Here is a 54,924-nt window from a genome sequence, read left to right as displayed (position 1 = left end):
AAGGTTTGCTGGTTACGCACGATGGAGCTGATGAACACCGGCGCGTTGACCATGCCACTGAGCTTGGACCTTAACAGTTCTGCCGCATCCGGGTTGGCGAAAGCGCCGACCTGCAGGTATTGCCCGCCAGCCATGGAAGCGCCAGGCGCGGCATGGGGCACGACCACCGTGTCAGGCGCGTGCTGCGCCGGCGGCGGCGTCCACTGCTCGATCTTGCCGGTAGAGGCGGTCACTTGCGGCTGTTGGGTTTGCGGCTCGTTGAGCATCAGCGGTGCCGGTTTGCCACGCTGGGCCCAGTACTGCGCCGGGTCGATACCTTCAACCTTCACACGCGCAGTGCCGGTTTCGGCGTAACCGAGTTTCTTCGCGGCGGCGTAGGACAAGTCGATGATGCGGTCCGAGTAGAACGGGCCACGGTCGTTCACGCGCAGGATCACTGTGCGATTGTTGTCCAGGTTGGTCACGCGCACATAGCTGGGCAGCGGCAAGGTCTTGTGCGCCGCGCTCATGCCGTACAGGTCATACACTTCGCCGTTAGCGGTGTTCTGGCCATGGAACTTGGTGCCGTACCAGGACGCCGTACCCGATTGCACGTAGGTCTTGGACTCCTGCAGCGGGAAGTAGCTTTTGCCCAGCACGGTGTAGGGGTTGGCCTTGTACGGACCGGTGTGCAGGGTCGGCGTGGCATCCGGGATCTTCGACACGTCGACGTCCCACCACGGCGCGCCGTCTTTGTGCGCGCGGTTGATGTCCAGGCCCGGCTGGGAACGGACAACCGCGCCCCCGGACTTCGGCGCCGGGCCACGGCTGGTGGAGCAACTGACGACCAGCAGGGACAACGCGGCGAACGCCACCAGCTTGAGCGGTTGATTGAACGGCGATGCCCGCATTACTTGTTGCCCCGTGCTTGGACCAGCATGTCTGACAGCTGATGCACGGCCATGGCGTACATCACACTGCGGTTATAACGCGTGATTGCGTAGAAATTCTTCAGGCCCATCCAGTATTCCGGGCCGTTTTCGCCTTCAAGGCGGAACGCCGTGACCGGCATATCATCCGGCAGCGCATTCTGACTCGACCAGCCCAGCGCCCGCAACTCCCCGACCGTCTTGGCCGGCTCGATGCCCTGGGTCAGGCCTTCATCAGCGCGGTCACCGGTGACATCGGCGCGGATCACCACCGGCTCGCCGGCCACCCAGCCGTGGCGCTTGAAGTAGCTGGCCACGCTGCCGATGGCATCGTCGGGGTTGCTCCAGATGTTGATATGCCCGTCGCCATCAAAATCCACCGCGTAGGCGCGAAAGCTGCTCGGCATGAACTGCGGCAAACCCATCGCACCGGCATAGGAGCCTTTAAGCGTCAGCGGGTCGACCTGCTCTTCGCGGGCCAGCAGCAGGAATTCGCGCAGTTCCTTGCGGAAGAAGTCAGCGCGCGGCGGGTAATCGAAGCCCAGGGTCGACAAGGCGTCGATCACCCGGTAGCTGCCGGTATTACGCCCGTAGAAGGTTTCGATGCCAATGATCGAGACAATCACCTGGGCCGGTACGCCGTATTCCTGCTCGGCGCGGGCCAGCACCGCTTCGTGCTGGCGCCAGAAGTCCACACCCCGCGCCACGCGGGCGTCGGTGAGGAACATCGGGCGGTATTCCTTCCACTGCTTCACACGTTCGGCAGGGCGGGAGATGGCGTCAAGGATCGCCTGCTTTTTCTGGGCTTCGCGGAACACGCCCATCAGTTGTTCACCGGCGAAACCATAGTCGCGGGTCATTTCACCGACAAACTCGGCGACCTGGGGTGAACCATCGTAGTCACCGGCCTGCGCCTCTTGCGTTGCGCCCAGCAGGCCAATCAGGCCCATCCAGGACGCGTGCCGAGTCACCCAGCCGCGCATTACTTGCATTGACATCTTCACCTTATTCAAACCTGCGCGATCCATTTGCGATGCGTATGAATCGACATCAAAACCCCAAACGCTGACAGCAATGTCACCAGCGAAGTTCCGCCGTAGCTAATGAATGGCAACGGCACCCCAACCACCGGCAACAGGCCACTGACCATACCGATGTTGACGAAAACGTAAACAAAAAAAGTCATGGTCAAGGCACCCGCCAGCAATTTGCCGAACAGTGTCTGCGCCTGGGCGGTGATCACCAGGCCTCGACCAATCAACAGCAAATAGATCAGCAACAGCGCGCAAATGCCCACCAGGCCGAACTCTTCGCCCATCACCGCAATGATGAAGTCGGTATGGCTTTCCGGCAAAAAGTCCAAATGCGACTGAGTGCCCAGTAACCAACCCTTACCAAATACTCCACCAGAACCGATGGCCGCCTTCGACTGGATGATGTTCCAGCCGGTGCCCAGCGGGTCACTTTCCGGGTCAAGGAAGGTGAGGATCCGCTGCTTCTGGTAGTCGTGCATAAAGAAGAACCACATGGCGATGGCCACGGGCACGGCGGCGGCCAGCACGCTGAGGATCCAGCGCCAGCGCAAACCGCCCATGAACAGCACGAACGCACCGCCGGCAAGAATCAGTAGCGACGTGCCAAGGTCAGGCTGGCGCACGATCAGGATGAAGGGTATGCCGATCAGGATCAGGCTGATCCCCACGTGCTTGAGTTGCGGCGGCAAGGTGCGCTTGGACAGGTACCAGGCGATGGTCGCCGGCATCAGGATCTTCATGAATTCCGACGGCTGGAAGCGAATAACCCCCGGAATGTTGATCCAGCGGGTCGCGCCCATGGCGTTGTGGCCCATTACGTCCACTACCACCAGCAGCAACACGCCGGCCACATAGCCTAGCGGCACCCAACGCGCCATGAAGCGCGGCTCAAGCTGAGCGATCACCACCATCGACAACAAGCCCAGGCCGAACGACGAGGCCTGCTTGATCAGCAGGTCCCAGTTCTTGCCGCTGGCGGAATACAGGACGAACAGGCTGCCGGCCGCCAGGGTCAGCAGCAGGATCAGCAACGGGCCATCAATGTGCATGCGTTGCAGCAACGTCGCACGGCGACGCATCACATCTTCGCTGGAGAGGATGCGGTCAAAATTACTCTTCACGGGCCGTAACCTCGGTGCTTGAAGGGGGGCCACCATATTCGGGCTTGAGCCTGCCGTCGTCGGCCAACAGCCAGGCGTCCATCACTTGGCGCACCACAGGCGCCGCGACGCCGGAACCGGACTCGCCGTTCTCGACCATCACCGCCACCACGATTTTCGGGTCGTCCGCCGGCGCAAAGCCGACAAACAAGGCGTGGTCCCGATGACGCTCCTGAACCTTGGTGCGATCGTATTTCTCGCCCTGCTTGATCGCCACGACCTGGGCGGTACCGCTCTTGCCGGCGATGCGGTACTGCGCACCAACGGCTGCCTTGCGCGCGGTGCCACGGGCGCCGTGCATCACTTGCTGCATGCCGTGGTTGACCTTGGTCCAGTCGGACGGGTCGCGCAGCACGATGTCCGGGATCGGGTTTTCGTCCAAAGGCTTCTCGCCCTCGATGGTCTTGGCCAGGTGCGGACGGTTCCAGATGCCTTTGTTGGCGACCAGTGCCGTGGCCTGGGCCAATTGCAGCGGCGTGGCTTGCATATAGCCCTGGCCGATACCAAGAATCAGGGTTTCACCCGGGAACCACGCCTGGCGGCGGGTCGCACGCTTCCATTCGCGCGACGGCATCAGGCCAGGCGACTCTTCGAACATGTCCAGCGAGACTTTCTGACCGAGGCCGAATTTGCCCATGTAGGCAGAGAGGCGGTCGATCCCCAGCTTGTGCGCCAAGTCGTAAAAATAGGTGTCGTTGGAGCGCATGATCGCGGTGTCCAAGTCGACATAGCCATCACCGGTGCGGTTCCAGTTACGGTATTTGTGATCGTAGTTGGGCAGCATGTAGTAGCCGGGGTCATAGACTCGGCTGGAGGCCGTGACCACACCCGCGTCCAACCCCGCAATCGCCACCGCCGGCTTGATCGTCGATCCCGGCGGATACAGGCCGCGCAGCACGCGGTTGAACAGTGGCCGGTCGATGGAATCACGCAATTCGGCGTAGGCCTTGAAGCTGATGCCGGTCACGAACAGGTTGGGGTCAAAGCTCGGCTGACTGACCATCGCCAGCACTTCGCCGGTCTTCGGGTCCAGGGCAACCACCGCGCCACGACGACCGCCCAGGGCCATCTCGGCAGCTTCCTGCAGCTTGATGTCCAGGCTCAGCACGATATCCTTGCCCGGCACCGGGTCGGTACGCTTGAGCACCCGTAGCACGCGGCCACGGGCGTTGGTCTCGACTTCTTCGTAACCGACCTGGCCGTGCAACTCCGGCTCGTAGAAGCGCTCGATGCCGGTCTTGCCGATATGGTGGGTGCCGCTGTAATTGACCGGATCGAGGGTTTTCAGCTCTTTCTCGTTGATCCGCCCCATGTAGCCAACGGAGTGGGCAAAGTGCGGCCCTTGCGGGTAATGCCGCACCAACTGCGCCACCACTTCCACACCCGGCAGACGGAACTGGTTCACCGCGATCCGCGCGATCTGTTCTTCGGTCAGCTCGAACAGGATTGGCACCGGTTCGAACGGCCGGCGCCCCTGCTTCATGCGTTTTTCGAAGATCACCCGGTCTTCCGGCGTCAATTGCAGCACCTCGACGATCACATCGAGGATCTGCTGCCAGTCGCCGGAACGCTCGCGGGTCATGCTCAGGCTGAAACTGGGCCGGTTATCCGCGACCACCACGCCATTACGGTCGAAAATCAGCCCACGGGTTGGCGGAATCGGTTGCACATGCACCCGGTTGTTTTCCGACAGGGTGGAGTGATAGTCGTACTGGATCACCTGCAGGTAATACAAGCGCGCGATCAGTACACCCAACAACACCACCACTGCAATTGCGCCAAACACCACGCGAGCGCGTACGAGACGTGCGTCTTTCTCGTGGTCCTTGATGCGGATCGGTTGGGTCATCGGGAGGGGCGCAGATTATTTGTGGTAAGGGTGCCCGGACAGAACTGTCCAGGCGCGATATAGCTGTTCACCGATCAGAATCCGTACCAACGGGTGCGGCAACGTCAGCGCCGACAACGACCAACGCTGATCCGCCCGCGCACAGACTTCCGGCGCCAGCCCTTCGGGGCCGCCGACCATGAAGTTGACCGTACGCGAATCCAGGCGCCAGCGATCCAGTTCCACCGCCAACTGCTCGGTGCTCCAGGGTTTGCCGTGCACTTCGAGGGTGACGATGCGCTCATTGGGGCCGACCTTGGCCAACATGGCTTCGCCTTCCTGACGGATAAAGCGCGCCACATCGGCATTCTTGCCCCGGGTGTTAAGCGGTATTTCCACCAGTTCAAGCGACAGCTCAGCGGGCAGACGCTTGGCATACTCGTGCCAGCCTTCTTCCACCCACTTGGGCATGCGTGAACCGACAGCGATCAGACGCAGGCGCACAGCCGTTCCTTATTCCTGGTCTTTGTTCAGCTTGTCGAAGTGCGCGTGGCCCACTTCCGGGCTGTGGTGCTTGCCATCGGCGGCACGGCTCTGCTCGGCGCCTTTCCACAGACGCTCCAGGTCGTAGAACTGACGGGCGTTGGAGGTCATCATGTGAACGATCACGTCGTCCATGTCCAGCAGCACCCAGTCGCTGTCGCCCTTGCCTTCTTCACCCAGTGGCTTGACGCCTTGGGCTTTGACGGCTTCACGGACCTTGTCGAGCATCGCGCCGATCTGGCGGTTCGAGGTACCGGTGGCGATGATCATGTAGTCGGTGATGCTCTGCTTGTCGCGCACGTCCAGCACCTGGATGTCCTGGGCTTTAACGTCTTCCAGGGCAGCCACGGCGACTTTTACCAGCTCTTCGCCGGCCAGTTCTGGGCCAACGTGGGCTTCTACCGGCAGCGGGGCGCTTTTGAAGGTGCCTTTGCGCTTAACTTTGCTTACGTCTTTGTTCGTCATATAAAACTCGTTTTGCTCGTATGTTCGGGCGCTCGCTGCACATTGATTCGTGCGTTCAAGCGCGCCTTTTCAGTTCGACGCACGGTAAAGCCCGTGCGCATCGATGTAGGCCAGGACCGCGTCAGGCACCAGGAAACGTACCGACTTACCGCTGGCCAGCAGTTGACGGATCTGGGTGGCGGACACCGCAAGCGGGGTCTGCCAGACGAATGCAATATTCCCGTTCGGCCCGGTCAGGGCCAAGGGGTCACTTACCGACCGCGCGGCCAGCAGGTTGCGCAAGGCATCCGGCGGTTCGCTGTCGGCATCCGGGCGTTGCAAAACCAGGATGTGGCAATGCTGGAGGAGTTCCTCCCAGCGATGCCAAGAGGGCAGGCCGCAAAATGCGTCCCAGCCCAAAAGCAGAAACAACTGGTCATCCACGGCCAACTCGGCGCGTATCAGTTCCAGGGTGTCAACAGTGTAGGACGGTTTATCGCGCTTGAGCTCGCGGTCGTCCACCACCAACGGTGATATGCCTTGCACCGCCAGGCGCACCATTTCCAGGCGCTGCTGCGGCGACACTTGCGGCGTATCGCGATGGGGCGGCCGAGCGTTGGGCATCACACGCAACTCGTCCAGCGCGAGGGCATCCGCGACTTCCAGGGCGCTGCGCAAATGGCCGATGTGCACGGGGTCGAAGGTACCGCCGAGCAGCCCAATGCGTTTACCCATCAAGTGCGCACATGACCATCGCCGAACACCACGTACTTCTCGCTGGTCAGGCCTTCCAGGCCAACCGGGCCACGGGCGTGGAGCTTGTCGGTGGAAATACCGATCTCCGCCCCCAGGCCGTACTCGAAGCCGTCGGCAAACCGCGTCGAGGCGTTGATCATCACCGAAGCGGAATCCACTTCGTTGAGGAAACGCCGGGCATCGCTGAAATGCTCGGAAACAATGGCGTCGGTGTGCTTGGAGCCGTAGGTGTTGATGTGTTCGATGGCTTCGTCCAGGTCGTCGACCAGCTTGATCGACAGGATCGGCGCCGTGTATTCGGTGTACCAGTCCAGTTCCGTCGCTTCGATCACGTCCGCGCCCAGCAGCGCACGGGTACGCTCACAACCGCGCAATTCCACACCTTTGTCGCGGTAGATGGCAGCCAGCGGCGGCAGCACGCGCTCGGCAATGCCGATGTGCACCAGCAGGGTTTCCATGGTGTTGCACGGGGCGTAGCGGTGGGTCTTGGCGTTGTCGGCGATACGGATCGCCTTGTCGATGTCGGCGGCGATGTCGATGTAGACATGGCACACGCCGTCCAGGTGCTTGATGACCGGCACCTTGGCATCGCGGCTGACGCGTTCGATCAGGCTCTTGCCACCGCGCGGCACGATCACGTCGACGAATTCAGGCATGGTAATCAGCGCGCCCACGGCGGCACGGTCGGTGGTTTCCACCACTTGCACCACTTCGGCGGGCAACTCGGCCACGGCCAGGCCCTGCTGGATGCACGCGGCGATAGCGCGGTTGGAATTGATCGCCTCGGAACCGCCACGCAGGATGGTGGCATTGCCGGACTTGAGGCACAGGCTCGCGGCGTCGATGGTCACGTTCGGGCGCGACTCATAAATGATGCCGATCACGCCCAGGGGCACGCGCATCTTGCCGACCTGGATGCCGGACGGCAGGTAACGCATATCGCGGATTTCACCGATGGGGTCAGGCAACTTGGCCACCTGACGCAGGCCTTCGATCATGTCGTCGATACGTGCCGGGGTCAGCGCCAGGCGGTCCAGCAGGGCCGGTTCCAGGCCATTGGCGCGGCCGTTGGCCAGGTCTTGCTCGTTGGCGGCAGTCAGCTCGGAGCGCGAAGCATCCAGAGCGTCGGCGGCGGCCAGCAGGGCGCGGTTCTTCTGCGCGGTGCTCGCACGGGCGATCAACCGCGAGGCCTGACGGGCAGCGCGACCCAGGCGGGTCATGTAGTCAAGAACGGACTCAGTCATGGTCAGGGAGTCTTGGCAGGGAGGAAAGCGGCAGATTATAGCTGTGACGCCGCCCGACTGACAGCGGTGAGGGGCGGATGGTCGAAATGAACTGTAAAAACCTGGGGTTCAGCGGTAATTAAGGTGGGAGTTGTTATGATTCCGTCACATTTAGCCGTATTTACCCCTGACTGCCATGCCCAGCTCATCGCCCCAACTCCCCGCAAGCGCCCTGCCCGATGGCTTTTTCGACCGTGACGCACAAACGCTCGCGCGAGATTTGCTCGGAAAAGTCATACGCCATCGCGTGGGGAAAATCTGGCTTTCGGCGCGAATTATTGAAACCGAAGCCTATTACGTGGCGGAAAAAGGCAGTCACGCCTCGTTGGGTTACACAGAAAAGCGTAAGGCTTTGTTTCTGGATGGTGGCCATATCTACATGTACTACGCCCGTGGCGGCGATTCCCTGAACTTCAGCGCCCATGGACCGGGCAATGCCGTGTTGATCAAATCGGCCTATCCGTGGGTCGATGAATTATCCGGCCCGGCGAGCCTGGCGCAGATGCTGCTGAACAACCCGAACGTAGACGGCAGCCCACGCGCTTCGCAAAAGCTGTGCGCTGGCCAGACCCTATTGTGTAAAGCCTTGGGGCTGAAGGTGCCGATGTGGGACGCCAAGCGCTTCGATCAGGAACGGCTCTACGTTGAGGACGTGGGCCAGACCCCGACCCAGATTATCCAGACCACCCGCCTGGGCATCCCCAGCGGCCGTGATGAACACCTGATGTACCGCTTCGTCGATGCTGGCTATGCGCCTTATTGCACGCGGAACCCGCTGCGCCGCGGCCAGGTCGAAGGCCGAGATTATTTTTTGATTTGAGCATGGAGTGGATTGTATGGGCCAATGGCTCGATAGCATTACCGGCTGGTTGACGCTGAACCCCGAATGGCTGGCGGTCGCGGTGTTTATTGTCGCCTGCGTGGAGTGCCTGGCCATCGCCGGGTTGATCGTGCCGGGCACGGTGTTGTTGTTTGCCATTGCCGCCCTCGCCGGCAGCGGTGCGCTGTCACTCAGCGAAACGTTGTTGCTGGGCTTCCTCGGCGGCTTGCTGGGTGATGCGGTTTCCTACTTCCTGGGCCGACATTTCCACCAGAACATCCGGCGCTTACCCGGCTTGCGCCACCACCCGGAATGGATGAACAGCGCCGAAACCTACTTCCACAAGTACGGCATCGCCAGCCTGCTGGTCGGCCGTTTCATCGGCCCGCTGCGCCCCATGCTGCCGATGGTGGCCGGGATGTGCGACATGCCCTTCCCACGCTTTGCAATTGTCAGCATCGTCGCGGCCGCGGGCTGGTCCGTGGCGTATTTGCTGCCAGGCTGGGCAACCGGCGCCGCTTTCCGCCTGCCATTGCCCGAAGGTTTCTGGCCGGAAGCCGGCATCGTTGCCGCCTGTATCGCGGTGGTGGTGGGCTTAAGCTTGAACAGCAGCCTGCGCGGCCATCGTCGCGCCACCCTGTGGATCGGCTGCGCCAGCCTGACCGTGTTGATCGCCTTGTTTATCGGCTACCCCCACCTCAATGACTTCGACCAGGGCCTGAGCGCCCTGGTGCAGGAACACCGCAGCCCCTGGTTGGATGAGGTGATGGTGCGCATCACCCAACTGGGCGAATTCAAGAAGATGTTCGTCGCCAGCGCCGTATTCACTGGCCTGCTGCTACTGGCGCGGCAATGGCGTCATGCGGTGTTTGTCGGCGCAACGCTGGCCGGGGCTGCGGTGATCAACACCGCAACCAAGCTGTTTTTCGCCCGTGGCCGTCCGGAAATCCTGACAGACCCGCTGACCAGCTTCAGCATGCCCAGCGGCCACGCGTCTGGCGCGTTCGCGTTTTTCCTGGCCCTGGCGATCCTGGCCGGTCGCGGGCAACCCGTGCGGCTGCGCCTGACCTGGATGTTGCTGGGCTGTATTCCTGCCGCCTTCATTGCGCTGTCGCGGGTTTACCTCGGCGCCCACTGGCCCACGGACATCCTGGCCGGCACGTTGCTGGCGATGACGGTGTGTGCGTTCAGCCTGGGCATCACCCAGTATCGAAGCCCGCTGCCGGCCATGTCGCAAAAAACCTGGTGGCTGTTGCTGCCGGCGCTGGTCGCGGTGTTGAGCTTCATCGCGCTTACCGGCACGCCCCACGCGCTGCTGCGGTATGCCTACTGACCCTAGGCCGGGCCGAGCCAATCGATAGGAGCAACGCAGCGCTCACTGCATCGCTCACGCCGCTCCAATAACATTTCATCAGCGATGTCCGCTGCGTGCTCGGCGATGTATTCCGGGCCGCGCTTTGCATCCTGCTGGATCAACTGCCCGGTCACGCTGACAAAAAATGCATCCCAAACCGCTTGTTCCGAGTGCGTTAGCCGAATCATTTTCATCCCCTGATCATGGTTATGTGATCGGAAACTATTTCAGGCAGCGTGCGCGGAACAACGAAGGAATGTCTGACAACAACGCCAGACTTTTCCGAAATCAGGTAAACAGTTCGCCCTGCAACTCATCCAGCAAAATCTGGATCGCATCCAGCCGCTGCTGCGGGTCATCGAGCTGAAGCAGGTCGATCTTGTCAGCCTCGGTGAACGGCAGCAGATAGGCCAACTGATTGCCCAAGGCTTGCTGGCCGTCGGCGTGGGCGTCCATGTCCAGCGACGCCACCATCGGGTGCTCGGCCAACGCCTGGAGCAGCGCCAGCAGGTCGGCGTCTTCCTCTTCCAAGGGCTGGTCCGGCAGCTCTTCGAGCCATTGCACTTCAGCCACCAGCAATTGGTCCTTCTGCACACCGGCATCGCGCACGCGGAACCTGCGGCCGCCTTCGACGCGAATCCCCAGCAGACCGTTGTCCTGCTGTTTGAAGTCGCGGATCAGCGCCTCACAGCCGATCAACGCGTAGCCGTCCGGTGCCGTGCCCACCTCCTGGCCGTCAAGGATGCACACCACGCCGAAGCTTTCGCCCTTTTTCATGCAACGGGCGACCATGTCCAGGTAGCGCGCCTCGAACAGTTGCAAGTCGAGGGTGCAGCCAGGGAACAGCACGGTATTGAGCGGAAACAGCGCCAGACTCATAAAGGTTTCCTTAAACCCGGTTTAAACGATCACCGACACAGCCAGCGGCAGGAATACCGCCGTGGCCACGCCCATCAGACTCATCGCCAGCGCTGCAAAGGCGCCGCATTCTTCGCTTTCCTGCAGGGCCACCGAGGTGCCGACGGCGTGGGCCGTCATGCCCAGCGCCATGCCGCGCGCCTCGGGGCTGTGCACTCCCAGGCGGGACAAATACGCCGGGCCGATCATCGCGCCGATCACCCCGGTGATCAGCACAAACACCGCCGCCAACGCCGCCACGCCACCGATCTGTTCGGCCACCAGCATGGCGATCGGCGAGGTCACCGACTTGGGTGCCATGGTCATCAACATCATGTGTTCGGCACCAAACCACCAGCCCAGCAGCACACACAGGCCGGTGGCGAGCACCCCGCCTATCACCAGCGTAGTAAAAATCGGCCAGAACAATTGGCGAATGCGCCGCAGGTTCAGGTAAAGCGGCACGGCCAGGGCCACCGTCGCCGGGCCGAGCAGGATGCCCATGATCTCGGTGCTCTTGCGGTACTCGCCGTAGCTCAGGCCGCAGGTGATCAGCACGCCGATGACCAGCAGCATGGACACCAGCACCGGCTGAAGGAAGATCCAGCGGGTTTTCTCAAACCCTGCCAATACCAGTTGATAGGCGCCGAGGGTGATACCGATGCCGAATAGCGGGTGATGAATCACCGCCGTCCACGCGCCCTGCCAGTCGAAGATCATTGATCCTTCTCCTTGCGCTTGACCATCTGCTGCATCAGCACACCGACGAAGCCCATGGCAATCACCAGCGACAGCACCAGCGCACCGACAATCGCCCAGAAATCCGCCGCAATGTCCTTGGCATACACCATCACCCCCACCGCTGGAGGCACCAGCAGCAACGGCAAGTAACGCAATAGACTGCTGGCCGCCAGGCTCAAGGGCTCACCGACTTCGCCCTTCCAGATCAGGAAACCCAGCATCAGCAGCAGGCCGATGATCGGCCCCGGCAGCACCGGCAACAGCAAATGATTGATCGCCGTACCGATCAGTTGAAACAGCACCAGCCAGGTCAGGCCACGTAACAGCATCCGTTCTTCCCCCTCAAGACTCGCCCGCATTATAAGCACGCCCGCCCTATGCACCGGCATTCGCCAAAAGCATGGTGGGTTGACCGAGCCGATTGGCCATGATGATCTACATTGGTTCTCTGTAACCCAAAAAAACCAATCACTCCTTCCTTGTAGGAGCGAGCTTGCTCGCGAAGGTCGTTAACGATTACGCGGGATTTCTGGCTTAACGCGGCGCGCTTGAGTTTTTCGCGAGCAAGCTCGCTCCTACAGTGGCTGGAGAACACACCGATGAACCAAGGAGAGACGCAATGCCCTATGTACCCGTAGCGCAGCTCAAAGATTATGTCGGCAAGGAACTGGGACGTTCCGAATGGCTCACCATCGACCAGGCGCGTATCAACCTGTTCGCCGAGGCCACTGGCGATCATCAGTTCATCCACGTCGACCCGGTCAAGGCCGCGCAAACCCCGTTCGGCAGCACCATCGCCCACGGTTTCCTGTCGCTGTCGCTGATGCCCAAGCTGATGGAAGACCTGCTGATCGTGCCCGAAGGCCTGAAGATGGCGGTTAACTATGGCCTGGACAGCGTGCGTTTCATCCAGCCGGTCAAAGTGAATTCCAAGGTGCGCCTGAACGTGACGCTCAATGACGTCACCGAGAAAAAGCCCGGCCAATGGCTGCTCAAGGCCACTGCCACCCTGGAAATCGAAGGCCAGGAAAAACCGGCTTACATTGCCGAGTCGTTGTCACTCTACTTCGTGTAAGCCCGTGCCTGTGGTGGGGATATAAACCTCACCACAGTGTATGTAAATTTATGTATGAAACTCGCAGCTGCGGCATACTCGGCGCTCAATTATCCGGATCCCGCTATGCGCCCACTCGCTCCCCTCGCCCTTGCCCTGTTGCTCACCGCTTGCGGAGACGGCGAATCGCTGTTGCCGCCCGATGCGCGCCTGCCCGACGGCGGCCGTTACCGGGGCGATGTGGTCGATGGCTTGCTGCAAGGCCAGGGCCGCGTGGACTACCCCAACGGCAGTTGGTATGCCGGCCAGTTCGACAAAGGCCAGTGGCACGGCCAGGGCGAATGGCATGGCAGCAATGGCGAAGTCTATAAAGGCCAGTTCCAGCAAGGCCTGTTCGACGGCCAGGGCAGCCTCACCACGGCGGGCAGCCACTATGTCGGCGGTTTCAAGAACGGTCGACGCAACGGTGAAGGCACCCTCAAAGAAGGGCAGATGACCTACCGTGGCGAGTTCAAGGACGACCAGTATTCCGGCCTTGGTCGCCTGGAGCTGGCCGACGGCAGCCAATACCAGGGCCAGTTCGCCCACGGCAAGCCGAATGGCGAAGGCCAGCGCAACGACGACAGTGGCAACCAGTTCAGCGGCCACTTTGTCGATGGCCAGTTGGAAGGCAATGGCACGTTCAACAGCGCCGACGGCGACATCTATGTCGGCCAGTTCAAACAGAACCAACTGAACGGCAAGGGCCGCTATGAGAACGCCGACGGCGACGTGTGGATCGGCCAGTTCAAAGAAGGCGCGCTCAGCGGCAAGGGCGAATTGATCGGCGTCGACGGCAGCCACTATGTCGGCCAGTTCAGCGATTGGCGGTTCACGGGCGAAGGACGCCTGAACCTCACCGACGGCAGCTTCTATATCGGCGGTTTCGACAGCGACAGCTATCAAGGCAAAGGCACCCTGGTGCTCACCGACGGTACCGTGCAGGCCGGCACCTGGGTCAACGGCATGCGCGTGCGGGACGCCGACGGCAAACTGCTGCCCGACCCGCTGGAAATCGGCGTGCTCGCCCAGGGCCGCTTGCTCGACGCCGCCCTCGCCGCCGTGCCCGCCTCCACTCCGGCCGTGGAGCTGTACACCCTGGCCGTCGCCGGCGACGGCAAGCAGAGCGTGTTCCTGCGCGAAGCCGATTACGTCAGCAACATGCTCGCCACCCGCTTTGGCGCACGCGGGCAGATTCGCCTGGTCAACCATCGCGACCACATTGCCGACCGCCCGCTGGCCACTCGCGAAAGCCTGCGCCGCGCCGTGCAGACCCTGGCCGACCGCACCGGCCCGGAAGACCTGGTGTTTATCTACATGACCAGCCACGGCACCCACGAACACGAACTGGTGCTCGACCAACCGCGCATGGAGTTGGCCGACCTGCCCGCCGATGAGCTGGCCGCCGTGCTGGCACCGCTGAAGAACCGCGACAAAATCGTGGTGATCTCGGCCTGCTACTCCGGTGGTTTCATCCCGGCCCTGAAGGACGAGCGCACCCTGATCATGACCGCTTCCCGCGCCGACCGCGTGTCCTTCGGCTGCTCGGAAGAAGCCGACTTCACCTACTTTGGCGACGCCCTCTTCGCCCAAGCCTTCAACCAGACCGACGACTTGCAGCAAGCCTTCAAGCTGGCGCAACTGCATGTGGCCGAACGCGAGCAGGCGGACAACTTCGAAGCCTCCGAACCGCAGATCTGGGCCCCCAAGGGCGTGATCGCCCACTGGCAATTATTACGCAAACAGCAGGCACGAAAGGCGCTCGAAAGCGTCTCAATGAATAGCAAGGAAGCCAAAGGCAACTAAGCTGTAACGTGTAACAAGGGGGAAACACCATGTACCTGACACCGCAGCATATCTTGCTCGCCGGAGCCTCCGGCCTTACCGGCGAACACCTGCTCGATCGCCTGCTCAACGAACCCACCGTGACCCGCGTGCTCGCGCCCAGCCGCAAGCCATTGGCCGAACACCCGCACCTGGAAAACCCGGTGGGCGACCCGGCGGTGTTCCTGCCGCAACTGAGTGGCCAGGTGGACCTGGCCTTCTGCTGCCTGGGCACCACCCTCAAACAAGCGGGCTCCGAAGCGGCGTTTCGCGCCGTCGACCTGGACATGGTCGTGGCCTTCGCCAAACGCGCGCGGGAAATGGGGGCACGTCACCTGATCGTGATCAGCGCGATTGGCGCCGACCCGAAATCCTCGATCTTCTACAACCGCGTCAAAGGGGAAATGGAAGAGGCCTTGAAAGCCCAGGACTGGCCACAACTGACCATCGTGCGACCATCGTTGCTGTTGGGGGAACGACTGGAACCACGTTTGGCCGAACAACTGGCCGGGCCGTTGTCGAAGCTGATTCCCGGCAAATACCGCGGCATCGAAGTGTGCGAACTGGCCCGGGCCATGTGGCGCCTGGCGCTGGAAGAGCAGGATGGGGTGCGGGTGGTGGAGTCGGATGAGTTGCGCAAGCTAGGCAAATAATAGGTTTCAAATACCTGTAGGAGCGAGCTTGCTCGCGAAGAACGCACAGGCGGCGAGTTCTTCCAGGACACCCGCGTTTTCGTTAACGATCTTCGCGAGCAAGCTCGCTCCTACAAGCCGCCTGTAGCGTTGAAGCCAACGCCCAACACCGTCAACACCGACAGCGGCAACAACAAGGTATCAAGCAACGCACTCGCCGGCAGATCCACACCGGGATAAGCCGGCGCCTCGGCACCAAACCGGTCCTTGGCGCAGCAACCGCCATTCATTGCATACAAATCCAACCGCGTACCGGCATACACCACCGGCGCGCCAGGTTGCGCCGCGTCCAACGTGCGCGCCGTGGCGCAGCCCGTCAGTTGCAGCGCCAGCAGGATCAGCAGCGCCTTATTCATCACTACTCAAATGGTGTTCACCCCAACGCGGCAGCATGTCCTGGGGAATGTTCAGCAGATTGAGAATGCGCGCCACCACAAAATCCACCAGGTCATCGATGGTCTGCGGCTGATGATAAAAACCCGGCGAGGCCGGCAGAATCGTCACGCCCATGTTCGACAGCTTGAGCATGTGTTCCAGGTGAATGCTCGAATACGGCGCTTCACGGGGCACCAGGATCAACTGGCGACGCTCCTTCAAGGTCACGTCCGCTGCGCGCTCGATCAGGTTGTTGCAGGCACCCGTGGCAATCGCCGACAACGTCCCAGTGGAACACGGCACCACCACCATCGCTGCCGGCGCACCCGAGCCAGACGCCACGGGCGACATCCAGTCCTCTTTGCCATAGACCTTGATCTGCCCCGCCGCCGCACCGGTGTATTCGGTGAGGAAGGACTGCATCATCTGCACCTTGGGCGGCAGTGCCACGTCGGTCTCGGTTGCCATCACCAGTTGCGCGGCCTTGGAGATCAGGAAGTGCACCTCACGGTCTTCACGCACCAGGCAATCCAGCAGGCGCAAACCATAAGGCGCACCGGAGGCGCCGGTCATCGCCAGGGTGACGCGTTCCGGGCCACTCATTTCAGCGCCTCGGCGAGTTTGCCGTGCAGGCCGCCAAAGCCGCCGTTGCTCATGACCACCACGTGGGTGCCCGGCTTGGCCTGGTGCTTGACGTGTTCAATGATGCCTTCAATGGAGTCGCAGACGATGGACGGCACAGTGCACAGGGCAGCAATCGCCGGCAGGTCCCAGCCGAGGTTGGCCGGCGCGTACCAGACCACTTGGTCGGCATCGTTGACGCTTTCCGGCAGGCCATCGCGGTGGGCACCGAGCTTCATGGAGTTGGAGCGTGGCTCGACAATCGCGATGATCGGCGCATCACCGACACGTTTGCGCAGGCCATCCAACGTAGTCGCAATGGCCGTCGGGTGATGGGCAAAGTCGTCGTAGATAGTAATCCCATTCACGTCAGCGACTTTTTCCATACGGCGCTTCACGCTTTTGAAAGCGCTCAATGCGGCAATGCCCATGGACGGCACCACACCCACATGCCGCGCAGCCGCCAAGGTGACCAAGGCGTTGGCGACGTTGTGCTGGCCGGTCATGTCCCACTCGACGATGCCTTGAGCTTGGCCTTCGAACAGCACTTCAAACTTGGAGCCGTCTTCGCTGAGCAGCTTGACCTGCCACTGCCCACCCACGCCGGTGGTTTGCACCGGGGTCCAGCAGCCCATCTCGATCACACGCTGCAAGGCAGGTTCGGTGGTCGGGTGGATCACCAGGCCTTCACTTGGGATGGTGCGCACCAAGTGGTGGAATTGCCGCTCAATGGCTGGCAAATCGGGGAAAATGTCGGCGTGATCGAACTCCAGGTTGTTCAGGATCGCCGTGCGCGGGCGGTAGTGAACGAACTTGGAGCGCTTGTCGAAGAAGGCGCTGTCGTATTCATCAGCCTCGATCACAAAGAACGGCGTGTCGCCCAGGCGCGCCGACACCGAGAAGTTCTGCGGTACACCGCCGATCAGGAAGCCTGGGCTCATGCCCGCATGTTCCAGCACCCAGGCCAACATGCTGCTGGTGGTGGTCTTGCCGTGAGTGCCAGCGACCGCGAGTACCCAACGGCCTTGCAGTACATGGTCGGCCAGCCACTGCGGGCCGGACACATAAGGCAAACCTTTATTGAGTACGTATTCGACCGCCGGATTGCCGCGCACCATGGCGTTGCCGATCACCACCAGGTCCGGGACCGGGTCGAATTGCGATGGGTCGTAGCCTTGAGTCAGCGCAATGCCTTGGGCCTCGAGTTGCGTGCTCATGGGCGGATAGACGTTGGCGTCGGAGCCCGTAACATGATGGCCCAGCTCTTTAGCCAGAACCGCCATCGAGCCCATGAACGTGCCACAAATACCGAGAATATGAATGTGCATAGTCAACCTCGTAAAACATCGAGGCAGGTTATCGCAGGGAGGGGCAAATCGCACCTTTTATACGGCCAGGGGCCGAACGAAGAGCGCGTGGGCACTTCGCTCGGCCCTGGCGCTTTCAGACGGTGCCGTCAGCTTTATTATTGCCGTCTTTCATCGCAGCGAGAAATCGCAACCTTTCATATGCCTCAGTCATGCGCTCGAGTTTCTTTTCAATCAGATTAAGGCGTCCTTTCGGGTCGGCGGGTATCGGCTCTCCAGGCTTATAAGGTTTGAAAATCAAGCCATTTTGCCGAGTGGCCTTTTTCAGATGTTGCTCTGATAGACCGAGCAACTTTTCGAGGTTATCTAAGCGCCCGGCAGTACCGGTTGGCCAACTATCATTTTTCGTAAATACACTACTGGTATCCCCGAGCGTAAACATCACGGTGGAGGCCATCCCCAGCAACTTCATTTCAACTTCATCCACTTGTGCACTGATCGGATCTGCTGTCGACAGCATAGGCTCGCCCGACGAAGTAGAGGCTGGGGTCTTCGACTGGCTGGTGGCTCCCGGCAAAAAGGGGGGTGGTAACACCCCAGGGGCATAGGTCGCCTTGATCGTCTCCCCCGTAGCGACAGAGCCCGCGTAGGCTGCGACATTGATAGGCGCGCTGACCAGCCCTGTGATACCCGCACTGATAAACGCATCACGGGCGACACGGCTAGCGTTGGGCCCTGTAGCAATCACTCCGGACTTGACCAGGCTTTCAGCGTCGATCAATCGCTTGGTGGCCTCAGCGACGCTGATCGGCGCTTGTTTGCGTAAGCCAGCCATCAACAAATCATCATTGGCTTTGATCTTATTGGCAACGATGACTGTCTGCCCCGCTCCCTTGAACCCGTCCACCGGTGGATGCTGACCGGGCTTCGGAGAAGGACCAGCCTTGGGCAAAGATTTAGGCGGCGGCAGCGCAGGGGGTAGCGGAGGAGGCGACGGGGACCGCCGTCCAAACCTCGGAAAACCTTTCAATGCCCTTTTGGTACGATTCAGAGATCGGTCCGGGGCCTCAGAGTTATGGTCGACAGCCGGAGCTGGGGGCTCCTCTGCCGAAGTGGGCTGTACAGGAATGAAGGGAACGGTTGGTGTTGTAATTATCATCGTATTCACCCAAGTGACTTTTATTATTTGAAACACCGATTGCAGGTGCCTTAACTGAGTGAACAACTTGCGCTGAAACGTTCCTATCAAAACACCCAACACAGCGCGTAGGGCACCTCCAACTTAACAATAAAAGCGTCACATGACTGACTCTCTCAACGCATTAAAACTTACGGCGACGATCGCAGAATACCCTCTCAACTTTCCCCTGCCGCAGCGCGTGTAATCCCATGCTTACGTAACTTGCGATACAAGGTATTGCGGCTGACACCCAAGTGCTCGGCGACTTGCGTCATATGCCAGTGCTGACGTTCCAGCGTCGCCAACAGGGTTTGGCGCTCGGCGTCCTCCAGAGGCGACTTGATGACTGTTTGCACGGATGCCTGACGGAACACCGCCGGCAGATCTGACAGCCCTATCCGCCCGTCATCACATAGCGCCACCACTGTGCGCAATACCGTACGCATCTGGCGGACATTGCCGGGCCAGGCAAACGCCAGCAACGCCTGACGCGCACCGAATTCGAGGCTGACCACTTGCCCGGCGGACTCTTCTGCCAGCAGGAAGTCCAGCAACTGAGGCCTGTCACGGCGTTCGCGCAAAGGCGGCAAGCCGACCTCCAGGCCGTTAAGGCGGTAATACAGATCTTCGCGAAAACTGCCGTTCTGCACACGCTCCAGTAAATTGCGGTGAGTGGCACTGATAACTCTGACGTTGACAGCCTGGGGCTCACCACCGATCGGCACCACCAGCCTATCCTCCAGCACCCTTAAGAGACGGGTTTGCAGCGCCAAGGGCATGTCGCCGATTTCATCAAGGAACAAGGTTCCTCCATCGGCCTGTTGCAACTTGCCTTGCATGCCCTCCTTACGAGCGCCGGTAAAGCTGCCGCCGCGATAGCCAAACAGTTCGCTTTCGATCAGGCTTTCCGGGATGGCGGCGCAGTTGAGTGCGACGAACGCCTTGTCAGCTCGCTGGCTGGCCAGGTGCACCGCCTTGGCGAAGGCCTCTTTGCCGGAACCGGTTTCGCCATTGATCAACAGCGGCACATCACGTTCGAATACCCGAAGTGCCTTGCTAAAATCCTTTTGCAATGCCGGATCGCCCAGGCAGATGCCGCGGTGCGGTTGCTCAACTACAGCAGGTTTGGCAACAGGCGTTGGGACGCTGCGCACCTGGCCCCGTAAAGCCGCAAATAGCTGTCGGCCATCCCGCGTGCGCAACGGCCAACTGGCCGTGGCATTGGCGCTGGCGCGGCCGAGCAATTGATCCAGGGAGCAATCGAAAAATGCCTCTACTGGCTGCCCCTGCAACCCGTCACGCCGTTGCCCCAACAGGTTCAACGCACTCTGGTTGACCGCACAGATGCGCCCTTCTCCATCAAACGCCAGCAACCCTTCGCTGAACAACCCCACTGACTCCGCCTGCAGATGAAAACGCAGCAGCCAATGGTTTTCGAAATGACGCAGGAAGTAACAACTCTCGATCATCTTCGCCGACAGGTTCACCAGCGCCATCGTGTGGAACTGGCTTTGGCGCGACACCGCCTCCCGCGCCGAGGACACATCCAACACCGCCAGCAGATCCCCATGAGGGTCGAACACCGGGCTCGCCGAGCAGGTCAGCCCGGTATGCCGGCCACGGAAGTGTTCGTCACGATGAATGGTCAGGGATTGGCGCTCCACCAGGCAGGTGCCGATGCCATTGGTGCCTTCACAGGCCTCGCTCCAATCTGCGCCCAGCCACAACCCGGCACGCTCGAAGATCTTGCGCTCGGACGGCGCGGTGACACAGTTGAGGATCACCCCGCGCGCATCCGTGAGCAACACAGCATGCCCGGCGCCGGAGAGCTGTTGATGCAGGCTGTTCATCTCACTGCCGGCGATGTGCAGCACTTGTTGCAGGCGCTCGCGGCTTTCCAGCAAGCGACCATGTTCAAGCACCGTGGGTGCAATGGTTTGCGCAGGGTCGAGGTGGTAGTCCTCCAGGCAACGCAGCCAGGAGCGGGCGATGGATGGATCGCTGGACGGGTCGCGGCCATGCGCCACGGTAAGGACTTGCTGGGCATGGCGGCTGAAATGATCGTTGTGCATTTCTTATTATTCTCCCTGCGTGAGAACTGCCAGCATCCCCCAGCCATCCAGGCAATGCAATCCCGGGCAGACCCACCGGTCACAGGCTGTACCGTTTGTGGCACAAACTGTCACATTGCCTGTATCGAGCCTGCCACAGCAACGCCTTGCTACAAAGCCTAACCCCTTGATTTACCTTGCCAGCAAGGCGGTGGCCCAACCTTTGCTCTACGCTTTATCAAGCGCAATTTCGCTGTACTCCAATAAACATAAAAGTCAGGAGATACCCACCATGCGTTACGCACACCCCGGTACTGAAGGCGCCATCGTTTCGTTCAAGGCCAAGTACGGCAACTACATCGGCGGCGAGTTCGTTGCGCCGGTCGATGGCAACTATTTCACCAACACCTCGCCGGTCAACGGCAAGGCCATCGCCGAATTCCCGCGCTCCACGGCCAAAGACATCGACAAGGCCCTGGACGCCGCCCATGCCGCCGCCGACGCCTGGGGCAAGACCTCGGCCCAGGACCGCTCGCTGGTCCTGCTGAAAATCGCCGACCGCATCGAACAGAACCTCGAACTGCTGGCCATCACCGAAACCTGGGACAACGGCAAGGCCGTGCGTGAAACCCTCAACGCCGACATCCCACTGGCCGCCGACCACTTCCGCTACTTCGCCGGCTGCATCCGCGCCCAGGAAGGCACCAGCGCCGAAATCAACGAACACACCGCGTCGTATCACTTCCATGAACCGCTGGGCGTGGTCGGCCAGATCATCCCGTGGAACTTCCCGATCCTGATGGCCGCGTGGAAACTCGCACCGGCCCTGGCCGCCGGTAACTGCGTGGTGCTCAAGCCCGCCGAGCAAACCCCGCTGGGCATCACCGTGCTGCTGGAGGTGATCGGAGACCTGTTGCCACCTGGCGTGTTGAACGTGGTTCAAGGCTTCGGCAAAGAAGCCGGCGAAGCCCTCGCCACCAGCAAGCGCATTGCCAAGATTGCCTTCACCGGCTCGACGCCCGTCGGCTCGCACATCATGCATGCGGCGGCCGAGAACATCATTCCGTCCACCGTGGAACTGGGCGGCAAGTCGCCGAACATCTTCTTCGCCGACATCATGAAAGCCGAGCCGTCCTTTATCGAGAAAGCGGCCGAAGGCCTGGTGCTGGCGTTCTTCAACCAGGGCGAAGTGTGCACCTGCCCTTCCCGTGCGCTGGTAGAAGAGTCGATCTACGACGACTTCATGAAAGTCGTGATGAAGAAAATCGAGTCGATCAAACGCGGCGACCCGCTGGACACCGACACCATGGTCGGCGCCCAGGCGTCCGAGCAGCAGTTCGACAAGATCCTGTCCTACCTGGAAATCGCCAAAGGCGAAGGCGCACAACTGCTGACCGGCGGTAAAGTCGAGAAGCTCACCGGCGACATGGCCGGCGGCTATTACATCCAGCCGACCCTGCTCAAGGGCACCAACGAAATGCGCGTGTTCCAGGAAGAAATCTTCGGCCCGGTGGTGAGCATCACCACCTTCAAGGACGAAGCCGAAGCCCTGGCGATCGCCAACGACACCGAGTTCGGGCTGGGCGCCGGCGTGTGGACCCGCGACATTAACCGCGCCTACCGCATGGGCCGCGCGATCAAGGCGGGCCGCGTGTGGACCAACTGCTATCACCTGTACCCGGCGCATGCCGCGTTTGGTGGTTACAAGAAGTCCGGTGTGGGGCGTGAGACGCACAAGATGATGTTGGATCATTACCAGCAGACCAAGAACTTGCTGGTGAGTTACGACATTAATCCACTCGGGTTCTTCTGACCCTCTCGTGGGCACCGGTCCACCGGTGCCCGCGCCTGTTCGCGCTCAACCAAAACAATAAGAACGGACGGTACTGCTCATGCCTAGCGAACCCACTGGATCCTCCGTCGACTTCGAAAAAGTCGACTCTCAATACTTCCAACAACGCGAACTGAAAAAAGGCGCCGCCGGCTGGGTGTTGCTGGTCGGCCTCGGCGTTGCCTACGTGATCTCCGGCGACTACGCCGGTTGGAACTTCGGCCTGGCCCAGGGTGGCTGGGGCGGGATGTTCCTCGCCACATTGCTGATGGCCACCATGTACCTGTGCATGTGTTTCTCCCTGGCCGAACTGTCTTCCATGATTCCCACCGCTGGCGGCGGCTACGGCTTTGCCCGCAGCGCCTTCGGGCCGTGGGGCGGGTTCCTCACGGGCACCGCGATCCTGATCGAATACGCCATTGCCCCCGCCGCCATCGCGGTGTTTATCGGTGCGTATTGCGAGTCGCTGTTCGGTATCAGCGGCTGGATGATTTACCTGGCGTTCTACATCATCTTTATCGGCATCCACATTTTTGGTGTGGGCGAAGCCCTGAAGTTGATGTTTGTGATCACCGCCGTGGCCGCCATCGCACTGGGTGTGTTTCTGGTCGCGATGGTGCCGCATTTCAATGTCGCCAACCTGCTGGATATCCCGGTGTCCGAGGCTAAGGGAGCCAGCACCTTCTTGCCGTTTGGCTACGTGGGTGTGTGGGCGGCGATTCCCTATGCCATCTGGTTTTTCCTGGCGGTAGAAGGCGTGCCACTGGCCGCCGAAGAAACCAAGAACCCGAAACGCGACCTGCCGCGCGGCTTGATCGGCGCCATTGTGGTGCTGACCAGTTTTGCCCTGCTTATCCTCGTGATTGCACCGGGCGGCGCGGGCACCTACGCGCTGATCAAATCCGGCAACCCGCTGGTTGAAGCACTGGCATTGTCTTACGGCGGTTCCACCTGGATGGGCAGTTTCGTCAACCTGGTCGGCCTGGCGGGCCTGATCGCGAGCTTTTTCTCGATCATCTACGCCTACTCGCGGCAGATCTTCGCACTGTCCCGCGCCGGCTACCTGCCGCGCAAACTGTCCCAGACCAACAAAAGCAAGGCACCAGTACTGGCCTTGGTGATCCCCGGCATCATCGGCTTTGGCTTGTCGCTGACCGGCCAGGGTGACCTGCTGATTCTGGTGGCGGTGTTTGGCGCGACCATTTCCTACGTGCTGATGATGGCCGCGCACATCACCCTGCGCATCCGTCGCCCCAAAATGGACCGCCCGTACCGCACACCGGGCGGCATCTTTACCTCAGGCGTTGCGCTGGTGCTGGCCTGTGTGGCCGTGGTGGCGGGCTTTCTAGTGGATCCACGGGTGGTGATTGGCGCCGCGATCATCTATGGAGTATTAATTGCTTACTTTGCTTTCTACAGCCGGCATCACTTGGTAGCAGGCACGCCCGAAGAGGAATTCGCGGCGATCCAGGCCGCAGAGGCCGCCTTGCACTAACTGCCGTAAACCTCGACGCGGGCAGCCGCCCGCGTCGTCAAGGAGACACTGTATGGCAAGCTTTTCCCACGCGGTGGGTGCACAAACCTACCGCTTCGACAGCCTCAAGGACGTGATGGCCAAGGCCAGCCCCGCACGTTCCGGGGACTTCCTCGCCGGCGTCGCCGCACAGAATGACGGTGAACGGGTGGCGGCGCAGATGGCACTGGCGAATATCCCGTTGAAGCACTTCCTGCAAGAAGTGCTGATCCCCTATGAAAGCGACGAAGTCACCCGCCTGATCATCGACACCCACGACAAACAGGCGTTTGCGCCGATCAGCCACCTGACCGTGGGCGGCCTGCGCGACTGGCTGCTCAGCGATGCGGCCGACGAACATTCCCTACGCGCACTAGCGCCAGGTCTGACGCCAGAGATGGCCGCCGCCGTGTCCAAGATCATGCGCGTACAGGACCTGGTGCTGGTCGCGCAGAAGATCCGCGTGGTCACGCAGTTTCGCGGCACCATGGGCCTTCGCGGGCGCTTATCCACACGCCTACAACCGAACCATCCTACAGACGAACCGGCCGGTATCGCCGCGAGCATTCTGGATGGCCTGTTGTACGGCAATGGCGACGCCATGATCGGCATCAACCCGGCCACCGACAGCATCGCCTCGATCTGCGCCATGCTGGAGATGCTCGACGCGATCATCCAGCGCTATGAGATTCCGACCCAGGCCTGCGTACTGACCCACGTCACCACCTCCATCGAGGCGATCAACCGTGGCGTGCCGCTGGACCTGGTGTTCCAATCTATTGCCGGCACCGAGGCGGCCAACGCCAGTTTCGGCATCAACCTGAGCGTGCTGCAGGAAGGTTACGAAGCAGGGTTGAGCCTCAATCGCGGCACCTTGGGCCAGAACTTGATGTATTTCGAGACCGGCCAGGGCAGCGCCTTGTCGGCCAACGCGCACTTTGGCGTCGACCAGCAAACCTGCGAGACCCGCGCCTACGCGGTAGCCCGACATTTCAAACCGTTTCTGGTGAATACCGTCGTAGGATTTATTGGCCCCGAGTACTTGTACAACGGCAAGCAGATCATCCGCGCCGGCCTCGAAGACCACTTCTGCGGCAAGCTGCTCGGCGTGCCCATGGGTTGTGACATCTGCTACACCAACCACGCAGAAGCCGACCAAGACGACATGGACACCCTGCTGACCCTGCTGGGCGTGGCCGGGATCAACTTCATCATGGGCATCCCCGGCTCCGACGACATCATGCTCAACTACCAGACCACTTCGTTCCACGACGCGCTGTACGCCCGGCAAACATTGGGTTTAAAACCGGCGCCGGAGTTTGAACAGTGGCTGGCAAAAATGGGCATCTTCACGCAAGCCGACGGCAAGGTGCACTTCGGCAACAGCCTGCCACCGGCCTTTCGCCAAGCCTTGGCGCAACTGGGATGAAGGAGCCGCCCGTGCAACTCGACCTGCCTGACAACCCCTGGCTGGAACTGCGCCGCCTGACCCCGGCGCGCATCGCCCTGGGCCGAACCGGCACCAGCATTCCCACCAATGCGCAGCTGGATTTTCAATTTGCCCACGCCCAGGCGCGGGACGCGGTGCATTTACCTTTTGACCATGCGGGCCTCAGCAGCGAGCTGGCCGAGCGCGGGCGTGAAAGTCTGTTGCTGCACAGCGCTGCAACTGACCGTCACATGTACTTGCAACGCCCGGACCTGGGACGGCGCTTGAGCGATGAGTCTGCCCAGTTATTGCGCCATCATGCATCGGCCAACCCCGGCGGCGTGGACCTGGCAATCGTGGTAGCTGATGGTCTGTCGGCACTGGCCGTGCATAAACATACCTTGCCGTTTTTGGCACGCCTGGAAGAACAGAGCCGCGCAGACGGCTGGTCCTTGTCGCCGGTCATCCTGGTGGAACAGGGCCGCGTGGCGGTGGCAGATGAAGTGGGCCAGTTACTCGGCGCCAAGATGACCGTCATTCTGATCGGCGAACGGCCGGGGCTCAGTTCACCGGACAGCCTGGGGCTGTACTTCACCTACAACCCCAAGGTCGGCCTCACCGACGCCTATCGCAATTGCATCTCCAATGTGCGCCTGGAAGGCCTGAGCTATGGCATGGCGGCCCATCGTTTGCTGTACTTGATGCGAGAGGCGTGTCGTCGGCAACTGTCGGGGGTCAATCTCAAGGACGAGGCGCAGGTTCAGACCATCGAATCCGATGATCCGGACCTGATGAAAGGCAATTTCCTGCTCAGCTCACCGGATGACTGATCGCTGCACGATTGCGCTTTTTCGCGCCATTAGGCAGCATCGAGTCACGGCCGCTTGTGTGGTCATACCCCATTTGGAAGTTGAGGCCTGGCATGCGGATTACTCAAGCGACCCTGGAACACCTGGACCTGCTGACCCCGTTGTTCGTCAAATACCGCGAGTTCTACGGGGCCTTGCCCTTCCCGGATTCATCGCGGGACTTCCTGGAAAAGCGCCTGCGCCGCAAGGAATCGGTGATTTACCTGGCTCTGGCGGATGATGACGACAAGAAGTTACTCGGCTTTTGCCAGCTGTACCCGAGCTTTTCGTCGCTGTCGCTTAAACGGGTGTGGATTCTCAATGACATCTATGTGGCCGAAGATGCACGCCGGCAACTAGTCGCGGATAACCTGATGCGCACGGCGAAGAAAATGGCCAAGGAGACCCACGCGGTGAGGTTGCGGGTATCGACCAGCAGCGACAATGAAGTGGCGCAGAAGACCTACGAGTCGATTGGGTTTCGCGAAGATACGGAGTTCAAGAACTACGTATTGCCGATCAGCGAGGACTGACCAAGAGGCGCCTCCCACCTGAGCTGGCTTGTTGTGGCGAGCGGGCTTGCCCCGCGTTGGGCCGCGGAGCGGCCCTAAAGAAGGCGCCGCGGTCTATCAGACAAAACGCATCGCTTGGTTTGGGGCTGCTTCGCAGCCCAACGCGGGGCAAGCCCGCTCGCCACAGAAAGCTCGTTCCCCTATCCTGCTAGCCACGACATCCCCCGCTACAAAACCAACACGCTTTTCACCTCTCAATCCGTATAATGCGGACCTTTCAGGGTTGTAAGAATTGCGGCATACACTTGTAGCCTTATTACCCGAGCTTCCGCACAGGCCTGCTGAGCCGGGCCATTCACACAGGTGCCATCCATGGATTTCAACCCGCTCGACCTTATCCTGCATCTCGACGTCTACCTCGACCTGCTGGTAACCAATTACGGTCCGTGGATCTACGCCATTCTATTTCTGGTCATCTTTTGCGAAACCGGCCTGGTGGTCATGCCGTTCCTGCCGGGTGATTCGTTGCTGTTCATCGCTGGCGCCGTGGCCGCAGGTGGCGGCATGGACCCGGTGCTGCTCGGTGGTCTGTTAATGCTGGCGGCGATCCTGGGCGACAGCACCAACTACGTAATCGGACGAACGGCAGGAGAACGCTTGTTCAGCAACCCGAACTCGAAAATCTTCCGCCGTGACTACCTGCAAAAGACCCACGACTTCTACGACAAGCACGGCGGCAAAACCGTGACCCTGGCGCGCTTCCTGCCGATCCTGCGCACCTTCGCGCCGTTCGTGGCCGGTATCGCCAAGATGCCTTACCCGCGCTTCTTCGGCTTCAGCGTATTCGGCACCATCCTGTGGGTCGGTGGCCTGGTGACCCTGGGTTACTTCTTCGGCAACGTGCCCTTTATCAAGAAAAACCTGTCGCTGCTGGTGGTGTTCATCATCCTGCTGTCACTGGTTCCGATGATCATTGGTGTGTTCCGCAGCCGCTTTGGCCGCACGTCCTCCGAAGCCAAGCCGCAGTAACCTGCTGTGTGGTCCCTCAGCGCCTGGCGTCGCCGGCGCTTGCTGGCCAAGCACCCGATTGCCGATGACACCTGGCAGCGGGTGCGCCACCACCTGACGTTCCTCGACGGCATCAGCGCCGAGCAGGACCAGTGGCTGCGCGAAGCTTGCGTGGTATTCCTTGCCGAAAAGCACCTGACCGCCCTGCCCGGCGTCGAACTGCATCAGGAACAACGCCTGCTGCTCGCCGCCCAGGCGCAATTGCCGCTGATGAACCTCGGCGACCTCGACTGGTATCAGGGCTTCCATGAAATCGTGCTGTACCCCGACGACTTCGTCAGCCCGCAGCGCCATCGCGACAGCAGCGGTATCGAGCACGAATGGGACGGTGAGCACAGCGGTGAAGCCTGGCAACAAGGCCCGGTGATCCTCGCCTGGCCCGGCGTGCTGGCCAGCGGCAACTGGGAAGGCTACAACCTGGTTATCCATGAGTTGGCGCACAAGCTCGACATGCTCAACGGCGACGCCAACGGCCTGCCGCCGCTGCACAACGACATGCGCGTGCAGGAATGGGCCAGCGTGATGCAGAGCGCCTACGACGACCTCAACCGCCAGTTGGACGCCAACCCGGACGCCGAGACTGAGATCGACCCCTACGCCGCCGAAAACCCGGCTGAATTCTTTGCCGTCACCAGCGAATATTTTTTCAGCGCCCCGGATTTGCTGGTCAGCCATTATCCCCAGGTGTACGCGCAACTCAGCCGCTTTTATCGCCAGGATCCGCTGGCCCGCCTCACCCAACTGCAAGCCAGCGACCCGCGCTACCAGCCACAAGGCGAATGACCGTACGACGTCTGGCGCATGGCATCGGCGTCAGAATGTGCCTATAATCGCCGCCACTTTTAGGCCAATCCGGCCATGTTTAATGGCCAATTAACGGGGGCAACGCCCAATGAGCTACAGCAAGATTCCGGCTGGCAAAGACCTGCCGAACGACATCTACGTCGCCATCGAGATTCCGGCCAACCACGCGCCGATCAAATACGAAATCGACAAAGACAGCGACTGCCTGTTCGTTGACCGTTTCATGGCCACCCCGATGTTCTACCCGGCCAACTACGGTTTCATCCCTAACACCCTGGCCGACGACGGTGACCCCCTCGACGTGCTGGTCGTAACCCCTTACCCGGTTACCCCTGGCTCGGTAATCCGCGCACGTCCAGTCGGCATCCTGAACATGACCGACGACGGCGGCGGCGATGCCAAAGTCATCGCAGTGCCACACGACAAGCTGTCCCAGCTGTACGTGGACGTGAAGGAATACACCGACCTGCCGCCGCTGTTGCTGGAGCAGATCAAACACTTCTTCGAGAACTACAAAGACCTCGAAAAAGGCAAATGGGTGAAGATCGACGGTTGGGGCAACGCAGACGCCGCCCGCGCCGAGATCCTGAAGTCGGTCGCTGCCTACAAAGGCTGATACCCGCTCCTCATTGCCTCGGCAATTGAAAAAGCCCCGATCATTCGGGGCTTTTTTTGTGGGAAAAACTAAACGACAAGTTCAATTATTTATAGAAATTGTTTAATTTTAGTTTTAATCCGATGTATCAGGCTACAACTAAGCAAAGACCTACATGACCAACTCAACGCATGGTTTATTTGATCTGTTTTCCCGGTCAGTAAGCTTTGTGTTTATGAATACATCAGGTGATCGTTTAAAAGCGCTACTGCGGGAAGTCCATCTTTCCGCCTCCGACTTCGCCAAGAACCGCGGCGTCACGCCTCAACACGTGAACAACTGGTTCAAGCGCGGTGTACCCATGGGCCGACTCAACGAGATCGCAGAACTGCTGTGCATCTCCAGCCGTTGGCTGCGCACCGGCGAAGGCCCCAAACACCCACCGGCCAACTTCCTGCTGGAAGGCCCGACTACCCGAAAAGGACTGCCCACCACCCGCGAAGGAAGCGGCAAATACCTCACAGGCCCCGCCTGTCATCCAGAAAAAATCGACGTGGAGATCGACCTCCACCCCTCGTTCACCTCCACCGAACGCATCCGCGTCACCCTGCACACCCTGCAAGCCCTCACCGTCAACCCCGACCGCGCCCTGGGCGCCTACATGGTCGACAACAGCATGATCGACATCATCCAACAAGGCGCCACCCTCGCCATCGACCGAGGCCGCACCCAAATCATCGACGGCGAAATCTACGCCGTTGAACACGACGGCATGCTGCGCATCAAATACCTCTACAACCGACCCGGCGGCGGATTGCGCATGCGTAGCCACAATGCCAACGAGCATCCGGACGAGTACCTGACGTACGAACAACGGTTTGAGCAGAACTTCCAGATTGTGGGGTGGGTGTTCTGGTGGTCCACGTTGAATAACCGCCGCCCGCCTGTGCCGCTGGATGAGCATCTATTGGGCTGGGAAGGCTCTAAATCGGATCCGGAGGTGGGCAACTGAGGTGAATGTGGGTATCATGCGCCGCACATTTGGCAGGGGGTGGCTTTAGGCTATTCACCCTGCTCGGCGATGCGGAGGAGTTCCCGCTGATGCCCCTACTATTCAGCCCGACGCAATGTGGGCTGAGCGATTTGAAGGCTGGTGAGGCTTGTCAAAAACAAGCTGAAGCAGTCCCCGAGAAGCCGGCCACAAGCCGGCTTTTTAATGTCTTTTGAAAGCCAAACATCCGTTTTTATAGGCAAGTGGCACATCCTTGGTGAGGTGGAGTCTCGCGACTCTACCACCGTCGCACGCCACTCTGGCGAGTAGCGCAATTGGGCAACAGGCTGCTGCACAATTTGGATGGGATGATTGATATGTCGCCAATAGCAACATGAAAGAACGACGTGTCGCAAAAAGCGGCAAATGACGACATAAGGCAATACGTAAACATGCAGGTCGGGACGGCATTTGATCAGCACATTGCTGATCAATTGCCCAATCTCAAATCACTTCAACTGCAAACACTCCACAGCCCGATCCGCCACCATCTTCGCCATCTCCACCAAATGCATCACCGCCCTCTGCGGCGCACCCAGCGGTTCCCCAAGCACTTGCGACGTCGCCACCGCACACTGAAGCAGCTCAGCCACACGTACCCAGGCATCCTCAAAGCTCAGTTCTTCATTAACGACAAATGGGTTGGTTGCACGCGAAGAGCGCGAATCCGAACAAACGTTATCCATAGCAAAACCTCTAGCGGTAAGTGAATACCACCGTCCTTTCGCGACTAAACGGGCAGAGGTGGCGGCTGTACGCAGGTTAGTCGACCGGCCGCTAGGCACCGGCGCACCCGGAGGTGCCCTGCGCACAGCCACCATAAAGTGCAGGTGAGAAGACACCTGTCTTTGGGATGGCGCGTGCGCCTAGCAAGGTCCGGGCGACTAAACCCGATCACTGAATAAGCAGTGACGATCCGCAGCCTAGTCACGCACTCCCGCTGGCGCAATGCGGTTGGGATTCTCTCGGAAACGTCCTTCAAATGAAAGGGACGGGTATTGCTGGCCCTTCAGCCATTGTCACCTCTGAGTTGACGGTATTACCGGTTTCACCCGATTTACCCCCCAGCCTCCACCCATTAATCTGTGCCCATGTTGAACGCAACGCCCCACCAACCTAAACAAAAAAGGATTCAACCATGAGCACTGCAACCTACAACCGCCTCAACAAAGACGACGCCATTGTTCTGCTGGTCGACCACCAGACCGGCCTGATTTCCCTGGTGCAGGACTTCTCGCCCAACGAGTTCAAGAACAACGTGCTGGCCCTGGCCGACTTGGCCAAGTTTTTCAACCTGCCGACCATCCTCACCACCAGCTTCGAGCAAGGCCCGAATGGCCCGCTGGTGCCAGAGCTGAAAGAGATGTTCCCGGACGCGCCCTACATCGCCCGCCCAGGCCAGATCAATGCGTGGGACAACGAAGATTTCGTCAAGGCGATCAAGGCCACTGGTCGTAAGCAGATCATCATTGCGGGCGTGGTGACGGATGTGTGCGTGGCGTTCCCGACCTTGTCGGCGCTGGCGGAAGGGTTTGAGGTGTTTGTGGTGACCGATGCATCGGGCACATTCAATACCACGGTGCAGCAGGCGGCGTGGAGCCGGATGACGCAAGCGGGTGCGCAGTTGATGAACTGGTTCTCGGTGGCGTGTGAGTTGCACCGCGACTGGCGCAACGATATCGAAGGCCTGGGGAATCTGTTATCCCAGCGCATTCCCAACTATCGCAACTTGATGAATGGTTACTCGGCGTTGACGGCGCGTAAGGACTAACTCAACCGCTGCACGCACTAAGCCTGCCTTAAAACGCAGGCTTTTTTGGTTAACTAGCAATGCGCCATTAGCACACTCGCCCTAATTGTGACGCCACCGCCTCACCACTAAAGTCCTTCGCTTATTTCGAGCTTCAAGGAAGGACGCTATTGAATACCTTAACCAAAGTCGGGCGCTGCCTGGCACTGCTGCCAGTCCTGCTGATCAGCACACCGTCGGTAGTGGCCGATGAAGAAACACCGATCGGCGACTGGTCGATCATCTACGGCAGCGGCCGCGCCCATAAAAATGTGATGTATGTGGCCGACCGTACCTCCGTGGTGCCGTCGAACCACAACAAGGGAGCGAAGCTGGTGGCCGTCACGGTGGTGTATGAAGAACCGGGCAAGCCGATGATCGATGCGTACAACATCGAGGTGCAGTGCTCCACGCGCAAGCTGCGCTTTCTTAACGGCCAGTCGGTTGCACCGTTTTCCTACACCCTTACGCACTTGAAAGTCTCCAACACGTGGCAGACGCCGAAGGAGTTCTGGCTCGACCGCACGCTCGCGTATGTCTGCGAACCGGGCAAGAGCAAGGACACCATCGCCATGGGCAAGATGACCCATTTGCAGATGATCCAGACCACAAAGGCCATGTTCGATCAGTTGGGGCCGACTCAGGAGAAGAGCCAGATGATCGATGACCTCGACGACATGCTGGGCAACAAGCGCTGAGCAACACTCACCTACAAGAAGGACTCACGATGCCTACATGGACAAGGCTGTTGCTGGCTGGGCTTTTGTTGCCCGCCGTGCTGTTTATCAACGGGTGCCACCTGATTGCACAATCGCGCTGGGAAGGCCGGGACGTGCAAGAGGCGTTGGATTTATTCGGCAAGCCCGACTCGATGAAGAAGCAGAATGCGCCCAATGGCGACACGCAGGTGGTGATGACCTGGCACAAGTCCTCTTCATGGACGACCACCGAAGCCGCCGGGACTTCAATGAATCACACCGGGAACGGGATGGTGTATACGGAGTATTACCAGCAAGTCGGGCACAGTTCGGATTGCAAGCTGGAAGCCACGGTGGATAAGACGAAGAAGATCGTGCTGTTCAGGATAGAAGATGGCCGGATTCTGCATGGCAAGTGCCTGAATGTGCCATTTGTGCCGGGGTATATTCCTCCGGGGTTTTGAGGCTGTCAGTCGGTTTTAACCCGCCAGCTCCCGCTCGATCTGCTCGATGCTTGGCAGGCTGGTTCGCAGCTCTGCGGGCAACGACTCAACCAGTTGATATTCCGCTAGACCAATCGGTCGATTGTTATCGCGCAGCGCATATTCGGCGACGACTTCGTTCTTGCTCTTGCACAACAGCAGGCCGATGGTGGGCCCATCTTGCGGATGTTTAAGCTGGGCATCGACGGCAGCCAGATAAAAGCTCAGCTTCCCCAGGTGCTCGGGCTTGAACTTGCCCGCTTTCAGTTCGATGACCACGTAGCAGCGTAGCTTCACGTGATAGAACAGCAGGTCGACAAAGAACTCATCGCCCCCGACATCCAGCAGCACTTGCTGGCCGACAAAGGCGAAACCGGCGCCCAGCTCCAAGAGAAAGTCGGTGACGTGCTTGATCAAGGCGTTTTCTATGTCGCGCTCCTGCGCGTCCAGGGCCAGGCTGAGGAAGTCAAAATGGTAAGGGTCTTTCAGCGACTCGCGCGCCAGGTCGGATTGCGGTTTGGGCAAGTGGGTCTCGAAGTTGCTGACCGCCTTGCCACTGCGCTCCAACAAGCGGTTTTCGATTTGCATCACCAGCGAGTTACGCGACCAGTTGTTCTCTATCGCCTGGGTGATGTACCAGCGGCGGGTTTCGGGGCCGGGGAGTTTGTCGAGCAACACCACATTGTGGCCCCAAGGCAATTGTGCAGCAGCCTGTTGCACAAATTCAGCATCTGGCCACGCCTCGGCAAAAGCACGCATGTACTTGAGATTACGCGGCGAAAAACCCTTCATTCGGGGAAAGGCCGCACGCAAATCCTGGGCAAGTCGATCAATGACTTTGCTACCCCAACCCTGCTCCGCCTGGCGGGTCAAAATGTCGTGGCCAATCTGCCAATAGAGCAGCACCAATTCCCGATTCACCGCCAGTGTTGCGCGCTGCTGCGCCGCATGAATGCGGCCTTTCAGGTCGGTCAGCCAGTCACTGTAGCCCGCTGGTGGTGCGGTCAAGCCGATACAGGGTTCGCTCATGCCATTTCACTCTGGAGTTTTGAGGCAGGCTAGTCAGGCGCATTGACGGTCACAAGGGGCGAAGGTCGTTCCAGGAAGGACCCTTCAACAACCACAGAAACGTCCTGCTGGCCATTGCGGACTACTGACTTGACTCTCCCCTATACAGCAGCCTTTACCCTGGAGCGCCCTGTTCAGGACCTCCCCATGACCCCGCGTACCTTGGTGATCCTCGGCCATCCTTCCGCCTCCAGCTTTTGTTCAGCACTCGCCGATACCTACATCCAGGCGGCAAAAAACGCCGGCCATGAAGTACGTGTCGTACGCTTGGGCGACCTGGCTTTCGACCCCGTCCTTCATCACGGTTACACCCAAATTCAGCCGCTGGAGCCCGACCTGCTCAGCGCGCAATCCGACATTCTCTGGGCTACTCACCTGACATTTGTGTTCCCGATCTGGTGGGGTGGCATCCCGGCATTGATGAAGGGCTTTATCGACCGAACCTTCCTACCCGGCTTTGCCTTTAAATACCGTGCGGGCAAGGCTTTCCCTGACAAACTGCTTTACGGCCGAACTGCACATTTACTGGTGACCCTGGACACGCCGCCATGGTATTACCGCTGGTTCTATCGCATGCCGGGCATTCACCAGATGCGCAAGACCACGCTGGGGCTTTGTGGTGTCAAGACTGCAAAGACGCTGCTGTTCGGGCCGGTGCTGGGCTCCACTGCGGCGCAGCGGGATACATGGCTGAAACAGGCCGGCGCTTTAACGGAAAAAAGGAGTTTTCATGTACATCGGCAAAGCCGCGCAGTTGTCGGGAACAACCGTCAAGGCGATTCGTCACTATGAAGCCATCGGGCTGTTGCCAGCACCGCAGCGTCAGGGCCAGTACCGGGTCTATTCGGCGCAAAGCGTTGAGCTGCTGATGTTCATCAAGTGCGCGCAGCAGTTGGGGTTCAAGCTCAAGGAGTTGCAGGAAATTCTTTCAGGCCACGTAGGCGATGAATTGCCTTGGGATAGGGCGGACCGGGCTATCGCCGAGAAGAAACACGAATTGGCTACCCAGATTGCAGCACTGCAAAAGATGCAGGCAGGATTGCTTGAGTTCGAAGCCCAGCTAAAGGATGCAGAAGGCCGCTGCGCTCAATCGGCCACAGCACGTGCCTGAGTGGACGATGAGCCGAATAGGATGCACAATCGGCTCATCAAATGAGCCGAATAACGTTTCTATTCGGCTCACGCAACCAGGTACCTCTCCATGGACCACCCGTTCTGGATCTGGCAACACACTGACTGGCCGCACTTCCACTGGCAACCGAAGCACTTGGCGGTCTTGTTGCGCGAGTGCGGCCAGGCGCAAGGCAAACTGCTGGGCATGCTCGGCACCGTCAGCCAGGCAGTCAACGCGCAGAACGAGCTGGATGCGTTGCTGCAAAACATCCTGACCTCTTCGGCCATCGAGGGGGAACAGTTGAATGTGGGCTCAGTACGTTCATCACTGGCGCGACGCCTGGGCCTGGAACCGTTGAAAGACGCTAGCGTCAGCCGTCGCAGTGAAGGCTTGGCCGATCTGATGATGGACGCCACCGAGCAATACGCCCAGCCGTTTACCCTCGCCCGCCTCCTGAATTGGCATCATTTGTTGTTTCCTACGCCAGAAGCAGGTTATGCCGCGCGCGCCCTGAATGTTGGGGCATTGCGCGGCGATGAGCCGATGCAGGTGGTGTCCGGGCGACTGGATCGACCTACCGTGCACTTCGAGGCGCCGTCGCGCATAGGCCTGGAGCAAGCGCTGGAAGACTTCCTCGAGTGGTTCGAAACCAGCCGTGAGCAGCCGGAACTGGACCCGCTGGTCCGCGCCGGCGTGGCGCATTTCTGGTTTGTCACGTTGCACCCGTTCGATGACGGCAATGGTCGACTGACACGCGCCATCACCGACTTGGCATTGGCTCAGGGCGAACATCAGGCCATCCGCTTTTACGCCATGTCGGCCAGCATTCTGGAGGACCGCGCAGGCTATTACAAAGCGTTGGAGTCGAGCCAAAAAGCCACGCTGGATATCACCGACTGGCTGGAATGGTTCCTCAAGACCCTGTTGCGCAGCCTGCAGCAAGCCATGGCGCGCATTGACCGCGTCTTGGACAAGAGCCGGTTCTGGCAGCAGCGCCGCGACCTCGCGTTGTCTGCCGAACAGATCAAGGTGCTCAACCGCCTGCTCGATGGCGGTGAAAAGGGCTTCGAACACGGAATCAGTGCGGCGCAGTACCAAGCGGTCGCCAAGGTCTCCAAGGCCACGGCGACGCGTCATCTGGCTGATTTGCTGGAAAAGAACTGCCTGACTCGACTCCCCGGAGGCGGCCGCAGCACGCGGTATCAGGTCAATGCAGCGGGCAAGTGACACCCCCACTCATTTGCCCAGAATCCCCATGTCTGCTAGTGTCGCGCCGGTTTACCGTCTACCGGAATAGCCGCCATGGCCCGCAAAAAAGTTGCACTCGATTTCGAACAATCCCTCGCCGACCTGCAAACCCTGGTCGAGCGTCTGGAGAACGGCGAGTTGTCGCTGGAAGACTCGTTGACGGCGTTTGAGCAAGGCATCGGCCTGACCCGCGACTGCCAGAGCGCCTTGGCGCAGGCGGAGCAGAAGGTACAAGTGCTGCTGGAACGTGACGGGGAGTTGGCCGAAGAACCTTTCGATGTGGAACAGCCCGAATGATCGACGCGTATCAGGCCAGTAGCCAAGCCCGGGTCAATGCGGCGTTGGAACCCTTGTTTGTTGCGCCAAGCCCCGAACTCAAGCGTCTTTACGAAGCCATGCGCTACAGCGTGATGAATGGTGGCAAGCGCGTGCGTCCGTTGCTGGCGTATGCGGCGTGCGAAGCCTTGGGCGCAGATGCCGAGCAGGCCAATGGCGCGGCCTGTGCGGTCGAGTTGATCCACGCCTACTCCCTGGTGCATGACGATTTGCCGGCGATGGACGACGACGATTTGCGTCGCGGCCAGCCCACCACCCACAAAGCCTTTGATGAAGCCTGTGCGATCCTCGCCGGTGACGGCCTGCAAAGCCTGGCGTTCAGCGCACTGCTGGACCCGACGCTGAGCAGCGTGAATGCCGAGATCCGCTTGCGCATGGTCACGGCGCTGGCCGTGGCGGCAGGCCCGGCCGGTATGGTCGGCGGCCAGGCCATCGACTTGGGTTCGGTCGGCCAGAAGCTCGATCAACAAGCCCTGGAATACATGCACCGCCACAAGACCGGCGCCTTGATCGAGGCCGCCGTGCACCTGGGCGCGCTGGCCAGTGGGCGTGCCGAAGCCGCTCAATTGGCGGCGTTGAAGACCTATGCGCTGGCCATCGGCCTGGCGTTCCAGGTGCAGGACGATATTCTCGACGTAGAAAGTGACACGGCCACCCTGGGCAAACGCCAAGGCGCCGATATCGCACGGGATAAACCGACGTACCCTGCGTTGCTCGGGCTGGAAGCGGCCAAGGCCTATGCCTTGGAACTGCGTGACCAGGCCCTGGACGCCCTGCGACCTTTCGACGCGGCAGCCGAGCCACTGCGTGACTTGGCGCGGTATATCGTCGAACGCCGGCACTGATAACGGCGGCCATTGCGGCCGCATATCGGCCAAGTTCGGCGCTCTGCGTGGGCAGTTCGCGATGCTTGAGGTAAACTGCCGCCTCTTCTATACCTATAACGATTCGCCTGATGCCCACGACGTTTCAAGAGATTCCCCGCAAGCGCCCGTCCACGCCCCTGCTTGACCGTGCTGTCACGCCGGCCGGCCTGCGTCGACTGGGTGAAGCCGAGCTGGAAACCCTGGCCGATGAGTTGCGCCTGGAATTGCTCTACACGGTCGGCCAGACCGGTGGGCATTTCGGTGCCGGCCTGGGCGTCATCGAGCTGACCATCGCCCTGCATTACGTGTTCGACACCCCAGATGACCGGCTGGTGTGGGACGTGGGCCATCAGGCGTATCCGCACAAGATCCTCACCGGTCGCCGCGAGCAGATGGGCACCCTGCGCCAGAAGGACGGCATTGCCGCCTTCCCGCGCCGCGCCGAGAGCGAGTACGACACCTTTGGCGTCGGCCACTCCAGCACCTCCATCAGCGCCGCGCTGGGCATGGCGATTGCCGCCCGCCTGCAAGGCAGCGATCGCAAGGCGATTGCGGTAATTGGTGATGGCGCGCTGACCGCCGGCATGGCTTTCGAGGCGCTGAACCATGCGCCGGAAGTGGACGCCAACATGTTGGTGATCCTCAACGACAACGACATGTCGATCTCGCGCAATGTCGGTGGCCTGTCCAATTACCTGGCCAAGATCCTCTCCAGCCGCACCTACGCCAGCATGCGCGAAGGCAGCAAGAAGGTGCTCTCGCGTCTGCCTGGCGCGTGGGAAATTGCCCGGCGTACCGAAGAATATGCCAAGGGCATGCTGGTACCCGGCACCCTGTTCGAAGAGCTGGGCTGGAACTACATCGGCCCGATCGACGGCCACGACCTGCCGACCCTGATCGCCACGCTACGCAACATGCGTGACCTCAAGGGCCCGCAGTTCCTGCATATCGTCACCAAGAAAGGCAAAGGCTTCGCCCCGGCGGAAGTCGACCCGATCGGCTACCACGCCATCACCAAGCTGGAACCGCTGGACGCGCCTGCCGCCGCGCCGAAAAAGGCCAGCGGGCCGAAGTATTCCGGCGTGTTCGGCGAATGGCTGTGCGACATGGCCGCCGCCGACCCGCGCCTGGTGGGCATTACCCCGGCGATGAAGGAAGGCTCGGACCTGGTCGCGTTCAGCGAGCGTTTCCCACTGCGCTACTTCGATGTGGCGATTGCCGAACAGCACGCGGTGACCTTCGCCGCCGGCATGGCCTGTGAAGGCGCCAAGCCGGTGGTGGCGATCTACTCCACCTTCCTGCAGCGCGGTTACGATCAGTTGGTACATGACGTAGCGGTGCAGAACCTCGACGTACTGTTCGCCATCGACCGCGCTGGTTTGGTGGGCGAAGATGGCCCGACCCACGCCGGCAGCTTCGACTTGTCTTACTTGCGCTGTATCCCCGGCATGCTGGTGATGACGCCAAGCGACGAGAACGAACTGCGCAAGATGCTCAGCACCGGCCACCTGTACAACGGCCCGGCCGCCGTGCGTTACCCGCGTGGCAATGGCCCGAATGCCGTGATCGAGAAGGACCTTGAGCCTATCGAGATCGGCAAGGGCATCGTGCGTCGCCAAGGCAGCAAGGCTGCGTTCCTGGTGTTCGGCGTGCAACTGGCGGAAGCGCTGAAAGTGGCCGAGAAGATCGACGCCACCGTGGTCGACATGCGCTTCGTCAAACCGCTGGATGAAGACCTGGTGCGTGAGATTGCCGGCAGCCATGAGCTGCTGGTGACCGTCGAAGAAAACGCCATCATGGGCGGTGCCGGTGCAGCCGTCAGCGAGTTCCTGGCGCGGGAGAATATCCTCAGGTCGGTGCTGCACCTAGGTTTGCCGGATGTGTACGTCGAACACGCCAAGCCGGCGCAGATGCTGGCGGAATGCGGGTTGGATGAGGTCGGTATCGAGGCATCGGTTCGCGAGCGCATGACGTTGCTGGACCTATAACCCAATCACCCGGTAGAAACAGGGACCAAAATGTGAGAGCGGGCTTGCTCGCGAAAGCGCTGGATCAGTCACTGCATGTGTTGACTGACACGTTGCCTTCGCGAGCAAGCCCGCTCCCACACTGGTTTTGTGTCAATTTTGACCGCTACGGATAGCTCATGAAACACCTGTACCTTGCCCTGCTGCTTCTACCCTCCCCGGAACTGCTCGCCGAGACGTTCGAGCGCGACGACGCCTTGAAACTCCCCGACGTCGTTATCAGCGCCAACCGCCAGGTACAGGCCCGCAACGACAGCAGCGCCGCCAACACCGTCTTCACTCGCGACGACATCGACCGCCTGCAACCTACCAGCGTGACGGACCTGCTCAGCCGCGTCCCGGGTGTGCAGGTCGCGCCGACCGGCGGCCGTGGCAGCCTGCCGGGGATTTATATCCGTGGCACCAAGTCCGCACAAAGCCTGGTGTTGGTGGACGGCCAGCGCATCGCCAACACCACCTCCGGCGACAGCGGCCTGCAGTACCTGAACGTCGACCAGATTGAACGGGTTGAAGTACTGCGCGGCTCGCGCTCGGTGATTTATGGCAGCGATGCGATTGGCGGCGTGATCCAGGTGTTCACTCGACGTAATGCCGAGCAGGGTCTAAAGCCGCGCTTGAAAATGGGCTTTGGCAGTCACCAAACGTGGGAGCGCAGCCTCGGTCTGTCCGGTGGCGATGAACATACGCGCTTCAACCTCGGCGCGAGCCTGGATGAGACCGCCGGCATCAACTCGACACACACGTCATTTCCCAGCGATGGCGACCATGATGCCTACCGCAACCAGTCCATCAGCCTGAACCTTAGCCACGCCTTCAACGATGGGCTGGAAGCGGGTTTCAACCTGTTGGATAACCGTGGCAAATCAGAGTACGACAACAGCTTCGGCCGCTACGACGTCGCCACCGGGCAAACGCTGGGGCAAAAGCCCTACACCGACTACACCGTGAGCAGCGCCAGCGGCTACGTGGATGCCAAGCTCAACGAGCGCTGGCAATCGCGCCTGGAACTGGGCCACAGCGAGAACCGCGATACCAAGCGCGACACCCTCAGTGACGATTTCAGCGTGTTCAACACCTACCGCGACTCGGTCAACTGGCAGAACGATCTGACACTGAATGAACAGAACAGCCTGATACTCGGTGGCGACTGGTACGAAGACCGCCTCCATGGCTCCACCACCTTTACCGAGAACAGCCGCTGGAACCGCGCAGCCTTTGTGCAGCATCGCTTCCACGGCGAAGGGTTTTCCACCGAACTGGGCCTGCGGCGCGACCAGAACCAGCAGTTTGGCGGGCAGAACAGTTGGAGCGGCACCCTGACCTTACCGATCAACTCGGACAATGACCTGCTGCTGAGCTACAGCGAGGGCTTCCGCGCCCCGACGTTCAATGACTTGTACTACCCGGACGAATACGGCTTCAAGAACAGTAACCCTGACCTGAAGCCCGAAACCTCGAAAAGCTACGAAGTGCAATGGCGCAGCCAACTCAGCGACACCAGCCGCCTGGAAGCTTCGCTGTACCGCACCGATATCCAGGATGCGATCGTGTTCGGCAGCGACGGCCCGCAAAACGTCAGTTCGGCGCGCATCAACGGCTTCGAAGCCGCGCTCAAGCAAGAGCTGTTCGGCTGGCAAAGCAGCTTGGGACTGGCAATGATTGATCCACGAGACCGCGATTCCGGGCATACGTTGGCACGTCGCGCCAGGCGCACGATGAGCCTGGACCTGGATCGCCAGTTCGACCAATTCGGCGTCGGCGCCAGCTGGCAGGCGGTCAGCAGCAGCTACGACGACCCGAAGAACGAGCTTCCGTTGGGAGGCTATGGGTTGCTCGGGTTGCGCGCCAGTTGGGCGCTGAACCACGAAGTCATGCTGAACATGAAGGTCGATAACCTGCTGGACAAAGCCTACAGCCGGGCGTTGTATCAGTATCAAGGCCAGCAATTTGGCTACCGGGAAGAGGGCCGTGCGCTGATGGTTGGCGTGACCTGGACGCCGGACCTCTAGCGAGGCGCGATTACCTCACACAACCGCCCCACCGCCTCCAACATCTGCCCACTGGGCCGCTCCAGGCCTTTATCCGGCACCACGCGCACCCGCTCGGCCATCGCCGGCCAGACCTTCCAGGCCTCCTTCTGCGCTTGATCCCCGACCAGAATCAATTCGGGATCACGCTGCAACACCGATTCAATGCTCACCTGCGGCGCGGGCAACTTGAGGTCATCGAACACATTACGCGCGCCGCACACACTCAACGCATCGCTGATGATCTGCCCGCCGCCCACGGTATACAGCGGCTGGTTCCACACTTGGTAGAACACGCGCAATGGCTGCGCACGCTGATAGCGCTGACGCAGCTCGACCAAGCGTTGGCGCAATTGCGCGGCCAATTGTTGGCCGGCTTCAGCACGGCCCAATTGCTCGGCGATGGCCTGAACCTGGGTGGTGAGTTGTTCAAGGCTATGGGGTTCAGCGACGTAGACCGGGATGTTCAGGCGCTGCAACTGCTCACGCTGCGCCGGGCCGACACTGCCGGGCCACAGCAGGATCAAGTCGGGCTTGAGGCTGAGCAGGCGTTCCATGTCCAATTGGCCGTAATGCCCCACCGACGCCACGTGCGCCAAGGCGGCCGGACGCTCACCGCCATCGAGCACGCCTACCAGCACGTCGGCGGCGCCCAGTTCAGCAACGATTTCAGACAGGGACGGCGCCAGGCTGACCACACGCTCGGCGGCCAATGCCTGGGCACTCAACGCCAACAGCACGACCACCAGCCAGTGGCGCTTCATCCCAGTTGACGGGGAATGCGATAGAGGTAGAACAGCACCAGCGTCGACAGTGCCAGCAGGAACAGCGGCACCGCTTCCAGGCCGACGAACACCGCCAGCGCGCCGATCCAGGCCGGGACGGCTGCCACCAGCAACGCCGTACGCCGACGGGCCGCCAAGGTAATCCAGGCAGCCGGTTCTTCCGGGGTATCGAGGGCTTTGGAGGTGGCGATCAACGCGTGTTTATAGCCGTGGAAGTAACGCAGGCTGAGAAACATCGAGGCCACGCCGGCAATGAAGAACGGCATGGCCAGCACCGGGAGCAAGGATTCGGCTTGGCCGAACACCAGGTTGATCACAAACAGGGGGAGCAGCGCCAGGGCCAGGTACTGCCACCAATTGAAGGACAGTCGCCGTTTCACCTGGCCTCGGGTCACGCGCGGTCGACCTCGCCCTGGTGCTCGTTGCCCATCATGTGGTCGAGCTTGCTGGCCTTGGTGGCCAGATAGAGCTTGTTGTGCGGGTTGTGCCCGGTGTGCAGCGGTACGCGCTCGGCCACGGTGATGCCCATCTCGGTCAAGGCTTTGACCTTGCGTGGGTTGTTGGTCATCAAGCGCAGGGATTTGACGCCCAGGTGCTCCAGCATCGGCAGGCAGATCGCGTAGTCACGCTGGTCGGCGGCGAAACCCAGGCGCTCGTTGGCCTCGACGGTATCGGCGCCGCCGTCTTGCAGCTCGTAGGCGCGGATCTTGTTCATCAGGCCAATACCACGGCCTTCCTGACGCAGGTACAACAGCACGCCACGGCCTTCACGGGCGATGGCCCGCATGGCGGCTTCCAGTTGCGAACCGCAGTCGCAACGCTGACTGAACAGCGCATCGCCGGTCAGGCATTCGGAATGCACACGACCCAACACTGGCGCGCCATCCGCGATATCGCCCAGGCTCAGCACAACGTGCTCGCGCCCGGTGGCTTCTTCGAGGAAGCCGTTCATGGTGAACGTGGCAAAAGGGGTAGGCAGCTTGGAAGCGGCGACGAAAACGACGGGCACCGTGTGCTCCTGATTTCAGTTTTTACGATGGCGGCCATTGTAACAGCAGGTTCCTACAGACGCTTAAGCTGAATTATCGCTGATAAAGATCAATAGGTTCGATTGGCCTTCTTATTGATTCTATGTAGGAGCGAGCTTGCTCGCGAAAAATCGTCAACGATGACGCAAGCATTCTGAGTGACCGTGGTGTGCTTGCGTTTTTCGCGAGCAAGCTCGCGCCTACAGGGGATCTAGAACGGATAGGGTTGTTTCCAGTGCTCGAAAATCGCCTTTAACTCGCCGCTTTTCACCAGGACCTCCATGCGCTGGTCGAAGACGCCCATCAAGGCGCGGCCCCGTTCGTTATCGGCAAACCCGATGTATAGCGGGAGTTCGGCGATGTGAGTCAGTGCGAACTTCGACGGGTCATCCGCCTGATTGAGCACGTACTTGGCCTCGGTCAGCGCATCGATGTAGAAGTCGGCCCGCGCGTGTTGCAGCATCGGCAAAATACCGTCGCGGCGTTCGATCTGGTTGAAGCGATGCACGTTGGGCAAGTACTCCTCGTACTTGTAGCCACGCACCCAGGCCAGGCGGTAATTGCCCAGCGTGGCTACCGTCGGCGCCGGGGTGCTGGCCAGGCCGAGGGCGTAGATGTGGTCGGAATCGAAGTTCCAGTGGGGGTACAACACACCCGTGGCTTCATCGCGATAGGACCCAACCCAGCCATCCACTTCGCCGCGCTGGGCCAGGCCGACCGAGCGGGTGTAGGGCACCGAGCGCGTCTGCAGCGTGATTCCGGCAGGTTCGAACACCTGGCGCAGCACGTCCCAGGCCAGGCCGCTGCCGTCTTTGTTGGTGTAGTCGTTCCATTCCTCACTGGCCAGCATGACCTTGCCGGGCACGTCCTGCGCCTGGACTGACGACGTAAAGACACACAGCACTATCAGCAGCCAGCGGCGCACATCCATGGGGGCGACCTCCTACAGAGCCTTGCATCCGTGATTACGCTATAGAGGGTAGCGCAGCTCGCCGATTCAGGGCGCCCCGCGAAAGTGTTGATAACCACGAATGGCCGGCGTGATGTCTTGCCCGTTGGCGTCCAGCAGCGTCACGCCCTGCCCCGCCTCGACCCGGCCGATCACGTGGACCGGCCAGCCGTCGGCCAGCAACGGCGCCAGCTCGGCGGGTGGCAGGGTAAACGCCAGCACATAGTCATCGCCCCCGCTCAACGCCGCTATGCGCGCCGCGTCATCGCCGACGAACGCCAGCAGCGCCTGAGACAAAGGCAAGCGCTGACGCTCGATCAACAGGCTGACAGCCGAGGCCGTGGCGATATGACCGCAATCAGCCAGGAGGCCGTCGGAAATATCCATGGCAGACGTAGCCTTGCCGCGCAGCGCCAGCCCCAGGGCCAACTGCGGTTGCGGCGACCAGTAGTGGGCCAGCAGCGGATCGGCGATGGCCGCGTCAGCATTGCGCTCGCCCAATACCAGCGGCAAGGCGCCGGCCGCGTTGCCCAATTCGCCGCCGACACACAACAGATCGCCCGCCTGCGCCCCGCTGCGGATCAAGGCTTGCCCAGCGGGTACGCGACCAAATACGGTGAGGGTCAGGCTTAACGGCCCACGGGTGGTATCGCCACCCACCAGGCCCACGCCACAGCTCTGCGCCATCAGGTTCAAACCCTGGGCATAGCGTCGCAGCCAATCGGCATCGACCGTCGGTGTGGTGAGAGCAAGGGTAAAGGCAAGGGGGTTGGCGCCCATGGCGGCCAGGTCGCTCACCGCCACGGCCAACGAGCGCTGGCCCAGCAGGAACGGGTCGCAGGGGTCGGCAAAATGCACCCCGGCCACCAAAGTATCGGTGGAGATTGCCAGCTGCTCCCCGGCAGGGAGCGCCAGCAGGGCGCAGTCGTCACCAATCCCAAGTGCAATGCCCTCGCCGCCTTGCGCACAGGGCGCGGCGGCGAAGTAGTTGCGGATCAGCTCAAACTCGCCCATTCAGGTGCCAAGCGCGGTTTAGCGCTTGTACGCCTTCACTTCGGCTTCACGCAGGCGCGGAGCCAGCTTGTCGAGTACGCCGTTGACAAACTTGTGGCCGTCGGTCGAACCGTAGACTTTCGCCAGTTCGATACCTTCGTTGATCACCACGCGGTACGGCACGTCGACGCGATACAGCAGTTCCCAGGCAGACAGGCGCATCACGCACAGTTCCACCGGGTCCAGCTCTTCGATGGTCAGGTCCAGGCAAGGTGCCAGGGCCGTGTCGATCTCGGTCAGATGCGCATGCACACCGTGCAGGATGTCGTGGAAGTACGGCAGGTCGGCAAAGGTGAAATCGTTGTCGACGCGAAACTGTGCTTCGATCTCGTTCAACGAAGCGCCCGCCAGGTGACGCTGGTACAGCGCCTGGGTCGCCAATTGACGAGCAGCGCGACGCTTCTCGTTCTTGGACGGCTTGCCAGCATCGGCTGGACGTGGCTCGCGCGGGTTGAAGTTGTCGCTCTCGTCGGAAATCACTTGGCCTCCAACTGCGACAGCAGGCTGACCATTTCCAGAGCGGACAGGGCAGCTTCAGCGCCTTTGTTACCGGCCTTGGTGCCGGAACGCTCGATGGCTTGCTCAATGGAATCCACGGTCAGCACGCCGAAAGCGACTGGCACGCCGAACTCCATGGACACCTGGGCCAGGCCCTTGGTGCATTCGCCGGCCACGTATTCGAAGTGCGGAGTACCGCCACGAATGACCGCGCCCAGGGCGATGATCGCCGCGTATTCACCCTGTTGAGCAACTTTTTGCGCAACCAGTGGAATTTCGAAGGCGCCAGGCGCGCGGATGATCGTGATGTCGCTCTCGCTCACACCGTGGCGAACCAGGGCGTCAACGGCACCGCTTACCAGGCTTTCAACCACGAAGCTGTTGAAGCGGCCAACCACCAGGGCATAGCGGCCTTTGGGGGCGATGAAGGTACCTTCGATGGTCTTCAGGGTCATTCGACAAATCTCTTAAAGAGCCGGGACGCGTGTATGACGCGCACCTTAGTGATATTTGAACCGCGAACAAGGGGCGAAAATCGCCAGCCTTTATTCGGAGGGCACGTATTCTAATACTTCCAGGTCGAAACCGGATATCGCATTAAATTTCATTGGTGCGCTCATCAGGCGCATTTTGCGCACGCCCAGGTCACGCAGGATCTGCGAACCGGCACCGACGATGCTGTAGGTGGTCGGTTTTTTCACCGGTGCGTGGTCGGCCGTTTCGCGGATATGCGCCAGCAACACATCGCCATCCAGCGGGTGACCGAGCAACAGCACCACACCGCTGCCAGCCTCGGAAACCGCAGCCATGGCGGCGCGCAGGCTCCAGCGGCCCGGTTGCTTGACCATCAGCAGGTCGCGCAATGGGTCCATGTTGTGCACGCGCACCAGGGTCGGCTCTTCGGCGCAAATGGTGCCCAGGGTCAGGGCCATGTGCACGTCGCCTTCGACTGAATCACGGTAGGTCACCAAATTGAATTGGCCCAGTTCGCTGTCCAGTGGCTGCTCGGCAATCCGCTGAACGGTACGTTCGTGGATCATGCGATAGTGAATCAGGTCGGCAATGGTGCCGATCTTGAGGTTGTGTTCGGCGGCAAAGGCTTCGAGTTCGGTGCGACGGGCCATGGTGCCGTCGTCGTTCATCACTTCGCAGATCACCCCGCTCGGCTCGAAACCGGCCATGCGCGCCAGGTCGCAGGCGGCTTCGGTGTGGCCGGCACGGGCCAGGGTGCCGCCCGGCTGGGCCATCAACGGGAAGATGTGGCCAGGGCTGACGATGTCTTCGGCCTTGGCGTCTTTCGCAGCGGCGGCCTGCACGGTACGTGCGCGGTCGGCGGCGGAGATGCCGGTGGTGACGCCGGTGGTGGCTTCAATCGAGACGGTGAACTTGGTGCCAAAACCCGAACCATTGCGCGGCGCCATCAACGGCAGCTTGAGCAGTTCGCAGCGCTCGCGGCTCATGGGCATGCAGATCAGCCCGCGGGCGTGCTTGGCCATGAAGTTGATGTGCTCAGGCAGGCAGGCCTCGGCGGCCATGATGATGTCGCCTTCGTTTTCGCGGTCTTCGTCATCCATCAGGATGACCATCTTGCCTTGGCGGATGTCTTCAACCAGTTCTTCGATGCTATTGAGCGCCACGCGGCACCCCCTTGGTCAGGATTTCAGGTAGCCGTTAGCGGCCAGAAAACTTTCAGTGATGTTCCCGGATGCTGGCTCTGCGGCCTTATCGCCCAACAACAGGCGCTCCAGGTAACGGGCAAGCAAGTCCACTTCCAGGTTCACCCGGCGACCTGGCTGGTAGGACGCCATGATGGTTTCGCTGAGGGTGTGGGGAATGATGGTCAGTTCAAATTCGGCGCCGTTCACAGCGTTCACGGTCAGGCTGGTGCCGTCGACGGTGATTGAGCCTTTGTGGGCGATGTACTTGGCCAGTTCCTTCGGCGCACGAATTCGGAATTCGACTGCACGGGCGTTCTCGCTACGCGCTACCACTTCACCGACGCCGTCCACATGACCGCTGACCAAGTGGCCGCCCAGGCGGGTGGTCGGGGTCAGGGCTTTTTCCAGGTTCACCGGGCTGCCGGCCTTGAGGTCGTTCATCGCGGTGCAGTCCAGGGTTTCCCGGCTGACATCGGCGGCAAAACCGTTGCCTGGCAGCTCGATGACGGTCAGGCACACGCCGTTGATGGCGATGCTGTCGCCCAGCTTGACGTCGCCCAGGTCGAGCTTGCCGGTTTCAACCGACAAGCGGACGTCGCCGCCTTTTGGGGTCATCGCACGAATGCTGCCGATGGATTCGATAATGCCGGTGAACATGGCCTTCTCCTGGAAACGTTACTGCGCTGGGCGCAGGCAGAAAATTATACGCTCGCTGCTGGCACAGGGATGGCAGTGACTCGCCAGTCGTCGCCTACAGCGCGCATTTCAGTGATCTTGAGTTGGGGGGCGTCGGCCAGTTTCTCAAGCGGCCAGTCCAACAAAGGCCGCGCGGCGGAGCCGAGGAATTTGCCGGCGATGAATATCACGTACTCATCCACCAGGCCTTGCTGGGCAAACGCACCGGCCAGGCTTGGGCCAGCTTCCACCAGTACTTCGTTGACGCCACGGGCCGCCAGCGCCACCAGCGCCGAGCGCAGGTCGACCTGGCCGTCGACGCCCGGCACCACCAGGCACTCGGGGCCACGCGGGAACTGGTTTTCCGCGGTCACGCAGGTGATGACCAACGCCGGGCCAGCCTTGAAAAACGGCGCATTGAGCGGCACCCGCAGGCGGCCGTCGATCAGCACGCGCAACGGCGGACGCGACATGGCCAGGGCGGTGGTGGCTTCATCCAGGCCGAGTTCGGCGGCGCGCACGGTCAGGCGAGCACCGTCGGCCAGCACCGTGTCGGCGCCGGTCAGCACCACACTGGCCTCGGCGCGCAGGCGTTGCACAGCGGCGCGGGCAGCCGGACCGGTGATCCATTGGCTTTCGCCACTGGCCATGGCGGTGCGGCCGTCCAGGCTCATCGCCAGCTTGACCCGCACAAAGGGCAGGCCGTGTTCCATGCGCTTGAGGAAACCCGGATTCAGCGCGCGTGCTTCAGCTTCCAACACACCGCTACGGACTTCGATACCAGCTTGAGCCAGGCGCTGCATGCCGCGCCCCGCGACTTCCGGGTTCGGGTCCTGCATCCCGGCCACCACGCGAGCGACACCGGCGGTGACCAACGCATCCGCGCAGGGCGGCGTACGCCCGTGGTGACTGCACGGTTCGAGGGTCACATACACCGTGGCGCCACGGGCTTTGGCTCCGGCGGCGCGCAGGGCGTTCGGTTCGGCATGGGGTTCGCCGGTCCGCTCATGCCAGCCTTCGCCGACAATCTGCCCGTCCCGCACAATCACACAACCCACACGCGGGTTGGGATGGGTGGTGTACAGGCCCTTGCGCGCCAGTTCCAGGGCGCGGGCCATGTAATGGGCGTCGAGCACAGCTTGTTCGGCAGATGGTGGGTTCATTCTTTGACAGGCTCACGGGCCAGGCGGTCGATCTCTTCGCGGAACTCGTTGAGGTCCTGGAAGCGTCGATACACCGAGGCGAAACGGATGTAGGCAACTTCGTCGAGCTTTTGCAGCTCGCCCATCACCAGCTCTCCCACCACCAGGCTCTTGACCTCGCGTTCGCCGGTGGCGCGCAGCTTGTGCTTGATGTGCACCAGCGCCGCCTCCAGCCGCTCGACACTCACCGGGCGTTTTTCCAGGGCGCGCTGCATACCGGCGCGCAGTTTTTCTTCGTCGAAAGGCTGGCGGCTACCGTCGGACTTGATCAGACGTGGCAATACCAGTTCGGCGGTTTCGAAGGTGGTGAAACGTTCACCGCAGGCCAGGCATTCGCGCCGGCGACGCACTTGATCGCCCTCGGCGACCAGACGCGAGTCAATGACCTTGGTGTCGTTGGCACCGCAGAAGGGACAGTGCATGGTAGGCAGGCAACAAATAAAGGGAGGGCCATGGTAGCGCATCCCCGTGGCAAGACAAGCCATAGCCTTTACGGTATATAGGCTGACTATTATGTTTCATATTTTTAAAGCCACGGATTTTGTCCTTTCTGGAGCCGTACATGCAGTTACGACCACTTGTTTTGCTCACCCTGTTCAGTTTCCTGGTCGCCTGCAGCAGCGAAGCCCCCAAGCCGGCCGCACCTCAGCCCACACCGGCACAAGAGAAAAAAGTCCCCGGCATTGAAGACCTTGGCCCCCTGCCCGCCTATCAACGCGAAATCAGCGGCAGCCTGACCAACATTCCGGCAGGCGCCGAAGTCGAGATGGCGCTGCTGGTGATCGATGACCGTTCGCGCCCGCAACAACTGCTCGCAAGCAGCGTGTTGAGCGGCAACGGCAAGCCCCTGGCCTTCCGCCTGCGCTTCAACCCCGAGGCGTTCCCGGCCGGTGCGCGGGTTGAACTGCGCGGCCGCGCCAGCCAGTCCGGCCAACTGATCCTGCACCTGCCCGCCGTGCGCATCACCCAGGCGATCACCCAGACCACCGGCCCCCTGCAACTCGTCAAGGCACCATGACGCCACCGCTGGGCCTGCAAGCCGCGCTGAGCGAACTGATCGGCGACGCGCACCTGGTGGCCTGCCCGCTGCCGGGTACTGCGTTGTCGTTGTGGCTGCTGGATGCGGACAACATGGACCGCGCCTTCAGCCCCGAGGAAACCCGGCGCATCCTGCACGAACCGCCCTACTGGAGTTTTTGCTGGGCCAGTGGCTTGGCGCTGGCTCGCTACCTGGCGGCGAACCCGCAGTGGGTCGCGGGCAAGCGCGTGCTGGATTTTGGCGCGGGCTCCGGCGTGGCCGGGATTGCGGCGGTCAAAGCCGGCGCGCTGGAGGTGGTGGCGTGTGACCTCGACCCACTGGCGCTGGCGTCCTGCCGGGCGAATGCCGAACTCAATGGAGTTGAGCTGGGTTATTCGGCAGACTTTTTTGCCGAAGCCGATCGCTTCGACCTGATCCTGGTGGCCGATGTGCTCTACGACCGGGCGAACCTGCCGCTGCTGGATCAGTTCCTCACGCGAGGCCGCGAAGCGTTGGTGGCGGATTCGCGCGTGAGGGACTTTCAGCACCCGGATTATCGGCGGCTGGAGAGTCTTGATGCACTGACATTGCCGGATCTGGCGGAGCCTTGGGAGTTTCGCAAGGTGAGTCTTTACCATTCCCGGCGCTCTTGAGACCTTCGCGAGCAAGCCCGCTCCCACATGTGACCGCATTCCCCCTGTGGGAGCGGGCTTGCTCGCAAAAGCGGTGCCGAATCCACCGCACTTTCAGCCTGGCTCGCCAGCCCTTATAGTTGCCCCATTCCCGCTTTATTCGAGACGCCCCATGAGTCAGCCCACGCCGTATATCTTCGATGTCACCACCGCCACCTTCGACCAGGCAGTGATCCAGAACTCCTTCAAAAAACCCGTACTGGTGGATTTCTGGGCCGAGTGGTGCGCGCCGTGCAAGGCATTGATGCCAATGCTCGCGAAAGTTGCCGAGAGTTATCAGGGTGAGTTGCTGCTGGCCAAGATCGATTGCGAGGCCGAGCAGGATATCGTTGCGCGCTTTGGCATTCAAAGCCTGCCGACGGTGGTGCTGTTCAAGGACGGCCAGCCGGTGGACGGGTTTGCCGGGGCGCAGCCGGAGTCGGCGGTGCGCGCGATGTTGGAGCCGCATGTACAGATGCCGCCACCGGCGGCAGCGGATCCGTTGGAGCAGGCCCAGGCGCTGTTTGCCGAAGGTCGTATCAGCGATGCCGAAGCCGTGCTGGTGACGTTGCTGGGCGAGGACAACACCAACGCTGCGGCGCTGATTCTCTACGCACGCTGCCTGGCCGAGCGCGGTGAATTGGGCGAAGCCCAGACCGTGCTGGACGCGGTAAAAAGCGACGACCACAAAGCCGCCCTCGCAGGGGCCAAGGCACAGATTACCTTCCTGCGTCAGGCTGCCGATCTGCCGGACGCCGCCGAGCTGAAAAGCCGCCTGGCGCAAAACCCGCAGGATGACGAAGCGGCCTACCAACTGGCGATCCAGCAACTGGCGCGCCAGCAGTACGACGCGGCGCTGGAGGGTTTGCTCAAGCTGTTCATCCGCAACCGCAGCTACAGCGAAGGCCTGCCACACAAGACCTTGCTGCAGGTGTTCGAACTGCTGGGCAATGATCACCCGCTGGTAACCGTGTACCGCCGCAAGTTGTTTGCCGCGCTGTACTAATCGCCGACCCAGCTGTACAGCGGCGTATCGGCGCCGCTGGCCACTTTCACCTTCGAACTGTGGCGCAAGCGCACCAGCAGGCGCTTGCCTGACGCCGCATCGCCGGCCAAACCTTCCAACTGATCGAGCAACTCCAGGCCGCTGAGCTGCCCGGCTTTGCGCAACAGGTCCTGGGCGTTCTGCCACAGGTCGTCATTCTGCTTCACCGGTGCCACTGGCGCTGCGGCGGGGACAGGCGTCGCCTGCAACTGCGCGCCCAGCCGTGCCCAATCGCCGTCGTCCAGCTCCAGGGTCAAGTCCACCGGCAAGTCACCGACCGTTCCACGAATTCGCAACATCGTCCTTACTCCTGCACTTTTCTGACAAGCATGCTCCCATGCGGCTTGCGCAACGCCAAGCGGGCGGTCAAACTCAGCGGTAATTGTTATAAGATCACATAACAAAACTTTCATGTTCTGGAGCCTTCTCATGCGCCGTCTGTTGCTTGCTTTGCCGTTTGCCCTGCTGCCACTGGCGGTTGCCCACGCTCATGATGATCACGACCATGAACACGGCAGCCTTGGCGCCCACGAACATGGCGTCGGTCGCCTCAACGCGGTGCTCGACGGCCAGGCCCTGGAGCTGGAGCTGGACAGCCCGGCGATGAACCTGGTGGGTTTCGAACACCTGGCCACCACTCCGGCAGACAAAGCCAAGGTCGCCGCCGTGCGCAAACAGCTGGAAAACCCTATCGCCCTGTTCAACTTGCCCAAGGGCGCCGGTTGCGTGGTCAGCAGCCAGGAACTCAACAGCCCGTTGTTCGGCGACAAGCCGGAAGCGGATCATGACGACGACGATGATGACCACGCCACCGACGGCAAAGGCGCGGCTGCCCATGAGCATCATCACGACCACAGCGAAATCCACGCCCACTACCAGTTCACCTGCGCCACGCCGACGGCCCTGAGCAACCTTGACCTGACCCAGGTGTTCAAGACCTTCCCCGCCACCCAGAAAATTCAGGTACAACTGATCGGTCCGAGCGGCCAGCAAGGTGTTGAAGCGACGGCCACAGCAGCCACCCTGAAGTTCTGAGTTCACATGACCCACCCATTGATCGAACTGCGTGACCTGGGCTTCAACTGGCCCGGTCACCCCCAGTTGCTGGACATCCCCGCGTTCCGCCTGGAAGCGGGGGAAACCCTGTTTCTCAAGGGCCCGAGCGGCAGTGGCAAAACCACGCTGCTGGGCCTGCTCGGCGGTGTGCAGAAACCCGGCCAGGGCAGCATCCGCCTGCTCGGCCATGAGCTGACCGAGCTGTCGGCCGGCGCCCGCGACCGTTTTCGCGTCGACCACACCGGCTACATCTTCCAGCAGTTCAACCTGCTGCCGTTCCTGTCGGTGCACGAGAACGTCGAGTTGCCCTGCCACTTTTCCAAGTTGCGTGCACAACGGGCGAAACAGCGCCACGGCAGTGTCGACCAGGCCGCCGCCGCTTTACTCGCACACCTTGGGTTGAAAGACAAAGCCCTGCTGGAGCGCCGCGCCGACTCGCTGTCCATCGGCCAGCAACAACGGGTCGCCGCTGCCCGCGCGTTGATCGGCCAACCGGAACTGGTGATTGCCGACGAACCCACTTCGGCCCTGGACTACGACGCCCGCGAAGCCTTCCTGCAGTTGTTGTTCGCCGAATGCCGTGAAGCCGGCGCCAGCCTGTTGTTTGTCAGTCATGACCAGAGCCTGGCTTCGTTGTTCGACCGCAACCTGTCGCTGGCCGAACTCAATCGCGCCGCCACGCCCGCAGAGGTTTGAGATGTATCTGTTCCGTCTAGCCATGGCCAGCCTGGCTAACCGCCGCTTTACCGCGATCCTCACCGCCTTCGCCATCGCCTTGTCGGTATGCCTGTTGCTCGCGGTGGAACGCGTGCGCGTCGAGGCGCGCAACAGTTTCGCCAGCACCATCAGCGGCACCGACCTGATCGTCGGCGCGCGTTCCGGCTCGGTAAACCTGCTGCTGTACTCGGTATTCCGCATCGGCAACGCCACCAACAACATCCGCTGGGACAGCTTCGAGCATTTCGCCGCCAGCCCCCAGGTGAAATGGGCCATCCCGATTTCCCTCGGTGACTCCCATCGCGGCTACCGCGTGATGGGCACCAACGAATCCTACTTCGAGCACTACCAA

61 protein-coding genes (2 of these 61 cut by a window edge) are annotated in these 54,924 nt (G+C 61.0%); 30 read left to right on the top strand and 31 right to left on the bottom strand.

Annotated features, from left to right (window positions below; all coding sequences use genetic code 11):
* From HX793_RS15645 to HX793_RS15610, 8 genes are all read right to left on the bottom strand, one after another.
* Positions 1-890, bottom strand: partial view of a septal ring lytic transglycosylase RlpA family protein gene (locus HX793_RS15645; protein WP_016978586.1) — the 5' portion only. The gene continues 109 nt to the left of window position 1, outside the view; only the first 890 of its 999 coding nucleotides appear in the window; it begins with the start codon at positions 888-890; the stop codon falls past the left edge of the window.
* A complete protein-coding gene (gene mltB / locus HX793_RS15640; protein ID WP_095013648.1) occupies positions 890-1,900 on the bottom strand; it encodes a lytic murein transglycosylase B in 1,011 nt (336 codons plus the stop codon). Before mltB ends, HX793_RS15645 begins: the two co-directional genes overlap by 1 nt.
* A gap of 17 nt (positions 1,901-1,917) precedes the next feature.
* The gene (gene rodA / locus HX793_RS15635; protein WP_050572452.1) at positions 1,918-3,021 is read right to left on the bottom strand and encodes a rod shape-determining protein RodA; all 1,104 of its coding nucleotides are present in this window, start codon (positions 3,019-3,021) and stop codon (positions 1,918-1,920) included.
* 31 nt (positions 3,022-3,052) lie between these two features.
* Complete coding sequence (mrdA, locus tag HX793_RS15630; RefSeq protein ID WP_177053685.1) at positions 3,053-4,951, bottom strand: penicillin-binding protein 2; 1,899 nt, start codon at positions 4,949-4,951, stop codon at positions 3,053-3,055.
* A 15-nt stretch (positions 4,952-4,966) separates the two neighbouring features.
* Positions 4,967-5,434 (bottom strand): 23S rRNA (pseudouridine(1915)-N(3))-methyltransferase RlmH, encoded by a 468-nt coding sequence (rlmH, locus tag HX793_RS15625; RefSeq protein ID WP_003176297.1) that lies wholly within the window; start codon positions 5,432-5,434, stop codon positions 4,967-4,969.
* A gap of 9 nt (positions 5,435-5,443) precedes the next feature.
* The gene (rsfS, locus tag HX793_RS15620; RefSeq protein ID WP_003237041.1) at positions 5,444-5,938 is read right to left on the bottom strand and encodes a ribosome silencing factor; all 495 of its coding nucleotides are present in this window, start codon (positions 5,936-5,938) and stop codon (positions 5,444-5,446) included.
* Between the two features lie 69 nt (positions 5,939-6,007).
* Entirely contained in the window at positions 6,008-6,652 is a 645-nt protein-coding gene (gene nadD, locus HX793_RS15615; RefSeq protein ID WP_016978582.1) for a nicotinate-nucleotide adenylyltransferase, read from the bottom strand.
* Positions 6,652-7,917 carry a glutamate-5-semialdehyde dehydrogenase gene (locus HX793_RS15610; RefSeq protein ID WP_177095295.1) on the bottom strand — a complete coding sequence of 422 codons (1,266 nt, stop codon included), beginning with the start codon at positions 7,915-7,917 and terminating at the stop codon, positions 6,652-6,654. Before HX793_RS15610 ends, nadD begins: the two co-directional genes overlap by 1 nt.
* A gap of 175 nt (positions 7,918-8,092) precedes the next feature.
* Between HX793_RS15610 and HX793_RS15605 the strand changes: the two genes are divergently transcribed.
* Both HX793_RS15605 and HX793_RS15600 read left to right on the top strand, forming a co-directional pair.
* Entirely contained in the window at positions 8,093-8,776 is a 684-nt protein-coding gene (locus HX793_RS15605; RefSeq protein ID WP_177095297.1) for a DNA-3-methyladenine glycosylase, read from the top strand.
* 16 nt (positions 8,777-8,792) lie between these two features.
* Positions 8,793-10,109, top strand: a complete 1,317-nt coding sequence (locus tag HX793_RS15600; RefSeq protein ID WP_177095299.1) for a bifunctional DedA family/phosphatase PAP2 family protein — start codon at positions 8,793-8,795, stop codon at positions 10,107-10,109.
* Positions 10,110-10,111: 2 nt separating this feature from the next.
* Here the strand turns inward: HX793_RS15600 and HX793_RS15595 are convergent, their stop codons facing one another.
* The 4 genes from HX793_RS15595 to HX793_RS15580 form a co-directional block, all read right to left on the bottom strand.
* The gene (locus tag HX793_RS15595; RefSeq protein ID WP_025999907.1) at positions 10,112-10,318 is read right to left on the bottom strand and encodes a hypothetical protein; all 207 of its coding nucleotides are present in this window, start codon (positions 10,316-10,318) and stop codon (positions 10,112-10,114) included.
* 100 nt (positions 10,319-10,418) lie between these two features.
* Complete coding sequence (locus HX793_RS15590) at positions 10,419-11,009, bottom strand: LON peptidase substrate-binding domain-containing protein (RefSeq protein WP_177053688.1); 591 nt, start codon at positions 11,007-11,009, stop codon at positions 10,419-10,421.
* 21 nt (positions 11,010-11,030) lie between these two features.
* Entirely contained in the window at positions 11,031-11,747 is a 717-nt protein-coding gene (locus HX793_RS15585; protein WP_016978576.1) for an LrgB family protein, read from the bottom strand.
* A complete protein-coding gene (locus HX793_RS15580; protein WP_016978575.1) occupies positions 11,744-12,097 on the bottom strand; it encodes a CidA/LrgA family protein in 354 nt (117 codons plus the stop codon). Before HX793_RS15580 ends, HX793_RS15585 begins: the two co-directional genes overlap by 4 nt.
* 290 nt (positions 12,098-12,387) lie before the next feature.
* Between HX793_RS15580 and HX793_RS15575 the strand changes: the two genes are divergently transcribed.
* From HX793_RS15575 to HX793_RS15565, 3 genes are all read left to right on the top strand, one after another.
* Entirely contained in the window at positions 12,388-12,843 is a 456-nt protein-coding gene (locus HX793_RS15575) for a MaoC family dehydratase (RefSeq protein WP_010206803.1), read from the top strand.
* A 105-nt stretch (positions 12,844-12,948) separates the two neighbouring features.
* A complete protein-coding gene (locus HX793_RS15570; RefSeq protein ID WP_177004231.1) occupies positions 12,949-14,667 on the top strand; it encodes a C13 family peptidase in 1,719 nt (572 codons plus the stop codon).
* Between the two features lie 29 nt (positions 14,668-14,696).
* Positions 14,697-15,338 carry an oxidoreductase gene (locus HX793_RS15565; protein WP_095013656.1) on the top strand — a complete coding sequence of 214 codons (642 nt, stop codon included), beginning with the start codon at positions 14,697-14,699 and terminating at the stop codon, positions 15,336-15,338.
* Between the two features lie 110 nt (positions 15,339-15,448).
* On the opposite strand, the gene HX793_RS15560 is transcribed toward HX793_RS15565, so the two are convergent.
* The 5 genes from HX793_RS15560 to HX793_RS15540 all read right to left on the bottom strand — a co-directional run bounded on the left by HX793_RS15560 (position 15,449) and on the right by HX793_RS15540 (position 20,932).
* Positions 15,449-15,733, bottom strand: a complete 285-nt coding sequence (locus HX793_RS15560) for a YceK/YidQ family lipoprotein (protein WP_016978571.1) — start codon at positions 15,731-15,733, stop codon at positions 15,449-15,451.
* The gene (gene ubiX, locus HX793_RS15555) at positions 15,726-16,355 is read right to left on the bottom strand and encodes a flavin prenyltransferase UbiX (protein ID WP_016978570.1); all 630 of its coding nucleotides are present in this window, start codon (positions 16,353-16,355) and stop codon (positions 15,726-15,728) included. Before ubiX ends, HX793_RS15560 begins: the two co-directional genes overlap by 8 nt.
* Entirely contained in the window at positions 16,352-17,701 is a 1,350-nt protein-coding gene (mpl, locus tag HX793_RS15550; protein ID WP_177053689.1) for a UDP-N-acetylmuramate:L-alanyl-gamma-D-glutamyl-meso-diaminopimelate ligase, read from the bottom strand. Before mpl ends, ubiX begins: the two co-directional genes overlap by 4 nt.
* A 115-nt stretch (positions 17,702-17,816) precedes the next feature.
* Positions 17,817-18,587: a hypothetical protein gene (locus tag HX793_RS15545; protein ID WP_177053690.1), complete on the bottom strand. Its 771-nt coding sequence runs from the start codon at positions 18,585-18,587 to the stop codon at positions 17,817-17,819.
* 449 nt (positions 18,588-19,036) lie between these two features.
* Entirely contained in the window at positions 19,037-20,932 is a 1,896-nt protein-coding gene (locus HX793_RS15540) for a sigma-54-dependent Fis family transcriptional regulator (protein ID WP_177053691.1), read from the bottom strand.
* A gap of 271 nt (positions 20,933-21,203) precedes the next feature.
* On the opposite strand from HX793_RS15540, the gene exaC reads away from it, so the two are divergent.
* The 9 genes from exaC to HX793_RS15495 all read left to right on the top strand — a co-directional run bounded on the left by exaC (position 21,204) and on the right by HX793_RS15495 (position 30,523).
* Positions 21,204-22,724, top strand: a complete 1,521-nt coding sequence (gene exaC / locus HX793_RS15535; RefSeq protein ID WP_016978566.1) for an acetaldehyde dehydrogenase ExaC — start codon at positions 21,204-21,206, stop codon at positions 22,722-22,724.
* 79 nt (positions 22,725-22,803) lie between these two features.
* Positions 22,804-24,237 (top strand): ethanolamine permease, encoded by a 1,434-nt coding sequence (gene eat / locus HX793_RS15530; protein WP_177095301.1) that lies wholly within the window; start codon positions 22,804-22,806, stop codon positions 24,235-24,237.
* 52 nt (positions 24,238-24,289) lie between these two features.
* Complete coding sequence (locus tag HX793_RS15525; RefSeq protein ID WP_016978564.1) at positions 24,290-25,684, top strand: ethanolamine ammonia-lyase subunit EutB; 1,395 nt, start codon at positions 24,290-24,292, stop codon at positions 25,682-25,684.
* A complete protein-coding gene (gene eutC / locus HX793_RS15520; RefSeq protein WP_016978563.1) occupies positions 25,681-26,514 on the top strand; it encodes an ethanolamine ammonia-lyase subunit EutC in 834 nt (277 codons plus the stop codon). The genes HX793_RS15525 and eutC overlap by 4 nt, the downstream gene beginning before the upstream one ends.
* Positions 26,515-26,606: 92 nt before the next feature.
* A complete protein-coding gene (locus tag HX793_RS15515) occupies positions 26,607-27,065 on the top strand; it encodes a GNAT family N-acetyltransferase (RefSeq protein WP_016978562.1) in 459 nt (152 codons plus the stop codon).
* A gap of 351 nt (positions 27,066-27,416) precedes the next feature.
* Entirely contained in the window at positions 27,417-28,073 is a 657-nt protein-coding gene (locus HX793_RS15510; protein ID WP_016978561.1) for a DedA family protein, read from the top strand.
* 6 nt (positions 28,074-28,079) lie between these two features.
* Entirely contained in the window at positions 28,080-28,895 is an 816-nt protein-coding gene (locus tag HX793_RS15505) for a M90 family metallopeptidase (protein ID WP_016978560.1), read from the top strand.
* A 109-nt stretch (positions 28,896-29,004) separates the two neighbouring features.
* Complete coding sequence (gene ppa / locus HX793_RS15500) at positions 29,005-29,532, top strand: inorganic diphosphatase (protein ID WP_003219382.1); 528 nt, start codon at positions 29,005-29,007, stop codon at positions 29,530-29,532.
* 214 nt (positions 29,533-29,746) lie between these two features.
* Entirely contained in the window at positions 29,747-30,523 is a 777-nt protein-coding gene (locus tag HX793_RS15495) for a LexA family transcriptional regulator (protein ID WP_177059114.1), read from the top strand.
* 488 nt (positions 30,524-31,011) lie between these two features.
* Here the strand turns inward: HX793_RS15495 and HX793_RS31300 are convergent, their stop codons facing one another.
* Entirely contained in the window at positions 31,012-31,248 is a 237-nt protein-coding gene (locus tag HX793_RS31300; protein WP_177059113.1) for a hypothetical protein, read from the bottom strand.
* Positions 31,249-31,700: 452 nt separating this feature from the next.
* Here HX793_RS31300 and ycaC point away from each other — a divergent pair, with 452 nt between their 5' ends.
* The 3 genes from ycaC (at position 31,701) to HX793_RS15480 (ending at position 33,513) form a co-directional block, all read left to right on the top strand.
* Positions 31,701-32,333, top strand: coding sequence for an isochorismate family cysteine hydrolase YcaC (ycaC, locus tag HX793_RS15490; RefSeq protein WP_016978556.1), 633 nt, complete (start codon positions 31,701-31,703; stop codon positions 32,331-32,333).
* A 149-nt stretch (positions 32,334-32,482) separates the two neighbouring features.
* Positions 32,483-33,049 carry a hypothetical protein gene (locus HX793_RS15485; protein WP_177059112.1) on the top strand — a complete coding sequence of 189 codons (567 nt, stop codon included), beginning with the start codon at positions 32,483-32,485 and terminating at the stop codon, positions 33,047-33,049.
* Positions 33,050-33,078: 29 nt separating this feature from the next.
* Entirely contained in the window at positions 33,079-33,513 is a 435-nt protein-coding gene (locus HX793_RS15480) for a hypothetical protein (protein ID WP_016978554.1), read from the top strand.
* Between the two features lie 15 nt (positions 33,514-33,528).
* Here the strand turns inward: HX793_RS15480 and HX793_RS15475 are convergent, their stop codons facing one another.
* Positions 33,529-34,560 carry a PDDEXK nuclease domain-containing protein gene (locus HX793_RS15475; protein ID WP_177059111.1) on the bottom strand — a complete coding sequence of 344 codons (1,032 nt, stop codon included), beginning with the start codon at positions 34,558-34,560 and terminating at the stop codon, positions 33,529-33,531.
* 186 nt (positions 34,561-34,746) lie between these two features.
* On the opposite strand from HX793_RS15475, the gene HX793_RS15470 reads away from it, so the two are divergent.
* The 7 genes from HX793_RS15470 to HX793_RS15440 all read left to right on the top strand — a co-directional run bounded on the left by HX793_RS15470 (position 34,747) and on the right by HX793_RS15440 (position 42,199).
* The gene (locus tag HX793_RS15470; RefSeq protein WP_177095303.1) at positions 34,747-35,391 is read left to right on the top strand and encodes an NAD(P)H-dependent oxidoreductase; all 645 of its coding nucleotides are present in this window, start codon (positions 34,747-34,749) and stop codon (positions 35,389-35,391) included.
* Complete coding sequence (locus HX793_RS15465) at positions 35,330-35,710, top strand: MerR family transcriptional regulator (protein WP_177059108.1); 381 nt, start codon at positions 35,330-35,332, stop codon at positions 35,708-35,710. The genes HX793_RS15470 and HX793_RS15465 overlap by 62 nt, the downstream gene beginning before the upstream one ends.
* Positions 35,711-35,800: 90 nt before the next feature.
* Positions 35,801-36,940 (top strand): Fic family protein, encoded by a 1,140-nt coding sequence (locus HX793_RS15460; protein WP_016978551.1) that lies wholly within the window; start codon positions 35,801-35,803, stop codon positions 36,938-36,940.
* Positions 36,941-37,015: 75 nt separating this feature from the next.
* Entirely contained in the window at positions 37,016-37,258 is a 243-nt protein-coding gene (locus HX793_RS15455; RefSeq protein ID WP_177053696.1) for an exodeoxyribonuclease VII small subunit, read from the top strand.
* Positions 37,255-38,142 carry a (2E,6E)-farnesyl diphosphate synthase gene (gene ispA / locus HX793_RS15450; protein WP_016978549.1) on the top strand — a complete coding sequence of 296 codons (888 nt, stop codon included), beginning with the start codon at positions 37,255-37,257 and terminating at the stop codon, positions 38,140-38,142. The genes HX793_RS15455 and ispA overlap by 4 nt, the downstream gene beginning before the upstream one ends.
* Positions 38,143-38,252: 110 nt before the next feature.
* Positions 38,253-40,151 (top strand): 1-deoxy-D-xylulose-5-phosphate synthase, encoded by a 1,899-nt coding sequence (dxs, locus tag HX793_RS15445; protein WP_016978548.1) that lies wholly within the window; start codon positions 38,253-38,255, stop codon positions 40,149-40,151.
* A 158-nt stretch (positions 40,152-40,309) separates the two neighbouring features.
* Entirely contained in the window at positions 40,310-42,199 is a 1,890-nt protein-coding gene (locus HX793_RS15440) for a TonB-dependent receptor domain-containing protein (protein ID WP_177059106.1), read from the top strand.
* Here HX793_RS15440 and HX793_RS15435 read toward each other — a convergent pair.
* From HX793_RS15435 to nrdR, 11 genes are all read right to left on the bottom strand, one after another.
* The gene (locus HX793_RS15435) at positions 42,196-42,981 is read right to left on the bottom strand and encodes a cobalamin-binding protein (RefSeq protein ID WP_177059104.1); all 786 of its coding nucleotides are present in this window, start codon (positions 42,979-42,981) and stop codon (positions 42,196-42,198) included. The two genes, HX793_RS15440 and HX793_RS15435, sit on opposite strands and share 4 nt — an antisense overlap.
* The gene (locus HX793_RS15430) at positions 42,978-43,397 is read right to left on the bottom strand and encodes a nuclear FMR1 interacting 1 family protein (RefSeq protein ID WP_016978545.1); all 420 of its coding nucleotides are present in this window, start codon (positions 43,395-43,397) and stop codon (positions 42,978-42,980) included. Before HX793_RS15430 ends, HX793_RS15435 begins: the two co-directional genes overlap by 4 nt.
* Positions 43,394-44,011, bottom strand: a complete 618-nt coding sequence (gene ribA, locus HX793_RS15425) for a GTP cyclohydrolase II (RefSeq protein WP_016978544.1) — start codon at positions 44,009-44,011, stop codon at positions 43,394-43,396. Before ribA ends, HX793_RS15430 begins: the two co-directional genes overlap by 4 nt.
* A 230-nt stretch (positions 44,012-44,241) precedes the next feature.
* On the bottom strand, positions 44,242-44,961 hold the full coding sequence (locus tag HX793_RS15420; protein WP_177053700.1) for a substrate-binding periplasmic protein: 720 nt from the start codon (positions 44,959-44,961) through the stop codon (positions 44,242-44,244).
* 66 nt (positions 44,962-45,027) lie between these two features.
* On the bottom strand, positions 45,028-45,993 hold the full coding sequence (gene thiL, locus HX793_RS15415) for a thiamine-phosphate kinase (RefSeq protein ID WP_177095305.1): 966 nt from the start codon (positions 45,991-45,993) through the stop codon (positions 45,028-45,030).
* A gap of 18 nt (positions 45,994-46,011) precedes the next feature.
* On the bottom strand, positions 46,012-46,512 hold the full coding sequence (gene nusB, locus HX793_RS15410; RefSeq protein ID WP_010206836.1) for a transcription antitermination factor NusB: 501 nt from the start codon (positions 46,510-46,512) through the stop codon (positions 46,012-46,014).
* Positions 46,509-46,985, bottom strand: coding sequence for a 6,7-dimethyl-8-ribityllumazine synthase (ribH, locus tag HX793_RS15405; RefSeq protein ID WP_003176356.1), 477 nt, complete (start codon positions 46,983-46,985; stop codon positions 46,509-46,511). The genes nusB and ribH overlap by 4 nt, the downstream gene beginning before the upstream one ends.
* A gap of 90 nt (positions 46,986-47,075) precedes the next feature.
* Positions 47,076-48,167, bottom strand: coding sequence for a bifunctional 3,4-dihydroxy-2-butanone-4-phosphate synthase/GTP cyclohydrolase II (gene ribBA, locus HX793_RS15400; protein ID WP_177095307.1), 1,092 nt, complete (start codon positions 48,165-48,167; stop codon positions 47,076-47,078).
* Positions 48,168-48,182: 15 nt separating this feature from the next.
* Positions 48,183-48,845, bottom strand: coding sequence for a riboflavin synthase (locus tag HX793_RS15395; protein WP_061434327.1), 663 nt, complete (start codon positions 48,843-48,845; stop codon positions 48,183-48,185).
* Between the two features lie 44 nt (positions 48,846-48,889).
* Positions 48,890-50,026 (bottom strand): bifunctional diaminohydroxyphosphoribosylaminopyrimidine deaminase/5-amino-6-(5-phosphoribosylamino)uracil reductase RibD, encoded by a 1,137-nt coding sequence (gene ribD, locus HX793_RS15390; RefSeq protein WP_016978539.1) that lies wholly within the window; start codon positions 50,024-50,026, stop codon positions 48,890-48,892.
* Positions 50,023-50,487: a transcriptional regulator NrdR gene (gene nrdR / locus HX793_RS15385; RefSeq protein ID WP_016978538.1), complete on the bottom strand. Its 465-nt coding sequence runs from the start codon at positions 50,485-50,487 to the stop codon at positions 50,023-50,025. The genes ribD and nrdR overlap by 4 nt, the downstream gene beginning before the upstream one ends.
* 140 nt (positions 50,488-50,627) lie before the next feature.
* On the opposite strand from nrdR, the gene HX793_RS15380 reads away from it, so the two are divergent.
* From HX793_RS15380 to trxA, 3 genes are all read left to right on the top strand, one after another.
* Positions 50,628-51,083 carry a YbaY family lipoprotein gene (locus HX793_RS15380; protein ID WP_016978537.1) on the top strand — a complete coding sequence of 152 codons (456 nt, stop codon included), beginning with the start codon at positions 50,628-50,630 and terminating at the stop codon, positions 51,081-51,083.
* Positions 51,080-51,736 carry a class I SAM-dependent methyltransferase gene (locus HX793_RS15375; protein ID WP_177095308.1) on the top strand — a complete coding sequence of 219 codons (657 nt, stop codon included), beginning with the start codon at positions 51,080-51,082 and terminating at the stop codon, positions 51,734-51,736. The genes HX793_RS15380 and HX793_RS15375 overlap by 4 nt, the downstream gene beginning before the upstream one ends.
* 151 nt (positions 51,737-51,887) lie before the next feature.
* The gene (gene trxA, locus HX793_RS15370) at positions 51,888-52,760 is read left to right on the top strand and encodes a thioredoxin (RefSeq protein WP_177095310.1); all 873 of its coding nucleotides are present in this window, start codon (positions 51,888-51,890) and stop codon (positions 52,758-52,760) included.
* Here trxA and HX793_RS15365 read toward each other — a convergent pair.
* Complete coding sequence (locus HX793_RS15365; protein WP_177053705.1) at positions 52,757-53,098, bottom strand: hypothetical protein; 342 nt, start codon at positions 53,096-53,098, stop codon at positions 52,757-52,759. The genes trxA and HX793_RS15365 overlap by 4 nt on opposite strands.
* A gap of 130 nt (positions 53,099-53,228) precedes the next feature.
* Here HX793_RS15365 and HX793_RS15360 point away from each other — a divergent pair, with 130 nt between their 5' ends.
* The 3 genes in view from HX793_RS15360 to HX793_RS15350 are tightly spaced (at most 6 nt apart) and all read left to right on the top strand, a layout consistent with a single transcriptional unit that may run on beyond the window.
* The gene (locus HX793_RS15360; RefSeq protein ID WP_177053706.1) at positions 53,229-53,834 is read left to right on the top strand and encodes a DUF2796 domain-containing protein; all 606 of its coding nucleotides are present in this window, start codon (positions 53,229-53,231) and stop codon (positions 53,832-53,834) included.
* A 6-nt stretch (positions 53,835-53,840) separates the two neighbouring features.
* On the top strand, positions 53,841-54,551 hold the full coding sequence (locus HX793_RS15355) for an ABC transporter ATP-binding protein (RefSeq protein ID WP_177095312.1): 711 nt from the start codon (positions 53,841-53,843) through the stop codon (positions 54,549-54,551).
* A 1-nt stretch (position 54,552) separates the two neighbouring features.
* Positions 54,553-54,924: the 5' end (the start) of an ABC transporter permease gene (locus HX793_RS15350; RefSeq protein ID WP_016978529.1), read on the top strand. The gene runs 894 nt beyond the window's last position; the window shows 372 of its 1,266 coding nt (coding positions 1-372); it begins with the start codon at positions 54,553-54,555; the stop codon falls past the right edge of the window.

Origin of the sequence: Pseudomonas reactans, assembly GCF_013387025.1 — a bacterium.
GTDB classification, from domain to species: domain Bacteria; phylum Pseudomonadota; class Gammaproteobacteria; order Pseudomonadales; family Pseudomonadaceae; genus Aquipseudomonas; species Aquipseudomonas reactans.
This window is presented reverse-complemented; position numbering and strand designations above follow the sequence as displayed.

What these genes read in the sequence shown, in the direction of transcription:
- ispA (WP_016978549.1), top strand. Translation starts at nt 37,255, where the DNA reads ATGATCGACGCGTATCAGGCCAGTAGCCAAGCCCGGGTCAATGCGGCG.
- HX793_RS15460 (WP_016978551.1), top strand. Translation starts at nt 35,801, where the DNA reads ATGGACCACCCGTTCTGGATCTGGCAACACACTGACTGGCCGCACTTC.
- ycaC (WP_016978556.1), top strand. Translation starts at nt 31,701, where the DNA reads ATGAGCACTGCAACCTACAACCGCCTCAACAAAGACGACGCCATTGTT.
- HX793_RS15435 (WP_177059104.1), bottom strand. Translation starts at nt 42,981, where the DNA reads ATGAAGCGCCACTGGCTGGTGGTCGTGCTGTTGGCGTTGAGTGCCCAG.
- HX793_RS15605 (WP_177095297.1), top strand. Translation starts at nt 8,093, where the DNA reads ATGCCCAGCTCATCGCCCCAACTCCCCGCAAGCGCCCTGCCCGATGGC.
- HX793_RS15540 (WP_177053691.1), bottom strand. Translation starts at nt 20,932, where the DNA reads ATGCACAACGATCATTTCAGCCGCCATGCCCAGCAAGTCCTTACCGTG.
- eat (WP_177095301.1), top strand. Translation starts at nt 22,804, where the DNA reads ATGCCTAGCGAACCCACTGGATCCTCCGTCGACTTCGAAAAAGTCGAC.
- ribD (WP_016978539.1), bottom strand. Translation starts at nt 50,026, where the DNA reads ATGAACCCACCATCTGCCGAACAAGCTGTGCTCGACGCCCATTACATG.
- HX793_RS15465 (WP_177059108.1), top strand. Translation starts at nt 35,330, where the DNA reads ATGTACATCGGCAAAGCCGCGCAGTTGTCGGGAACAACCGTCAAGGCG.
- mltB (WP_095013648.1), bottom strand. Translation starts at nt 1,900, where the DNA reads ATGCAAGTAATGCGCGGCTGGGTGACTCGGCACGCGTCCTGGATGGGC.
- HX793_RS15480 (WP_016978554.1), top strand. Translation starts at nt 33,079, where the DNA reads ATGCCTACATGGACAAGGCTGTTGCTGGCTGGGCTTTTGTTGCCCGCC.
- HX793_RS15360 (WP_177053706.1), top strand. Translation starts at nt 53,229, where the DNA reads ATGCGCCGTCTGTTGCTTGCTTTGCCGTTTGCCCTGCTGCCACTGGCG.
- thiL (WP_177095305.1), bottom strand. Translation starts at nt 45,993, where the DNA reads ATGGGCGAGTTTGAGCTGATCCGCAACTACTTCGCCGCCGCGCCCTGT.
- HX793_RS15515 (WP_016978562.1), top strand. Translation starts at nt 26,607, where the DNA reads ATGCGGATTACTCAAGCGACCCTGGAACACCTGGACCTGCTGACCCCG.
- HX793_RS15375 (WP_177095308.1), top strand. Translation starts at nt 51,080, where the DNA reads ATGACGCCACCGCTGGGCCTGCAAGCCGCGCTGAGCGAACTGATCGGC.
- HX793_RS15420 (WP_177053700.1), bottom strand. Translation starts at nt 44,961, where the DNA reads ATGGATGTGCGCCGCTGGCTGCTGATAGTGCTGTGTGTCTTTACGTCG.
- mpl (WP_177053689.1), bottom strand. Translation starts at nt 17,701, where the DNA reads ATGCACATTCATATTCTCGGTATTTGTGGCACGTTCATGGGCTCGATG.
- HX793_RS15595 (WP_025999907.1), bottom strand. Translation starts at nt 10,318, where the DNA reads ATGATTCGGCTAACGCACTCGGAACAAGCGGTTTGGGATGCATTTTTT.
- eutC (WP_016978563.1), top strand. Translation starts at nt 25,681, where the DNA reads ATGAAGGAGCCGCCCGTGCAACTCGACCTGCCTGACAACCCCTGGCTG.
- HX793_RS15565 (WP_095013656.1), top strand. Translation starts at nt 14,697, where the DNA reads ATGTACCTGACACCGCAGCATATCTTGCTCGCCGGAGCCTCCGGCCTT.
- HX793_RS15475 (WP_177059111.1), bottom strand. Translation starts at nt 34,560, where the DNA reads ATGAGCGAACCCTGTATCGGCTTGACCGCACCACCAGCGGGCTACAGT.
- exaC (WP_016978566.1), top strand. Translation starts at nt 21,204, where the DNA reads ATGCGTTACGCACACCCCGGTACTGAAGGCGCCATCGTTTCGTTCAAG.
- ppa (WP_003219382.1), top strand. Translation starts at nt 29,005, where the DNA reads ATGAGCTACAGCAAGATTCCGGCTGGCAAAGACCTGCCGAACGACATC.
- HX793_RS15590 (WP_177053688.1), bottom strand. Translation starts at nt 11,009, where the DNA reads ATGAGTCTGGCGCTGTTTCCGCTCAATACCGTGCTGTTCCCTGGCTGC.
- HX793_RS15585 (WP_016978576.1), bottom strand. Translation starts at nt 11,747, where the DNA reads ATGATCTTCGACTGGCAGGGCGCGTGGACGGCGGTGATTCATCACCCG.
- HX793_RS15560 (WP_016978571.1), bottom strand. Translation starts at nt 15,733, where the DNA reads ATGAATAAGGCGCTGCTGATCCTGCTGGCGCTGCAACTGACGGGCTGC.
- HX793_RS15570 (WP_177004231.1), top strand. Translation starts at nt 12,949, where the DNA reads ATGCGCCCACTCGCTCCCCTCGCCCTTGCCCTGTTGCTCACCGCTTGC.
- HX793_RS15495 (WP_177059114.1), top strand. Translation starts at nt 29,747, where the DNA reads ATGAATACATCAGGTGATCGTTTAAAAGCGCTACTGCGGGAAGTCCAT.
- dxs (WP_016978548.1), top strand. Translation starts at nt 38,253, where the DNA reads ATGCCCACGACGTTTCAAGAGATTCCCCGCAAGCGCCCGTCCACGCCC.
- HX793_RS15525 (WP_016978564.1), top strand. Translation starts at nt 24,290, where the DNA reads ATGGCAAGCTTTTCCCACGCGGTGGGTGCACAAACCTACCGCTTCGAC.
- nadD (WP_016978582.1), bottom strand. Translation starts at nt 6,652, where the DNA reads ATGGGTAAACGCATTGGGCTGCTCGGCGGTACCTTCGACCCCGTGCAC.
- HX793_RS15380 (WP_016978537.1), top strand. Translation starts at nt 50,628, where the DNA reads ATGCAGTTACGACCACTTGTTTTGCTCACCCTGTTCAGTTTCCTGGTC.
- HX793_RS15355 (WP_177095312.1), top strand. Translation starts at nt 53,841, where the DNA reads ATGACCCACCCATTGATCGAACTGCGTGACCTGGGCTTCAACTGGCCC.
- ribH (WP_003176356.1), bottom strand. Translation starts at nt 46,985, where the DNA reads ATGACCCTGAAGACCATCGAAGGTACCTTCATCGCCCCCAAAGGCCGC.
- HX793_RS15365 (WP_177053705.1), bottom strand. Translation starts at nt 53,098, where the DNA reads ATGTTGCGAATTCGTGGAACGGTCGGTGACTTGCCGGTGGACTTGACC.
- HX793_RS15580 (WP_016978575.1), bottom strand. Translation starts at nt 12,097, where the DNA reads ATGCTGTTACGTGGCCTGACCTGGCTGGTGCTGTTTCAACTGATCGGT.
- HX793_RS15395 (WP_061434327.1), bottom strand. Translation starts at nt 48,845, where the DNA reads ATGTTCACCGGCATTATCGAATCCATCGGCAGCATTCGTGCGATGACC.
- HX793_RS15510 (WP_016978561.1), top strand. Translation starts at nt 27,417, where the DNA reads ATGGATTTCAACCCGCTCGACCTTATCCTGCATCTCGACGTCTACCTC.
- ubiX (WP_016978570.1), bottom strand. Translation starts at nt 16,355, where the DNA reads ATGAGTGGCCCGGAACGCGTCACCCTGGCGATGACCGGCGCCTCCGGT.
- HX793_RS15610 (WP_177095295.1), bottom strand. Translation starts at nt 7,917, where the DNA reads ATGACTGAGTCCGTTCTTGACTACATGACCCGCCTGGGTCGCGCTGCC.
- rodA (WP_050572452.1), bottom strand. Translation starts at nt 3,021, where the DNA reads ATGCGTCGCCGTGCGACGTTGCTGCAACGCATGCACATTGATGGCCCG.
- HX793_RS15440 (WP_177059106.1), top strand. Translation starts at nt 40,310, where the DNA reads ATGAAACACCTGTACCTTGCCCTGCTGCTTCTACCCTCCCCGGAACTG.
- HX793_RS15470 (WP_177095303.1), top strand. Translation starts at nt 34,747, where the DNA reads ATGACCCCGCGTACCTTGGTGATCCTCGGCCATCCTTCCGCCTCCAGC.
- rsfS (WP_003237041.1), bottom strand. Translation starts at nt 5,938, where the DNA reads ATGACGAACAAAGACGTAAGCAAAGTTAAGCGCAAAGGCACCTTCAAA.
- nrdR (WP_016978538.1), bottom strand. Translation starts at nt 50,487, where the DNA reads ATGCACTGTCCCTTCTGCGGTGCCAACGACACCAAGGTCATTGACTCG.
- mrdA (WP_177053685.1), bottom strand. Translation starts at nt 4,951, where the DNA reads ATGACCCAACCGATCCGCATCAAGGACCACGAGAAAGACGCACGTCTC.
- HX793_RS31300 (WP_177059113.1), bottom strand. Translation starts at nt 31,248, where the DNA reads ATGGATAACGTTTGTTCGGATTCGCGCTCTTCGCGTGCAACCAACCCA.
- trxA (WP_177095310.1), top strand. Translation starts at nt 51,888, where the DNA reads ATGAGTCAGCCCACGCCGTATATCTTCGATGTCACCACCGCCACCTTC.
- HX793_RS15575 (WP_010206803.1), top strand. Translation starts at nt 12,388, where the DNA reads ATGCCCTATGTACCCGTAGCGCAGCTCAAAGATTATGTCGGCAAGGAA.
- HX793_RS15600 (WP_177095299.1), top strand. Translation starts at nt 8,793, where the DNA reads ATGGGCCAATGGCTCGATAGCATTACCGGCTGGTTGACGCTGAACCCC.
- HX793_RS15455 (WP_177053696.1), top strand. Translation starts at nt 37,016, where the DNA reads ATGGCCCGCAAAAAAGTTGCACTCGATTTCGAACAATCCCTCGCCGAC.